Source organism: Streptomyces roseoverticillatus (genome assembly GCF_000719265.1).
Classification (GTDB): Bacteria; Actinomycetota; Actinomycetes; order Streptomycetales; family Streptomycetaceae; genus Streptomyces; species Streptomyces roseoverticillatus.
In genome coordinates this window covers 1-45,806 of record NZ_JOFL01000037.1, presented here as the reverse complement: position 1 = coordinate 45,806, position 45,806 = coordinate 1, and the positions used below count along the sequence as shown (strand labels likewise).

Sequence of the window (45,806 nt, the reverse complement as noted above, 5' to 3'; positions counted from 1 at the left end):
TGCCTGCGGATGGGTGGTGGGGTTTCTGAGGCGGGGCTGCTCGGTGGGGTGGCGGGGGTGAGTGGCTGTTTTCTTCGGCTCGCTTGTCCGCCGCGCGCGACCGCCGGGCCGGGTGACTTCCGGGCCGGCTGCCCCCGCCCACACCGCCCGCAGCCGGGTGGTGGGGCCCGTGAGGCGCGGGCCTCTTGGTGGGGCTACTGCGACACGCGGCCGACACCTTCAGCCCACTTCTACGCCACGCAGCCCCGCCCGGCCGGTTGATTCCCGGCCCGGGACCATCACCGCCCCCTGCCTGTAGCCGGGAGACGGGGCTCTTGAGGTGGGGGCTGGCCGGTGGGGCGGTTGGGGTAAGCGGCTGTCCCTCCCGGGTCGCTTGTCCGCCGTTCACGGCCTGGGGCGGTTGCTTTCCGGGCCGGGACCGCCACCGTCCACCTCCCGCAGCCGGACAGCGGTGCTCCTGAGACAGAGGCTGGCCGGCGGGGCGGTTGAGGTGAGCGGCTGCCCTTGTCGACTCACTTGTCCGCCGGGCATGCCTTCGGGGCGGGGGACTTCCGGCCCGAGGCCGCCACCACCGCCCCCTGCCTGCCCTCGGGTGGTGGGGCTGGTCAGGCAGCGGCTGCTCTGTGGGGTGTCTGGGGCGCATGGCCGTCCTCCGCGGGTCACTTGTACGCCGCGCCTCCGCCGGGCCGGGTGATTTCCGGGCCGGGTCCGCCACCGCCCACCACCCGCAGCCGGAGAACGGGCCTCTTGAGGTGGGGGCTGGCCGGTGGGGCGGTTGGGGTGAGCGGCTGTCCCTCCCGGGTCACTTATCTGCCGTTCACGGCCTGGGGCGGTTGCTTTCCGGGCCGGGACCACCACCACCCACCACCCGCAGCCGGAGGACAGGGCTCACCCCTCCCCCCCCCCGCTGCCAGCCTGTTCTGACCTGTGCCCACTGGCTGCCTCTATGACGACCAGCGGCCGGACTTGACCTCACGGATGAAGGACGACCACGCCGCGGTCGGTGTCACGAAGGCCGGTCCGTTCTCCTGCTTGGAGTCGCGCACGCCGATGCGGTCGGTCAGCACTGCGACCGATATGCAGCCGCCGCCGTTGTCCTGATCGCTGTGCGAGGACTTGAACCAGGCTGTTTCGTCGGCCACTTCGAGGGCCATGAGGTAGGCGTTAATGGTCATCGATCTCTCTTGCTAGACGGTGCAGAAACTCAGCCGTTTGGGCCGGGGCCAGCGCACCGTCGCGCATCGCGTCGAACCGCCGGCCGTACTTGCCAACCTCGCGCTTCCTGTCGGACACCGTCATGACTGCAGGTCCTTCCTCCATGACAACCGGATCAAGGTTGTAGTCGAACTCCAGCAGTACGAAGTTCGCTGCGGCTCGGAAGGTGCTGCGAGAGAGAGGAATGATCTGGACCGTCACATGGTCGAGTGCGGCCACACGCTCGATCTCCGCGTACTGCTCACGCATGACGGCCGGGTTGCCGACCATCCGACGCAGCGCTGCCTCATCCAGAATCACCCGCAGTTCCACCGGGTCTTCGCATGTGAGGATGGCTTTTCGCTCCATTCGTAGGGCTACGGATTCGTCAACGAACTCACTCGTCCTCTCCTCTACGTGCTTCGCTGTCATGAACAGGGCCCGGGCGTAGCTCTCGGTCTGCAGGAGACCGAAAACCACCCGGGAATGCCAGGCGCGCATCGTGCGGGCGTCGGACTCGAGCCCGACGTACATCGTCGTACCGGACGGCATGACGTTCTGGTAGGGCCTGTACCAGTCCTTGCTGAGCGAGTCACGGTGGAGCGTGAGCAGTACTTCGCGGTTGGCGCGGTCTGTGACGTTGTACAGGTCCAGCAGGTCCGTCAGATCTCGGACACGCGGGAGCTGGTTCTGCCCGGTTTCCACCCGGTTGAGCTTGGTCTCGGAGCTCTCGATGTGCGCAGCCGCGTCCTTCACGCTGATTCCGTGTTTCTCTCGGAGGCGCCGCAGTTCCTTGCCTAGCTCCCGCCTTCTGAACGTCGGACCGCGTCGCGCTGCCACCCTTGAGCCCTCCTGGTGCTGTTCCCCGTCGGCGTACCTCTGTACCCCGTCGGCGTGCCTCTGTTGGTCCTCGGCGAAGCCATGTTGGGCCTCAGATCGGACCTGTTGGCAGTCTTCCATTCCCTGTACCGCCATGAGCAAGCCTTGTTGGAGGTTTGTCATATGCCAATGTGAGCGGCCTTCTGCCGATGCGCTTGCGGGTGCCGTAGCTGCTGCGGAACGCTGGTTGCGTCGCCGGGAACCCCGGATGACACCCCCCACCGCGCTCGCGAAGGAGCCGTCATGCCTCCATTCCCCCGCACCGCCTACACCGGCGGTGGCCTCACCTACGCACTCCCGCCGGCCAAGGGAACCGGGCTCGACGCGGTGATCCGCGCCGCCATCGCCATGGACCGCTGGCTCCCCGCGCCCAGTCAGGTGGGGGCCATCACCCAGCGGCTCCGGGCCTACATCGGCGAGGCGACCGCCGCACTGGAAGGGGACACGCGCGAGGAGGCCCTCGCCGTCGTTCGCGAGGCGCGGCACCGGCTCGGGCTGGGGCCCGGGGACGGCTACACGTCGGCTGTCACGTACGCGCGGGGCCTCGGGCTGGTGGCCAAGGAGCTCCGTGACCTCCGGCGAGGGCTGAAGTGAGGGCCGCCCGGCCTTGGGGCCGTCTCCGCACGTGGTGGTTTCTGTACGGCCAGTTCTCCCGGCCCGTGCGTGCTCTCTGGCCGAGCCGGCGCCGGGCCCACGCCGTCGTCCGGGCGCGCTACGCGGACCCCGGCTTCCTTGGCGAGTCCCTTCACCGGCTCACCCTGCGCATGGAGGTGGTCCCGGTGCCGCACACCGGGGGGCCGCCCGCGCTCATGCCCCCGCCAGGCTGTACCTGTGGCGCCCCCGCCCGCTAGCGCGTCACAGGTGTAGTCGTCGCGCAGGCCGGGTCGGCGGTGCCCGCAGGGCAGTTGTTGCCGGGCGCGGCGGACGTGACCTTGTTGGTCAGGCGGGCGTCGCCCGACGGCGGGTCGTTCACCCGTACCGAGTAGCTGATCGTGGCCTTCGCGCCCGAGGGCAGGTCGCCCCGCCACGTGAGCTCGGGGGCGGCGAACGAGGCCTTGCCGGTGTCGGCCGAGACGGAGGCGGGGAGGATCGTCGCGTCGTCCACCACGCCCGACAGGTCGTCGGTGATCGCCGCACCCGTGATGCCGGTGGTGCCGGTGTTGGTCACCGTCACGGTGTAGCGGACCGTGTCCCCGGGGCGGGCCGCCGGCCGGTCGGTCGTCTCGGCGATTCTGGCCGACGCTGCCATCGTGTCGAACGGTGCCGCCGGCACCATGGCCGCACCGGTGATCACCCCCACGCCCACCAGGAAGGCGACGAGGGTCAGAACTCTGGGCAGACGATCAGGCAAGACGGTCCCCTCTCCCTGCACGCGTTGAGTGCGTGGAGAGATGGCTTGCACCGGACCATGACCGTTACCCGTAAACCGCCCCAAGGGGTGAAACGGCCCGCCCTTCTTACTTCTCGCCCAGGAACACCGGGTTCGTCATCGCCACCATCGGCCCCGGCACCCCCGGCGCCCCGCCGTCCGCCGCCGGGCGTCGCACCTCTGCCCGTACGTACGCCGCGTACGACGGCGTCGTCCGCCACTCGATCGCTCCGGCGCGGACGGGTGTGGTGAAGAGGGGGCCCTGGTCCGTCACGAAGGTCGCGGTGCAGCGTTCCGGCACGCCCGAGACCTCCAGCCGGGCCGTCACCGGGGTGTCCCGTCCCGCCTCCAGCCGTTCGCCGATGCCCGCGTGCCGGCCGCGTCCTCCCGTGACCTCGAAGGACAGCTTCACCCCCGACGACTCCGCGATCCAGCTCCGGCCCGCCCGGATGCCCGCCTGCAGGGCTTGCCGTGAGAGGTCGTCCGCCAGGACCACCGTCTGGGGGAGACCTACCACCTGCGGCTCACGGTGCGCATCGCTGTTCCCCATGGCGGGCAGCCAACGATGGTCGTCACGTACTGCTGCCACCAGCATCGCGTCCCACGCCGCTACCGCGACCTCGTCGTCCGGGGTGTAGGGGCCGTTCCACACCTCGACCGCGTCCGCGTCCTCGAAGCCGTACTTCCAGTTGCAGCCGACGCAGGTGCCGTACGGGTGGGCGGGGACGACCAGGCCGCCCGCCTGCCGGATCCGGCGCGCGAAGCGGCCGAACGCGCCGTCGCGGGCGCGGTAGCGCCAGTCGACGAAGGTGCCGGGGTCCGTGCCGAGGGCGACGACGTGGCCGTTGCGCGTGGTGACCTCCTCTCCCGTGAGGATGAGGAGGTCGTCGCCCCACAGGCCCTCCCAGGCCGCGTGCGCCGACGTCGTGTTGTGCTCGGTGGTCGTGATCCAGTCCAGCCCGGCGGCGCGGGCCGCGGCGGCGATCTCGGCGGGGGTGCGCTTGCCGTCGGAGTGGACGCTGTGCAGGTGGTTGTCGCCCCGGTACCAGGCGCGGCCGCGGCCCCGGGCGCGCTGCGGCGGGTACACCGGCCGCGGGGTCGCGCCGGACGGCGCCGTCCCGTACCGCAGCGTCACCGTCACCTCGTACGCCAGGCCCTGCGGCGCGACCGTGTACGGGCCCAGGACCACGTGCCAGGTGCCGGGGCGCACCGGCCCCGGCAGATAGCCGGGGGTGGCCTGCTCGGCGCTGATCGCGAACTCCGTCCGCGCGCCTCCCGACCAGCCGCGGAAGCCCGCACCGCCCAGCGCCGTGCCGCGCTCGTCGAAGATGCCGATGTCGCAGGCGTTGCCCTGCGTGCCGGCGGGCACGGCCGGCCGGTCGTACGTGTAGGCGACGGCGATCTCGCGCACGCCGGGCGGCACTTCCACGGGCAGGTACACGTAGTCGGGGGCTCCGGCCGGCAGCCGCCCGGAGACCGTGCGGGTCACCGCCGGCGCACCGGCGCCGCGCGCGAACGTCACAGTATCGAGCGTAGGCACGCCCGCCGCCCCCGCGACAGCCGTGGCCGTCGCCGTTCTGAGCAGGTCGCGCCGCCGCATGCGTCTCATGAGCGTCCTCCCTGTGCCTTCGCGGAAGGGTCCCCTCGGGGCGGTCCCCCGGGGGCACTGTTGTACGCCTTGGTGGCGCGCAGGGGTACGGGGCCGGTCCGGGATTGCGACATTCGCGTGTCCGTCCCGCCCCGCCGAGGACCCGCCGGGTCCGTTTGGGCTTACGGTGAGCCCCAGCTCAGGTAGCCAGCCAGGCAGGCCCAGGCAGGCGCAGTCCGGCCAGGTCACCCAGGACGCCAAGGAGGTGCCGCCGCGTGCGGATCGCAACCACGGTCTTCCTCACCGACGAGACGATCAGTCCGGTCCGGCTCGCGAGCGAGCTGGAGCAGCGGGGCTTCGACGGGCTGTACCTGCCGCAGCACACGCACATCCCGGTCAGCCGGGAGACGCCCGCGCCGACGGGCGACCCGCTGCCGCGCGAGTACGGCCGGGCCCTCGATCCGCTCGTGGCGCTGGGGCAGGCCGCGGCGGTCACCGAGCGGATCGGGCTCGGGACGGGCGTCCTGCTGGTCGCCCAGCACGACCCGATCGCGCTGGCCAAGCAGATCGCGACGCTCGACTTCGTCAGCGGCGGGCGCCTCACGCTGGGCATCGGCTACGGCTGGAACGTGGAGGAGGCCGCCGACCACGGCGTCGACTGGAAGACGCGGCGCGATCTCGTACGGGACCGGATGGCGCTGATGCGGGCGCTGTGGGCGGAGGAACCGACGGGATACCGCGGCGAGTTCGGTGCGGTCAGCGCGAGTTTCGCGCACCCGAAGCCGCTGCGGACGCCGCGCTCGCGCGGGGCGGACGTGCCGCACCTCCTGGGGCCGCGCACCCTGATCGGGGGAGCGGCCGGGCCGAAGCTGTTCGCGCACGTCGCGGAGTACGCGGACGGCTGGATGCCCGTCGGCGGCAGCGGCCTCAAGGAGGCGGTGCCGCAGCTGCGCCGGGCCTGGCAGGAGGTCGGGCGGCCGGGCGAGCCGCAGGTCGTGCCGTACGCGGTGCACCCGTCGGCGGGCAAGCTCGCGTACTTCGCCGAGCTGGGGCTCGCCGAGGTCGTGGTGGGGCTGCCGTCGGCGGGGGAGGCGGAGATCCTGCGGGCGCTCGACGCCCACGCGGAGTTCCTGTAAACCTCGGGTCAAGCGTCGGGCCGAACCTCGGGCCGAGCGCCGGGCCGACCCCCGGTCAAGCGCCGGGCCGACCCCCGGTCAAGCGCCGGGCCGAACCTCGGGCCGAGCGCCGGGCTGAACCCCCGGTCAAGCGCCGGGTCGAACCCCGGGTCAAACCCCGGGCCGAACCCCCGGTCAAACCTCGGGCCGAACCCCGGGCCCAACCCCCGGTCAAACGCCCGGCCGAACCCGGGCGCACCATGGCGGAATCCTTTCGGAGGCTACCTCCGGGTGGCGTGACCAGTCGCACACGAACCACTACCCGGCCTCTTCCGGACGGCCCGTCACCCGCTCGTATGCTCGGACAATGACTTCCACCCCGCAGCCCCCGCAGGGACCCGCACCGACCGCCAACGCCATGCGTCGCGCGCTCAAACGCGCCCGGGACGGCGTGGCCCTGGACGTCACCGAGTCCGCCGTGCTCCTCCAGGCCCGCGGCGCGGATCTGGAAGACCTGTGCGCGTCCGCCGCCCGGGTGCGCGACGCGGGACTGGAAGCCGCCGGGCGCCCCGGCGTCATCACGTACTCGAAGAGCGTCTTCATCCCCCTCACCCGCCTCTGCCGCGACAAGTGCCACTACTGCACCTTCGCCACCGTCCCCGGCAAGCTGCGCCGCGCCGGCCACGGCATGTTCATGTCCCCCGACGAGGTCCTGGCCATCGCCCGGCGCGGCGCCGAACTCGGCTGCAAGGAAGCCCTCATCACGCTCGGCGACCGTCCCGAGGACCGCTGGCCCGAGGCCCGCGCATGGCTGGAGGCGGCGGGCTACGACGACACCATCGCCTACGTGCGCGCCATCTCCATCCGCATCCTGGAGGAGACCGGCCTGCTCCCGCACCTCAACCCGGGCGCCATGAGCTGGACGGACTTCCAGCGCCTCAAGCCCGTCTCCGCGTCGATGGGCATGATGCTGGAGACCACCGCCGAGCGGCTGTGGAGCGAGCCCGGCGGCCCGCACTACGGCTCCCCGGACAAGGAGCCGGCCGTCCGGCTGCGCGTCCTGGAGGACGCCGGGCGCAGCTCCGTGCCGTTCACCAGCGGCCTGCTGATCGGCATCGGCGAGACGTACGAGGAGCGCGCCGAGTCGCTGTTCGCGCTGCGCCGCGTCTCCCGGGCCTACCACGGCATCCAGGAACTGATCATGCAGAACTTCCGCGCCAAGCCGGACACGGCGATGCGCGGCATGCCGGACGCCGAGCTGGACGACCTCGTCGCCACCGTCGCCGTCGCCCGGCACATCATGGGCCCCTCCGCGTGCCTCCAGGCCCCGCCGAACCTGGTGGCCGGGGAGTACGCGCGCCTCATCGGCGCCGGCATCGACGACTGGGGCGGCGTCTCGCCCGTCACCCCCGACCACGTCAACCCCGAGCGCCCCTGGCCGCAGATCGACGAGCTCGCCGAGCAGTCCGCCGCGGCCGGCTTCCGGCTGCGGGAACGACTCGCCGTCTACCCCGACTTCGTGCAGCGGGGCGAGCCCTGGCTGGACCCGCGCGTGCTGCCGCACGTGCGCGCCCTGGCCGACCCGGAGTCCGGGCTGGCGAACGAGCACGCCGAGGTCAAGGGCCTGCCCTGGCAGGAGCCGGAAGACGTCTTCGTCCCCTCCGGCCGCACCGAGCTGCACCGGGCCGTCGACACCGAGGGCCGCACCGGCGACCGGCGCGAGGACTTCGACGAGGTCTACGGGGACTGGGAGGCGCTGCGCGAGGCCGCCGCGCCCGGCATGGTGCCCGAACGCATCGACGCGGACGTGCGCGAAGCGCTGCGGCAGGCCGCCGACGACCCCACCCGGCTGACCGACCCCCAGGCCCTCGCCCTCCTCCACGCCGACGGGCCCGCGCTCGACGCGCTCTGCCGCATCGCCGACGACCTGCGCCGGGACGTGGTCGGCGACGACGTCACGTACATCGTCACGCGCAACATCAACTTCACCAACGTCTGCTACACCGGCTGCCGCTTCTGCGCCTTCGCCCAGCGGCGCACCGACGCCGACGCGTACACCCTGTCCCTGGAGCAGGTCGCCGACCGGGCCGCGCAGGCGTGGGACGTCGGCGCGGTCGAGGTCTGCATGCAGGGCGGCATCCACCCCGACCTGCCCGGCACGGCCTACTTCGACATCGCGCGGGCCGTGAAGGAGCGCGTGCCGGACATGCACGTGCACGCCTTCTCGCCGATGGAGATCGTCAACGGCGCGACCCGCACGGGCCTGTCCGTACGGGAGTGGCTGGCCGCGGCGAAGGAAGCCGGGCTCGACACCATCCCCGGCACGGCCGCGGAGATCCTCGACGACGAGGTCCGCTGGGTCCTCACCAAGGGCAAGCTGCCCGCCGCCACCTGGATCGAGGTCGTCAGGACCGCGCACGAGCTCGGGATCCGGTCCTCGTCCACGATGATGTACGGGCACGTGGACCAGCCGCGGCACTGGCTCGGGCACTTCCGGAGGCTCGTCGAGATCCAGAAGGAGACCGGCGGGTTCACGGAGTTCGTGACCCTCCCCTTCATCCACACGAACGCGCCCGTGTACCTGGCGGGCATTTCGCGCCCCGGCCCCACCACGCGCGACAACCGGGCGGTCACGGCCATGGCCCGGCTGCTGCTCCACCCGCACATCACGAACATCCAGACGAGCTGGGTCAAACTGGGCGCGGAGGGGGCGGCGGAGATGCTCCGCTCCGGCGCGAACGACCTCGGCGGGACGCTGATGGAGGAGACCATCTCCCGCATGGCGGGCTCCTCGTACGGGTCGTACCGGTCGGTCCGGGACCTCGTGGGCATCGCGGAAGCGGCGGGGCGGCCGGCGCGGGCGCGGACGACGTTGTACGGGGAGGTGCCGGCGGAACGGATCGCTGCCGCGGCGGCGTCGGACGGGCATCTGCCGGAGTTGCTGCCGGTGCTGGAGGACTAGCGTCCGTCGGGGGCGCTTCCGGCCGGGTCGTTGCGGATTCCGCCGGACGCACGCCGTCGTGGCGGGTCGCCGTTGCGGCGGGAGCAATGCCCCGGTCCCGCCCTTTCTCCGCCAGCTACCGCTGGGTGGTGCCCCCGACCCCGGGGCGTTGCCTCGGGGTCGGGGGAGCCGCGGCGTCGGCCCGGCTCCCCGGGGAGCCGGAGCTCGGTCACCGGTCCGTCCCGGATGTTGCCGTCTTGTCGAGATGCCTCGACAAGACGGCAACGTCACGCCGTCTAAGGTGGCCCGCATGTCTTGGCCTCAGAATCCCCAGCAGCCCCACCAGCCGCCGCAGTCGCCGCAGCCCCCGCAGGGCGGCGCACCGTGGGGCGGGCCGGAGGCCACCGCCGTCGACCAGCCCGCCGTGACTCCGCCCGCCCCGGCTCCGCCGAACGGCGGCGTTCACGCGGCGCCCACCGCCTTCGCTCAGCCCGCCGTGACCCCGCCCGCCCCGGCCGCGCCGAACGGCGGCGGCAACCCCCACGCCCAGGCGACCGTCTTCGCCCAGCCCGCCGTGCAGCCGCCCGGTCCCGGTGGCGCGGGTGCCGTGCCGCCTCCGCCCCCGCCGCCGGGCGGCTGGACCGCGCCCGCCCCGGCCCCGGCGCCCGCTCCCGTACCGCCGGGCGGTGGCGGTGGCGGCGGTGGCGGTGGCAAGAACAAGACGCTGCTCGCCGTCGTCGGCGGCGTCGTGGCTCTCGCCGTCATCGGCGGCGGCGCGTTCTTCTTCCTCAAGGGCGGTGACGACAAGAAGGACGACAAGCAGAACGTCACGGCCGGCGGCCAGGCCAAGCCCTCCGGCGACCCGGCGCAGGGACAGCAGGGACAGCCGGGACAACCGCAGCAGTCCGCCGCCCCGGACAACGCCGCCGGCGCCCCCGCCGCCCCGCCCGCCGGCTGGCAGACGCAGACCAGCAAGGAGCACAAGCTCCAGTACGACGTGCCCGGTACGGGGGAGAAGTGGAAGGTCTTCCCGCAGGACACGATGATCGCGTACGCCGACGCGTCCGGTAAGCCGCAGATCACGATGCGCGACACCGCCAACTTCACTGAGGGCGGCTGCTCTTCGTCGGCCAATCCCAACGCGATCGGCGAGGCCGGCAAGGGGCAGCTCGCCACCGTCGGTACGGCGGCCGGCGACCCCTCCCTGAGCATCCAGGACAACGCCCGCAACTGGGCGGGCAACTGGGGCGTCTACGCGTACGGCGGCCTCGGCAACAAGCCCAAGATCGAGGTCAGCCAGGCCCAGCCCTGGAAGCAGAACGGCATCGACGGCTGGACCGCGACCGCCAAGGTCACCGTCCTCAACCGCCCGAGCCCGTGCGTGCCGCCGACGGCCATCGTCAAGAGCATCGTGTGGAAGCTCCCCAGCGGCGATTTCAGCAGCTGGATCATGTACGCCGACCAGGGCGTCTCCGGCGCGCTGCCGGAGTCCCGGATCGACGAGATCATGAAGACGGTCCGCCCGCTCAAGGGCTGAGCCGGGCCGAGAAACAGGAAGGGGCCGGTCCACCCATGACCACCACCGCACTGTGGAGCCGGGCGCAGCAGCAGGACTTCCGCGCCCGCGTCCGCGGCTGCCTGCTCGGCGGGGCGATCGGTGACGCGCTCGGCGCGGGCATCGAGTTCCACTCGCTCGGCACGATCCGCGACAACCACGGGCCCGCCGGCGTCCGTGACTACGTACGGGCCTACGGGCGGCGCGGCGCGGTCACCGACGACACGCAGATGACGCTGTTCACCGTCGACGGCCTGATCCGCGCCGGGATCCGGCGCGACACCGGCGAGTGGGACGCGTCGGCGGAGGTACACCGCGCGTACCTGCGCTGGCGGGCCACCCAGCGCTACGAGGCCCCCGACCTGCGTGATCCCGCGCTCGGCCGGCTGGGCCGCCAGGGGTGGCTCTACTCGCAGCGGGCGCCGGGCAACGCCTGCCTGTCCGGGCTGGAGGACGACCGGATGGGCACCCTCGCCGCCCCCAAGAACCGGGAGTCCAAGGGCTGCGGCACCGTGATGCGCTCGGCGCCGTTCGGCCTGCTGGTCGACCGGGAGCCGGCGCAGGTCTTCCACCTCGCCGCCGAGTGCGCCGCCCAGACCCACGGCCACCCCTCGGGCGTCCTGGCGGCGGCCGCCTTCGCGGCCATCGTGCACGGCGTCGTCCGCGGCGGGACGCTGGAGAGCTCCGTGCACCAGGCGCTCGCCCTGCTGGCCGGGTGGTCGGGGCACGAGGAGACCACGGCGGCGCTGCGGCAGGCGCTCGACGCCGTACGCCAGGGTGCGCCGTCGGCCGAGCGGCTCGAAGCGCTCGGCCAGGGCTGGGTGGCCGAAGAAGCCCTTGCCATGGGCGTGTACTGCGCGCTGGTCGCCGAGGACATCCGTCACGGGCTGCTGCTCGCCGTCAACCACAGCGGTGACTCCGACTCCACCGGTTCGCTCTGCGGCAACCTGCTGGGCGCGCTGCACGGCGAGACCGCGCTGCCGGCGGACCTGCTGGCCGAGCTGGAGGGCCGGGCCGAGATCGCCGAACTCGCCGACGACTTCGCCATGGAGCTCACCCAGGGCGCGCACCTGCACGGCCCGGGCGTGGCCTCCACGGCGTGGACGGAGCGCTACCCGCCCGCATAGCGGAGCAACTGCATGGGGCGCAGCGCCAGTTGCGATCGCACAACCCGTACGGTTGCGTGCACCCGCGCACGCCCGTACGCGCCCGTACACGCCCGCACACGGCAGAACCCCCTCGGCCGGGACGACGGACCGGCCGAGGGGGTTCTGTGTGCACTGCTCAGGGGTGATGAGGGCGATGAAGACGCTGCATCGACTGGTCTCGTCAGAAGTCGTATGCGCGACGGGAAACGGTCGTCACAAACGCGGACCAGGTGGTCGGCGCGAAACCGAGAATCGGTCCCTGAGGGTCCTTGGAGTCACGGACCGCGATGGACTGGGGGAGGGGGGAGGCGACCTCCACGCAGTCGCCGTTGGCCAGCGAGTACGAGGACTTGCGCCACGTGGTGTTTCCCTGCTGGATGGCCATGATTGCTCCCATGCCTTGGTGAGTATGTGCCTTGATCAGAAACGCCGGTCACAACGCCGGTTTCCCGAGGTGCGACCGACGTTACGCGCCAACATCACCTGATGAACGGCCCATTCACTCGACCGGATGGCATATTCGGGAACGCCCTTCCCGGGCGACTGGCAGAGGGTGTACCGTGCGGCGCTTCCGTCAGGCCTCCGCCGCCCACTCCGCCGCGACCCGGTCGATGAACTGCCGGGAGTGCTCCGCGTTGAGGGCCTGCATTCGCAAATGTTCGTACATCACGCTGTAGGTCTGCACGTCGTTCGGCTTCTCCAGGTAGAGATCACTGGTGATCCCCTCCAGATAGACCGTGCTCGCGTCCTGCGGGTCATTGAACTCCAGGATGGAGAACTTCCCGTACATGCCCGGGTGCGCGCCGACGTCATAAGGCAGCACCTGCACCGTGATGTGCGGTTCCAGGCTGAACTGCACGAGCTGCCGCATCTGTTCCGCCATGATCTCGCGGTTGCCCACGATCCGGCGCAGCGCCGACTCGTCGATGACCGCCCAAAGGCGCAGTGGATTCTCCGGATCGGTGATCCGTTCCTGCCTGCGCATCCGCACCTGCACGCGGCGCTCGATGTCGGCCGTCGTCGCCTCGGGCCAGGAACCCTCCGTCACGGCGCTCGCGTAATTGGGCGTCTGGAGCAGACCAGGTACGAGAGATGCCTCGTACACGCGCAGTGAGGCCGCATCCGTTTCCAGGCCGATGTAGACGCTGTAGGGAATGTCGCCGAAGGCGTGCCACCAGCCCTGCTGGCGCGACTCCTTGGCCATCTGCATCAGTGAATCGACAATCCGGTGGTCCTCGACCCCGTACACCCCGCAGAGATCGCGCACATCGCGCTGGCTGATGCTGCGGCGGCCGTTCTCCAGCCGGCTGATCTTCGACTGCGAGACGAGCAACCGCTCGGCGACCTCCTCGGCGGTCATGCCCTTGAGCTCGCGGAGCTTGCGCAGCTCCTGCCCCAAGCGGCGCCGCCTAACGGTGGGATTGACACTGGACGCCACGGGACGCACCTCCGGCTCCGTCATGCTGCTGTCTCCTGACCTCGCAGCCTGCCACCACATGCCGGGGCGGCGCTGGAAAATGCGACACAGAGTCCGCCTGCGGTGAACGGTTTGCCGGGGTCGGCCGCATCGGACCGTGCATCGTCCCGTGCATGTGCGCGGGGTGGTGGACCGGACCGCCGTCCCGGGCGGCCGGACCACCACCCCGCGCGATATCGCGGCTCCCGAACCGGGCCGGGGGAACTGCTCTGCGGTCGGTCGAGCTCTGAGGGTGATGCGGATGTCGTGCGGTGCGCCGTCGTGCCGTGCGCTGCCGTGCGATGCGCTGCCGTGCGGTCGAACCGGAGTGTTACGCAAACGTGCTGTGGTGCGTCGCGCTGTTCCAGAAGGGCATGTGCGGGGCCTTCACGAGGCGCCGGCGCGGGCCATCACGGGCGCCCCCTGGGACGCCTGCTGACCGGCCGCCGCTCCGCCGCGGACGGACGTCCGCCGCCCGGATCCGCCGCCGTGGCCGCCCGAACCGGAACCGGCCGCCGCCGGGGCCCGCCGCGGCTGCGCCGCGACGCCGTTCTGCACGTCCATCACGGCGTGCGCCACGAGGCCGCCCATCGGGTCGTGCCGGATCAGATCCCGCAGCCGGGAGCGGGACGACCGCCCCTCGTTGCCCGGGTAGAGGTGCTTGCCGAGACCCACCGCGTGGGCCAGGGCGGCGAGCGCCGCGGTCCGCGGGTCCGGCGGGACGCCGGTGCGGATCGCGCTGTCCAGCCGGGCCCTGATCTCCCGGCTGATCGCGGTGTCCGTCGCCTGATAGCGCGTCGTCGGCAGCACCCCGCACATGTGGCCCGCCACGGCATGCACCATGCCGCACCGCTCCAGGTGCGTGAGATACGTCTGGCGCAGCCCCAGCCGGGGCCCGCCGATCCAGTGGACGGCGCGGACCGGACTGCCGCGGCGGCGCAGCAGTTCGAGCGCGGTGTCCAGCGTCGGCTCTCCTGTCGGCCGCGGCATCACCACGGCGATACGATCCCCGTCTGGGGCTATCCGTCCAGCCAGAGCCAGCTCCACTAGCTGTGCCCCGGCGAGACCCAGGTCGAGCGACTGCGGCTGCGCCGTGGTTCCCGTGGCCGGGTCCAAAGCGAGCAGCAGAAGCTCCTCCGGAATTGTTCTGCGGCTCCTGCCCATCCATGCCTCCCCGCGTGGATGACTGACAGGGTGACCCCTCTCACATTGGTCTGTCGAGAGTGCGTGGTGGCTTCGGGTGGGAACCGGTAGGTATGTCGTCTCGTCTAGCACGACGGTGGGCCCGGTCCATCCCTTCTGGCGGTGCGGTTGCGCGGTGACGGGGCTCCGGCACAGGACACTGGTAAGCGTTTGAGAAGGTTCGGCCTGCGGGGTGCGGTGCACCCCGCGGTGGCGTATCGCGTGGAATTCGAGGAGGCATCGGTGGCGGGCGAGTCCCCCGGCAAGTCGGAGCAGCGGAAGTCGTCGGGGGAGACGACGCGCGGCGAGCACGACCCGCGACTCGGGGTTTTCCGGGAATCCTCCGGAAAGCCGTCCGGGAAAGCGGATGCCGCCGATGCCGCGGATGCCGCCGAAGGCGGCCGTAAGGAAGTGTCCGCGGCGTCCGCTGAGGCCGATGCGATCGCAAAGGCCGACTCGGGCCGTCCGGTCGGCGGTGACGCACGGCTGAAGGCGGCGGTGGCGGCGTGGGTGGCCGGAACGGACGGGGACGAACCGGATGAGGCGGGCGAGTCCGCCGAGTCGTCCCGGGCGTCCGGCGCGTCCGGCGCGTCCGCGCGCTCGAAGGACGAGGACGAGGACGAGGCCGAGGTCGAAGCCGACGGCGACCGGCCCGTGAACGGCAGCCCTTCCGGCAAGGACGCGGGTGCCGCGCGGGCGAACGGCGCGCCTTCCGGCAAGGCCGCCTCCGGTGCTGCGCGCCCCGAGGGCGACGGCAAGGGCTCCGCCTCCGGCGAGGACAAGCCTGCGGCGTCGGGTGACCGGGCCACGGCTGTGTTCCGTACGGTCCGGCCGAAGGCGGACGGCGCCGCCGAGTCTGCTGCCGCGGACCGGCCCGCGAACGGTGCGCCCTCCGGTGAGGGCAAGGCCCCGGCTTCCGGTGACCGCGCCGCGGCTGTTTTCGGCGCGCTCCGGGCGAAGGACACTGCGCCGGCCGATGACGCCGAGTCCTCGAAGCCCGCAAAGCCCGCGAAGAACGAGCCCTCCGCTTCAGGCAAGGGCTCCGCTTCCGGTGAGGACAAGCCCGCGGCGTCGGGCGACCGGGCCACGTCCGTCTTCCGTACGGTCCGTCCGAAGGGCGGCGAGGCCGCCGGCGATGGCGAGGCCGCCAAGTCCGCCGCTGCGGACCGGCCCGCGAACGGCTCCCCTTCCGATAGCGGGAAGGGCTCCGCTTCCGGTAAGGACAAGCCCGCCGCGTCCGGCGACCGGGCCACGTCCGTCTTCCGTACGGTCCGCCCGAAGGGCGGCGAGGCCGCCGGCGATGGCGAGGCCGCCAAGCCCGCCGCTGCCGACCGGCCCGCGAACGGCTCCCCTTCCGGTAACGGCAAGGCCCCCGCCTCCGCTTCCGGTAAGGACAAGCCCGCCGCGTCCCCCGACCAGGCCACCGCCGTGTTCCGTACGGTCCGGCCGAAGGACGGGGAGTCCGCCGCGGCGCCGAAGGGCGCGTCTTCCGGTAACGGCAAGGCCCCGGCCCCCGCTTCCGGTAAGGACAAGCCCTCCGCGCCCGCCGACCAGGCCACCGCCGTCTTCGGTGCGGTCCGGCCCAAGGGTGACGCGGCTGCCAAGTCCTCCGACAAGGCGTCCGCCAAGCCCTCCGCTGAGCCTTCCTCCGACGATCAGCCGACCGCGCTGATGAAGGCCCCCAAGGTGCCCGAGCCCAAGGCCGGTGCGCCCAAGGCCGGCCCCGCCAAGGCCGCCCCGCGCGAGGACTCCGACTCCGAGCGGACCAGCCAGTTCGTACCGCTGAAGTCCGACGCCGCCAAGGACGCCGCCAAGAAGGCCGCCAAGAAGGCCGCCCCGGCCGAGCCCGCCGCCAAGGCGACCCCGCCCGCCGCTAAGGCGAGCGCCCCCGCCAAGCCGGCCATCCCGGTCAGCGTCGCCCCGCCGAAGGAGCCGTCCCCCAAGCCGGAAGGCGCATCCGCCCCCGGCACCCCCGCCGCGCCGCTGGACCTGCTGGCGCAGCTGACGAACACGCCTCCGCCGCCGGAGACGCCGGTCCGCACGGTCCTGCGCCGGGTCAAGATCTGGACCCCGCTCGTGATCCTGCTGGCGATCGTCTTCTGCGTGGTGCAGGCGTTCCGCCCGCTGCCGGAGCCGAAGCTGGTGCTCACGGCGAACAAGGCGTTCAAGTTCGACGGTGACAAGGCGCAGATGACGTGGCCGACGTCCGGCCAGGCGTACGTCGAGGTCGACGGCCTCGGCAGCCTGGGCGAGTACGGCGAGGAGAAGCCCGTCCCGATCGCGAGCGTCACCAAGGTGATGACCGCGTACATCACCCTTCGCGACCACCCGATGCAGAAGGGCGACAAGAAGGGCGCCCTGATGACGGTCGACGCCAAGGCGGTGAGCGACTACCAGAAGGGCAAGCCCGAGGGCGAGTCCCTGGTCCGGGTGACCGAGAACCAGAAGCTCTCGGAGTACGAGGCGCTGGAAGCGCTGATGCTGCCGTCGGCGAACAACATCGCCAAGCTGCTGGCCCGCTGGGACGCCGGTTCCGAGGATGCGTTCGTCAAGAAGATGAACGACACCGCCAAGGAGCTGGGCATGGTGAACACGAACTTCACCGACCCGAGCGGCTTCGACGCGACAACGAAGAGCACGGCGAAGGACCTGGTCAAGCTGGGCAGGAAGGCCATGGCGGACCCGGTCTTCCGGGAGATCTCGGGGCTGACGGAGTACATCGACAGCAACGGCGAGAAGCAGAAGAACTTCAACCCGATCGTTCCGCTGTACGGCACCGGCATCAAGACGGGCACGACCACGGCGGCCGGCGGCAACCTGCTCTTCGCCGCGGAGAAGAAGATCGGCGGCACGACGCAGCTGATCATCGGCGCGGTGCTGGCGCAGCACAAGACGCCGATCATCGACTCGGTGGTCGCGGCGACCAAGGACGCGATCGAGTCCGCGAAGAAGGCGCTGGAGGCGAAGACGGTCGTCAAGAAGGGCGACGTCGTGGGCGCCGTGGACGACGGCCTCGGCGGCCGTACCCCGGTCGTGGCGACCAAGGACGTCACCGCGGTCGGCTGGTCCGGCCTGACGGTCGGCCTGGCGCTGAACGACGGCGGCCACAAGCTGCCGCACACGGCGAAGTCCGGTGCCGAGGTCGGCATGCTGACCGTGGGCAGCGGCCCGGGCCAGGTGCGGGTGCCGGTGGCGCTGAAGTCGGCCCTGGCCGAGCCGGGCTTCGGGTCGAAGCTGACCCGTCTCGGCTGACGAGCGTCGCCTGACGCGGGCAGGGGCGGTGGTCACCGCCCCTGCCGGTCCCTCGCGGCGTGCTAGCGTCGCGAGGGTTTGAGTACGGCGCCGCGCCGTGCGCTACCCGAAAGTCCGTGACAGCGTGACGATGGGGGAAGACGTCGGGGGAAGACGGGGAGAGCCGCAGTGACCACCGTGGGCCCGGCACGGGCCGACAAGCCGGACGAGCCGGGTGACCAGCAGGACGGGCGCACCCCCGCCGGGATAGCACCGCCCTCCGCCTTCCGCGAGCGCCTGACCCGCGCCGGCCGCGCCCTGGCCGGCCGCCCCGTGCTGACCACGCTGGTCATCGCGGCCGTGGCGCACGTGATCTGGGTGTTCGTGTTCGCGAACAGCGGCGGCGACCTGGCCGCCCAGGACGCGTGGGCGGAGTTCGTGGGCCAGCACCCCGACTCGGCGTACAACCTCGCCTGGTACGGCGGCATGCACCCCGTCTCGTACAGCGTGATCTCGCCGTACCTGATGGCCAGCATCGGCGTCCGCACCACGATGATGATCGCGGGCACGCTCTCCGCCGGGCTGCTCGCCCTGCTGCTCGTGCGCAGCAGGGTGGTGCGCCGGCCGCTCGTGCCGGCCCTGTACGGCACCTTCGCGCTGACCTGCAACGCGATCTCCGGCCGGGTCACTTTCGGGCTCGGCACGATGTTCGGCCTGGCGGCCGTCGCCGTGATCTTCGCCTGGCCGATGCGCTGGCGCTCGGAGGGCAAGTACCGCTGGGTCCGTGCCGGCCTCGCCGCGCTGGCTGCCGCGCTGGCGACGGCGTCGAGCCCGGTCGCCGGCCTGTTCGTGGGCTTCGTCGCGGCCGCCCTGTGGCTGGGCAAGCGCCGCCCGGCGGCGTACGCGCTGGGTGTCTCCCCGGCCGTCGTGGTGGGTCTCTCGGCATGGCTGTTCCCGTTCTCGGGCCAGCAGCCGATGGCCTTCGTCTCGGCGATCCTGCCGCTGCTGAGCGGCGTCTTCGGGGTGCTGTTCGTCCCCAAGGAGTGGCGCACGGTCCGGACGGCCTCGGCGCTCTACGTCCTGGCCGTCCTGCTGGTGTGGCTCATCCCCTCCCAGATCGGCACCAACGTCTCCCGGCTCGGCATGATCTTCGGCGGTACGGTGCTGGTCGCGGCACTGCCGGAGCTGAAGGTGCCGCGCCCGGCCGAGCTGCTGAAGAGCGGCCTGCGCTGGACGGCACTGATCGCCGCCCTCGCCACGTGCACGATCTGGCAGCTCGCCGTCTCCATCGGCGACATCATGCACACCACGCCCGCCGCGTCCTGGGCGCGCGAGCTCGCGCCCCTGGTGCACCGGCTGCAGCAGGCCGACGCGGCGCGCGGCCGCGTCGAGGTCGTGCCGGCCCGCAGCCACCGCGAGTCCTCGGCCCTCACCCCGTACGTGAACCTCGCCCGCGGCTGGAACCGGCAGGCCGACCGCGAGCGCAACCCGCTCTTCTACGAGCCGGGCATGCTCACCTCCTCCAGCTACCGCGCCTGGCTCGACCGCTGGGCCGTGCGCTACGTGGTGCTGCCCGCCGGCGAGCCGGACCACGCGGCCGTCGACGAGGCCAAGCTCGTCACCAAGGGCCAGCCGTACCTGCGCGAGGTGTGGTCCGACGACAACTGGCGGCTGTTCGAGGTCGAGGCGCCGACGCCCCTCGCCGACCCCCCGGCGGTCGTGGAGCGCACGGACGCCGAGGGCCTCACGATCACCGTGAACAAGCCGGGCCCGGTCCTCATCCGCATCCCGTACTCCCCGTGGCTCGGCCTGGTCGACAAGGACGGCAAGGACGTCCAGCCGCCGAAGGCGGGGCCGCGCGGCGAGCCGCCGGTCAACGTCAACGGCTGCCTGTCCAAGGAGGTCCAGGAGGCCCGCGAGGACCGGCCGGAGGACGACTGGACGCTGCTGCACGCCCCGAAGGCGGGCACGTACCACGTCGTGGCGCGCTACAAGCTGCCGCGCGGGACGGGCTGCCCGGACGACCTGGCGAAGTAGCCCGCCCGGCCGGGGTCACTCGCACACGCGCGGCGAGGCGGCCCCCGGGGCGCCCTTCAGCTCCTTCCGCACGCCCTCCAGATAGTCCAGCACCTGCCGCTGCTTCTCCGGGCCGGGGTCGCTGAGGTAATCCAGCACCCCGTGCTGGAAGGCGAACCGCATCCGGAGCGGCATCATGTCCGAGGCGTCCAGGCACTTGGGCTGCGGGCCGCCGAGCGTCCTGCTGACGGCGGCGTTGACCCGCTCGGTGCCGGGGTCGGGCCGGGGCGCGCCTGCCGTGACGAAGAACGGCCGGCCCGGGTGGGTTGTGATCTTGTTCCGCTTCTCCTCCTTGGACAGTGCGGAGGCCCACACCTCCTGCGCCTGCCGGGTGGTGAGGAACCGCAGCAGGTCCTCGGCCGCGTCGCCCCTCTTGCTGCCCTTCTTCGCGAACAGCGTCGCGTAGTCCGCGGAGACTTCGGTGGCGGCGGGGTGGCGGGCGATGTCCGGCAGTACATCGCGCGTGGGTGCGAAGGCGGCACGCCCGGTGTAGTCGGCGTCGCGGGCGAAGGAGGCCTGGTGCTGGAGGGTGCAGTGCTTCGACGTGAGGATCTTCTGGCCCCAGTCGTTGTCCAGGGCGGCCGCAGCCGGGCCCTTGGTGAAGATCCCGCCGAACGCCTCCCACGCATCACGCACGGGCCCCTCCGTCCACGGCAGCTCGCCCCGGGCCCACTTCTCATACGCCTCCGTGCCGCTCTGCTGCAGCAGGATGTCCTCGATCCAGTCGGTGCCCGGCCAGCCGGATGTGCCGTCGCCGCCCATGCCGGCGCACCACTGGCCGCCGCCCCGGGCCGCGAGCGCGCGCGGGCTCTGCCCGCGGGCCGGGTCGTACCAGACGATGCTCTTGAGGTCGGCCTTGACCGCGACGGCGTAGACCTCGTTGCCGAACCGGGGGGCCCACAGCGGGCCGTACGCGTTCAGGGTCTCGTTGAGGACGGGGCGAAGGCTCCGCGGCCGGGGCTTCTCCTTCAGGTATGCCTGGACCTCGCCGAGGCTGGGCAGGATCGCGATGTCCGGGGGGTTGCCCGCGTTCAGCCGGGAGAGCAGCACTTCGCGCAGGGCCGTGGTGCCCTGGTAGTCGACGTTGACGTGGTACTTCGCGGCGTACGCGTCCAGCAGCGCCTGGAAGTGCTCCTGCTCGGCGTCGGTCCACGTGGCAAGGACGCTGATCCGTCCGTTGTGCACCGTGCGCACGTCGCCGGCGCCGATGGCGGAGAGCAGCACCAGCCACAGGGCGAGCAGCACCGTCGCGGCCTCGAAGGAACGGATCCGCCGGCCGGGCCGCTGCGGGACGCGGGCGAAGCGGTACTCCTCGATGCGCGGCTGGAGGCCGAGGACGACCAGCGCGGCGGCGACGACCGCCGCAAGGAGGATCCCGGCGGGAACGGCGGTCAGCCAGTGCATGGCCGCCATGTGCTCGCTCGCGGTCTCCCCGCCCCGGGGGATGCTGTGGGCCCGGGCCCAATCGAGGTCGTCCTGCAGCCGCAGGGCGGCGGGCAGAAGCACCGGCACGAGGGCCGCCACCAGCACCGTGGCCCCGACGAGGGGACCGTTGAAGCGGCGGTGGAAGCGGCGGCGCAGGAAGCGCTGGGTGTCGGCGAGCAGCCAGACCAGCACGGCCCACAGCGCGACGGCCACGCCCCAGGCCGACTTCAGCAGCCGGCCGGACGACGTCTGTGCCACGAGAACCCGGGTCTGCTCGTCCTGGACCGCCTTCAGCCGGGCGAGGATGCCGCTCTTCTCGCGGTTCAGCGTGCTGTCCGCGTAGCGCAGATAGGTGTCGCGGAGCCGCTCGTCGGCCCGGCCGGGGGCCGCTTGGCTGCGGGCGGCCTGCCCGATGAGGTAGTCGTACGAGGAGAGCTGGCCGGCCACGGTGTCCAGATCGTTCCTGCCGCCGCCCGCGACGGTGGCCGCGGCGGCCTTCTCCAGGCTCCGGAAAGCGGCGTTGAGCTTCGCCTTGTACTCCTCGCCCGGGCCCTCCGCCGGGGCGGCAGGGCTGTTCAGGGTCGTCTTCGCGGCCGCCAGCGATTGCCGCAGGGCCGTCTCCGCTCCGTCCACGTAGCCCATCGCCGGGATCGTCCGGCCGGGCACCTCGTCCGCGCCCCGGCTCACTCCGTAGAAGGCCGTGAAGAGGGCCCCGCAGGCGAGCACGGTCGCCGTCAGCAGCGCGGCCAGGCGGCGTATCAGCCAGGAGCGGGTGCCGGGCAACAACCCGGCGGCGGGCCCGGTCGGCCCCGCCGGGGCGGTCGTGGGGGCGGTCATGCGGTCGGCTCCGGGGGCTCCTGTTCCGGCCGGGCGCGCCGCTCCGGCGCGGGGCCGTCGCCCGCCGGGAGCGCGGTGCCGCAGCGGGCGCAGACCCTCGCCGTGCCGGGCGAGACGCGGCCGCACGCGGGGCACTCCACGTCGGGCACGGCGGCGTTCTTCCTCCGCCCACTCCGCGGGCGCTGCCCCGGCACGGCGGCGGCCGGCGGCGGGCCGGGCTCGTGCGGCGGGCGGGCGCCCCGCGGCGGCGCCCCGGGCCTGCGGGTCTGCGTGCTGTGGTTGGAGACGACCCACGCCGAGTTGAGGTCGCCCGCCGTGATCTCGTCGCGCAGCCGGACCCGCCCCTCGCCGGCGTCCTCCACGTGCACCAGCCGCCGCAGCCGGCGCAGCATCTTCTCGTCGCCGAGGTCGTGCGCGAGCCGCACCGCCTCGCCCCATTCCTCTTCCGCCGTCCCCAGGCGCCCGGCCTCGAAGGCCTCGCAGCCGGCGTTGACGGCCCGGCCGAGGTCGGCGTAGCCGCTGTAGCGGGCGACGCGCGGATCGACGCGCGTGGACAGGACGGGGTCGTCGGTCCAGTGGACGAGCAGGGGGACGGGTCTGGGCACGGAGACGACCGTCTCGGCGGGGTGGTCGCCCGCGCCCTCGGCCACGAGCGCCACCGAGGCCAGCTGCATGTCTTCTCCCATCGGGTCGCCGGTGGGGTCGGCGGTGACGCACAGGTGGTAGTCGCGGGACTCGTCGCCCCACGCGCCGGTCGGGAACTCCCAGGTGCGCTCCCCGGTCCGCACGCCCTCCTGGGTCAGGTCGAGCTCGGTGGGGAACACCTGCTTGAAGAAGCCGAGCTCGTTGCCGACGCGCAGCCGGACCCGGATCCGGATGCCGGTCAGCGCCTTGTCCATGGCCTTGCGCATCATCCGCCGGAACTCCGCCTCCAGGTCGGAGTCGTGCTCGACGGCGTCCGCGATGCCGTGCAGCCGGCCGGCGATCTCCCGCAGCTCGGTGGCGGCCCACTGGTCGCCGATGCCGCGCGCGTCGCAGGTGAACTTCCCGGCGCAGTCCGCGAGGACGCGCTCCAGCTCGTCGGGCCGGTCGTGCTCGTTCCTGCCGTCGGTCAGCAGGAGGGCGTGCCGGATGGGGTGGTCCTGGCCGTCGGCGGTGAGGAGGTCGCGGGCGCAGGCGAGCCAGGAGGTGATGGCGGTGCCGCCCGCGGCGACGAGCGTGTGCGCGGTGCGGGCGGCGTCGGCCCGGGTGTCGGGGCCCGCAACGGCCATCCGGCCGGTCGCCGGATAGACGACGCGGGCCTTGTCGGTGCCCTCGACGAGGGCGAAGCGGGTGCCGTCGCGCAGGACGCCGATGGCGGCGGCCGCGGCCTTCCGGGCCGCCGCGATCTTCGTGCTGGGCCAGCTCATGGAGCCGGAGCAGTCGATGACGACGACCTCGGCGGAGGAGGCGTGGGTGGTGAGCCCGGCCAGGCCGTGGCCCTCGACGGTGAGGACGGCGTGGGCCGGTACGGTGCCGGACCCCGCCGCCAGGTATTTGTTCTGGCCCAGCTGGGCGGTCAGGGCGGGCAGTGCCGCCGTCGGCGCGCGGTCTTCCGGGGCCTCCCCGTCGTCGCGGTTCACGGCCTCGGTTCCTTGCTGCGGTCCATTCGTTCCCCCGGGGTCAGAAGCGGGTCTTGGGGCGGACGCTGTTGGCCAGGTCGACCAGGGCTGCCAGGCCGTCCGGGGTGGGGGCCTGGCGGGCGAGCCGGCGCAGCTTCGCCTCCAGCCGGGTGCGCAGGGTGAACTCCTCTTCGCCGGTGCCGCCGGTGCCGCCGGTGCTGTCGTCAGGACGGAGGAACGGGCGGGAGCGGGTGCGGGCCGCCCCCGTCCGCGTCGCCACGCGCTCCAGGGCCACTTCGAGGGTCTCGGCCTCCAGCCGGTCGCGGGCGGGCCCGGCGTGGTGCCCCTCGTCCAGATAGAGCCGGGGGAGGCGGCCGAAGGCGGCGGCGAGGTCGGAGCGGTCCGGGAGGAGGGGCCCGTCGTCGGCCTCCAGCCGCCCGGCGAGGATGCGGACGCAGGCGATCCGGGCCGCGTCGTAGTGCCGGGACACCTCGGGCAGGCTGCCGAGGAGGGCGACCGCGCCGGTGCGGTCGCCGGCGGCCAGCCGCAGCCGGGCGAGCCCGAAGACGGCGCTGCCCTGCGTCGACCGGCTGCGCTGCCACACGGCGTCGTAGTAGCGCTCGGCGTCGGCCGGGGCCCCGGCCTTCTCGGCGCAGTAGCCGAGGGCCAGCTTCGGTGCGTACTCCCCGGGCAGGGCGTGGTAGACGCGCTCGAACTCGCCCTGCGCCGCCGCCGTGTCGCGCCGGGCGAGGAACAGCAGGCCCTGGTGCCAGCAGAGCCGCCAGTCGTACGGGGCGAGGTCGCCGAGGAGGGCGCGGGCGGTGGTCAGCCGCTCGCGCGCGGCGTCGAGCTCGCCCAGTTCGAGGTGGGCGCGCAGCTGCCGGAAGCAGATCTCCGCGGTCTCCCGGCCCGAGGCGTACAGCTGCTGGATGAGCCGGCGGGGGCCGCTGGTGGTGGGCTGGGCCAGCAGGGCGGCGGCCGGGTCGGCCGGGTCGGGGTACGGCACGGGCAGGTGGTGCGGCACGCGGCCGGGCTCGGGCAGGCCGGGGCCGAGGAGCGGGCGCTGCTCGCCGGCCAGCCAGCGCTCCAGGGGCGGCACGCGCCCGAGCGAGGCGTCGAGGAGGGTGGCCGTGGCGGCGAAGAGGGTGGACGGCTCGGGGGTCTCGGTGCGGGTGCGCAGCGAGCGGATCTCGCGCAGGACGCCGCGCAGTTGCTCGGCCATCTCGCGGGCGGAGCCGAAGCGTTCTTGCGGATCGGCGGCGGTGGCGCGGGCGAGGACCCGCGCGTAGGACTCGGCGCCCAGGCCGGGGGGCTGCTTGCGGCAGCCCTCGGAGAGGGTGCGCAGCGTGACGCCGAGGGTGAAGAGGTCCGAGCGGACGGACAGCCCCTCGACGCCCGTGCGGACGACCTCGGGGGCGGTGAAGCCGCGGGCGCCGAGGACGTGTCCGGTGCGGTCGCCGAGGTCGCGGACGGCGCCGAGGTCGATGAGCTTGATGCGGTCCGCGTAGTGCATGACGTTGTTGGGCTTGAGGTCGCAGTAGACGAGGTTCTTGCGGTGCAGGCTCTCCAGGGCGTCGAGGATGCGGCAGCCGTAGGAGAGGACGTACTCGAAGACGCGGTCCTCGCCGAAGGGTCCCTCTTCGCGGGTGATGCGGTCGCGCACCTGGGAGAGGTGCATGCCGCGGACGAACTCCATGACGATGTAACGGGTGTGGCTGCCGTCCCCGCCCGGGCCGTTCCCCTCCCGGCCCGTGGTGTCCTTGTGGGAGACGAAGTTGATGACGCGGACGATGTCCGGGTGGTCGGAGCTGATGAGGACGCGCAGCTCCTCCTTCTCGCGCTGCAGGGATACGGGGTCGCGGTCGTTGATCAGGCCCTTGAGGGCCACGGGGTTGCCGTCGAGCCGCATGTCGTGGGCGAGGTAGACCCAGCCGAGGCCGCCGTTGGCCACGCAGCCCACCACGCGGTACTGCCCGCCGACCAGGTCGCCGGGGGCCAGGCGGGGCGTGAAGTCGTACGGGTGGCCGCACCGGTCGCAGAAGCCGACGGGCAGGGCGGCCTGCCCGGCGTACGACCTGCCGACGACGGCGGTGCACCCCTCGTGGCCGCAGGCCTTGCCGCCCACCGGGGCCCTCGGGTCCGTGACGACGAGGGCCTCGGGGGAGGGGGTGGAGATGACGGGCAGGTCGAGCAGGCCGTCGCCCGCGGGACCCACGGTGAACAACTGGGCGGTCTCGGCGCGCCTGCGGGCGCCGGCGGTGGGCGGGCTCTCGGGCACGGGCGGGACGCCGCCGCGGCCGCCGGGCGCCGCGGGCCGGACGCTGTGGCCGCGTGTGGAGCAGAAACCAGTGGCCTCGACGCGGCCGTCGCAGCCGGGCCGGGGGCAGGGCGCACCGACGGGGGGCGGGGCGGGGGCGGCGGCCCGGGGTCCTGGCGGGCGTTCGCCGGGAGGGTTGGCCGGGGAGTTCACGAGGCGTCGCCCCCTCGCGGTCGGTGGGTGTGGTGGCGTACGGCTTCGGCGAAGCGCTCCACGGCGCGCTCGGCCTCGGCGAGCTCGCAGGGCGCCCGGTGCAGGAGGTTGTGCGCGGAGCGGTAGAGCGGCGCGGCGGCCCGCTCCTCCTCCAGGCTGCGGGCGGCGAGCAGCGCGAAGAATGCCTCCAGCCGGCCGCGCAGTTCGTTGCGCCGGGCGATCTGCGTCTCGGCCAGGCCGATCACCTCCTCGACGCGCAGCAGCTCGGACTCCACGGTGCTCTCGAAGGCGCCGAGGTCGGCGAGGAAGCGCGCGCCGCCCGGCTCCGGGTGGCGGCGCAGCGCGGTGAGGTCCAGGCGCAGGGCGGCGGCCCGCTGCGGCACGGGCCGCACCGGGGCGATCAGGGCGGTGCGGTCGTGGGCGGTGCGCTCGCGGCGCGCGATGTGGTCGATGCGGTCGCGCACCCGGTCGAGCCGGGCCGCTGTCTCGTCCTTGCCGGGGTCAGCCATCCTCAGCGCCAGCTCCAGGCTCTGCGATTCGGGGTTGCGGAAGACGAGGAGCAGGCGGGCGCCCCGGGCGGCGAGCAGGTCGGTGAACTCGACCAGCGCGAGGGGGTCCGCCGCGTAGTCGACGCCCTCCGCGACGATCGTCAGCGGCACGGCGGCGGCGCCGAGCAGGCCGACCGCCGAGCCGTCGTCCCCGGCGGGGCTCAGCCCGAGCCGGTCGGCGACGCGCCCGGCGACGTCGGCGACGGTCTCCCCGGAGACGTCGAGGGCGAGGTCGACGCTGCCGACGGGCGGCAGGAGATCGTCATCCGGCTCCTCGGTGGGCAGGGGATCGTCATCCGGGTCCTCGGGGGGCCCGTAGGGGGACGGAGGGCGGCGCGCGGTGCCGTTGCGGGGCGCGGCGGCCGGGGGCGGGGTGCCGGGCGGCGGTGCGTGGGCGGGGGAGGGCGGGTGCGTGCCGACGGGGAGGGGCGCTCTGCGCGGGGCCGGCAGCGGTGCGTCCGCGGGCAGCTCGCGGTCCGCGAGGGCGACCGCCCGGCTGAGCGTCGCCGCGCGCATCGCCTCGCCCTTCTTGATGACGATCGCCTCCACCTGCCGGGTGCCTTCCGCGGCGGCGAACCAGCGGGCCAGCCAGCGGGCGAACTCGCGGTCGCGGGCCGCGCCCCGGGGCACCGACGGCAGGCCGTTGCCGCGGCCTCCGCTCACGTAGCGGTCGATGGCCGGCAGGTGCCGGACGACGGTCTCGATGGGGATCATGTACGACAGGTGGAGCCGGCTGCTCGCGGGGGCGGCCGAGGAGCGGTCGTCGTAGCGGCTGACGACCATGCCGAGGACGCGGTGCGTCTCCGCGTCGGTCACGGCGGCGCCGCTGAAGCCGGGCCGCACCGTCTCCTCCGGGGTCAGGGGGAACATCTGCACCCACTCGCCGCGCGGCCCGGACGGCCCGGCGAGGGTGGCCCGGAACCAGACCCCGTCCTGGAGCTCCCGCGTGCTGGGGAAGCCGCACATCCAGACGGACCGGCCGCGCGTGGGCGCGACCCGGTGCAGCGGGGCGGCGTGGCGGGCGTCCTGCGGCTCGGCCAGGATCAGCAGGGCGACGTCGCCCCGGGAGTCCGCCAGCTCGGGCACCCAGCAGCCGTCGGCCACCCGGGCCGGCACGGGGCGGGCGCCGGGCACGCCGACCAGCTCGACCAGCACTTCCCCGCCGGGGACGGCGTGGCCGGTGAGGTCGCCGGGGCCGGCGGGGATGACGTGGGCGCAGGTCAGCACGGCATCCGCGGCCAGCAGGATGCCGGCCCCCAGGACATCGCCGCCGGACGTGGAAATGCGGGCCCGCCAAGTCTCGCCGCGCACCTCGGTGTTGACGGGGACCTCGGTCTCCTCCCCCATGGGCGCAGAGCATACGCGCGCCCCCGGCGGAAGTGACCCCTCCGACTGTGGGGTCACCGTTCCGTGTGATTCGCGCGGGGGTTGCGCGCCCCCGGCGCGGATCCCGGTCGTGCGTGCGGATCGCGGGGGCGCCCGGCGCGGGCCGGGTCCGCCGAACGGGTGACCCGGGGGCGGGGCGTCCGGCGCGGTGGTCCGGGGTCACCCGTTCGCCGCGTTCGGGGGCGTCCGTCCCGGTGACGGCGGGGCCACCCCCGGTGACCTGCCGTTACGCCCGCCGGCCCCGGCCCGCGGCGCGGCCCGGACCGGGGATTCTGATGCGCTGTCAGAGTGCGGGGCGCCCCGGATCCCGGTTCCCTCGGCTCTGAGGAGCGCGGAATTCCCCACTCCCCTTCGTGGGCACATCACGTGCCCCGGCCGCGTTCACGGAGGAACAAGCATGCGTAACTCACGAGTGCTCACCGGGACCGCCCTTTCCATAGCCGCCCTCGGGCTGGCGAGCGCCCCCGCGCTCGCCGGGGACTTCGGCAAGCTGGAAGTCTCCCCGAACCCGGTCAAGCCCGGGGCCGAGGTCACGGTGAACACCACCGCCTGCGGCGCCAACGGCTCGGGCGCGGGCGACGCCAGCGCCGTCGGCGGCCCGGCCTCGTTCGAGCTCAAGCCGGGCACGCACAAGGAGAGCGTCATCGGCACCTTCAAGGTCCCCAACAGCGCGAAGGCCGGCACGTACGGCATCGGCGTGAAGTGCCACAACGGCAAGGAGGCCACGGGCGACGTCGTCGTCTCCGCCGGCTCGGGCGGGTCCGCCTCGACCGGGTCCGGCACGGGTGGCACCTCCATGGGCGGCACCTCCACGGGCGGCGCGAGCCACAGCCCCTCGATGGGCATGGGCGGCGGCTCCTCCACCCCGGCCAAGCCCCCCAAGGGCGGCATGAAGACCGGCGTCGGCGGGGCCAGCGACGACTCCGGGATGACCGAGCTCATGGCCGGCGCGGCCGTGCTGGCCACCGCGGCGGTCGGCGGCACCTGGTACCTGCGGCGCCGCGGCAGCAACGGCAACCGGATCTGACGCGCCCCCGGCCCGCTCCGCCCCCCGGTCCCCGAACGCCCCCGCGTCCGGGGACCACGGGCGCGGCGGACGCGGTGGAGGAGATCCATGTCCCAGTCGCAGAACGCCGGCGACGGCCGGCGGGCACGCGGCTCCCGCAAGGCGCGGAACTCGCGGCAGATGCGGCGGAACCCGCGCCTGCGGGCGCCGGCGGGCTCCCCGGCCTGCCCGTCCTCGCTGTCCTCCCTGTCCTCGCCGTCCTCGCTGTCCTTCGGGCCCCGCCCGGCTGCTCCCGCGTGCTTCGGCGGTCCCGGCCCCGGCGGCGGCTCCGGCGGCGGTCGTGGCCCCGGCCCCGGTGGCGCCGCCCGGCCCGGCCGCCGCCCGCCGTCCCCCCAGGCGCGCGACTCCCGGCGCAAGGCCGTCGTCGCCGTGCTGCTCGCCGCGGCCCTGTGCGCGGGCAGCTGGCTGATCCAGCGCGGGGCCGACATCCAGGACCCGCCCCCGCAGCCCTCCGCGGCCGAGGCCTTCCCTGCCACCGGGCCCCGTACGGAACCGGCCCGCGGCGAGCGCGCGGTCCCGCCGCTGCCGATCGCCGTGCCCACGCGGGTGCGGATCCCGGCGATCGACGTCGACGCGCCGCTGGAGCCCCTGCGCCTGCTCGCGGACGGCAGCCTCTCCAGCCCGCGGGACGACGAGAGCAACGTCGCCGGCTGGTACGCGGACGGCGCCGCGCCCGGCGCGACCGGCACCGCCGTCGTCGCCGGCCACGTCGACACCACCACCGGGCCCGCCGTCTTCTACAACCTCGGCGCCCTGAAGAAGGGGTACCGCGTGGAGGTCGCGCGCGCGGACGGCCGGACGGCGCTCTTCGCCATCGACGCGATCGAGGTGTACAGCCGCGCGGACTTCCCCTCGCAGAAGGTCTACGGGCCCGCGAAGCGCGCCGAGTTGCGGCTGATCACCTGCGGGGGCGGGTTCTCCGAGGAGAGCCACGCGTACTTGGGGAACGTGGTGGTGTACGCCCACCTCACCGGCGTGCGGTGAGTCAGGAGCCGCTCCTGTCCACTGGCGCCCCACCCCCGGCCTGCTGCGTTTCGCGGGCCCACGCGGTCAGGCCCGCGACGAACCCTGCCCGGTCGCGGGGCGAGAGGCTGTCGAGCGCGCGCAGCAGCGGCTGCGAGCGGGTGGCGATGAACGCCTCGACCGCCGGCCGGTGACCGTCCACGACGGCCACGAGCGTGCGGCGCCGGTTCGCGGGATCCTCGCGGCGCTCCACCAGGCCGGCCCGGTTCAGGGCGCCGACCAGCTCGCTCGTGGTCGACAAGGACAGCCGCATCCTGCGCGCCAGTTCGCCCACGGCCAGAGGCGCTTCGGCGATCAGCTGCGGCAGGACCGCGCCGTGCCGCGCCGTGAGGCTGTGCGCCTCGAAGAGCGCGCGCAGCTCGTCCGGCATTTCGGTGCGGGCCTGGCGGATGTACGGGGAGAGCAGCGGGACGAGACCGATCGCTTCGGTCTCCTCGGGGGTGGGAAGCCGGGGGCGGTCCTTCCCGGGTGCGGGGTCGTGCGGCATACTGCGAGTGTAGACGCTTCGGAAATCCGAACTATTGGGTAAGCCGAAGCGATCCGTTGCAGGGGGAGGAGTTCTGTCATGCCGGCGATCCGATACCACGACGCACTCAACGAGGCGCTGGAGCGCATGGACGACCTGGGGTACGAGCGCGGGGGCAGCGCCGACCTCGCCAACCACGGGCCCATGGGCGCCGAGGCGCTCGCCGCCCTCGGCCACGGCGGTGAAGTGGCCGCCTGGGTCGAGGGCTACCGCACCGCCATGCCCCACCACGACCTGCCCGCACGCAGCTTCGCCCTCGACCCCGCCGACGAGACGTCCTGGCGCCCCGCGCTCGGCGACTTCTCCCGCGCCGGCGACTGGGAGGAGCTCTTCCGCCGCGAACTCGCCGCCGCACCCTGGCGCGACGTGCTCGCCCGCTGGTGGCCCCGGCTCCTGCCCGGCCTCCTCGCGGGCCTGACACACGGTCTGATCCGTACGGCCCACGCCGTGCGCTCCCTCGCGGCCGCCGAGCAGCCGACGCCCCATCAGCTCACCGAGCTGGCCCGGGGCATGGCCTACTGGGCCGCGCGGTTCGCCCACCTGCCCGGCGAGGTCCGCATGAGCGGGCACCACGACCTGGCGGGCGCCATCGCCGCACTGCCCCGCACCCCCTACGCCGGGCCCGGCAAGCGGGGGCGCGCCGTCGCCGCGGAACGGCTCGCCCGGCCCGGCGAGCTGGCCGGCTACCACGAGGCGCTGGGCGCCCTCGCCCCCGCCGGGACGCAGTGGCTGCTCAGCGAAATGACCACCGCGTTCGCCGGGGTCTACCTCGGGCACCCCGAGCTCTTCCCCGTACCGCTCGTGCACGCGGTCACCGCGCCCGCCGCCGTACGGCTCGTGCTGCCGCACCTGCCCGACGAGCTCCACGCGCCGTCCGCGGCCGCGCTCTGGCACGTCCACACGACGCTGCTCGTGGCCTTCACCGACGACCGGGGCGGGGAGGAGACGGCGGCCCGGGAAGCGGCGGAGACGGACGTGCCGCCGTTCGACGAGCTCATCGCCCGGGCCGTCGAGCACGGCGACGAGCACGTCCTCAAATTCACCGAGGCCTGCCACCGCGAACACGCCCTGCGGCCGGACCCCCGCTACGGCGCGGCGGTCCTGGCGGCGCAGCAGCGGATCAAGCCGCGGCGGGGCTGAGGCTCCGGGCCGTGGTCGTGGGCCGGGTGCCGGGGGCTCCGGGGCAGGGTCCCTGGACCGTATATTTACGGCGCCCTTCCCCTCTACGTGTTCTTGCCCGGCACTTGGCGCCACAAATACACGTCAGCATCCAGGCCCCTGCCCCTGCGCCCCCGGCCCCCTCCCGCCGTCGTCCGCCGACCGCCCTCGTCAGCCGTCTGTTTCCAGCTCCGTCGCCGTGCGCAGCTCCGTCAGCAGGTCGAGGATCTTCTCGCCGTGCTTCGCCAGCTTGCTCTCGCCTACGCCGCTCACCCCGGCCAGTTCGGTGAGGGACGTGGGTGAGGCCGTGGCGATTTCCCGGAGCGTCGCGTCGTGGAAGATCACGTACGCCGGGACGCCTTGTTCCTTTGCCGTGGCCGCGCGCCATGCTCGGAGCGCCTCGAAGACCGGCAGTGCCTCGGTGGGGAGGTCGGCCGGTGCGGGCCGCTTGCCGGAGCCGGACCCGGCGGACTTGGCCGCCGTCCGCGCCGGCCGCTCCGGCTCGCTGCGGAGCCGCACCTCGCGCCGGCCGCCCAGCACCTCGCCGCTGGCGTCCGTGAGGACGAGCGTGCCGTACTCGCCCTCGACGGCGAGCAGGCCCTGCGCGAGCAGCTGCCGGACCACGCCCCGCCACTGCGCCGTGCTGAGCTCGGCGCCGATGCCGAAGACGGTGAGGCCGTCGTGGTCGTGCTGGATGACCTTCGCGGTCTTCTTGCCGAGCAGAATGTCGATGATCTGGCCCGCGCCGAACTTCTGGCGCCGCTCGCGCGCGAGCCGGTAGACCGCGGAGAGGAACTTCTGGGCGGCGATCGTGCCGTCCCACGTCTCGGCGGGGGTGAGGCAGGTGTCGCAGTTGCCGCAGGGGCCGCTCTCCTGCCCGAAGTACGCGAGGAGCTGTACGCGGCGGCACTCGACGGTCTCGCACAGGGCCAGCATCGCGTCGAGGTGGGAGGCCAGGCGGCGGCGGTGGGACTCGTCGCCCTCGGAGCCGTCGATCATCTTGCGCTGCTGGACGACATCCTGCAGGCCGTACGCCAGCCAGGCCGTGGACGGCAGGCCGTCGCGCCCGGCGCGGCCCGTCTCCTGGTAGTAGCCCTCGACGGACTTCGGCAGGTCGACGTGGGCGACGAACCGTACGTCCGGCTTGTCGATGCCCATGCCGAAGGCGATCGTCGCGACCATCACGATGCCGTCCTCGCGCAGGAAGCGCGCCTGGTTCGCGGCGCGCGTGCCCGCGTCGAGGCCCGCGTGGTACGGCAGCGCCTCGATGCCCTGCTGGGCGAGGAAGGCGGCGGTGTCCTCCACGCTCTTGCGGGAGAGGCAGTAGACGACGCCCGCGTCGCCCGCGTGCTCGGTGCGCAGCAGCTCCAGGAGCTGCTTCTTCGGGTCGTTCTTCGGCGCGATGCGGTACTGGATGTTGGGCCGGTCGAAGCTCGCGACGAAGTGCCGGGCGCCCTGCAGCTGCAGCCGGGCGGCGATCTCGGCGTGCGTGGCCTCCGTGGCCGTCGCGGTCAGGGCGATGCGCGGCACGTCGGGCCAGCGCTCGTGCAGCGCGGACAGGGCCAGGTAGTCCGGCCGGAAGTCGTGGCCCCACTGGGCCACGCAGTGCGCTTCGTCGATGGCGAAGAGGGAGATCTTGCCGCGGTCCAGCAGCCGGAGCGTGCCCTCCACGCGCAGCCGCTCAGGCGCCAGGTACAGCAGGTCGAGCTCGCCGGCGAGGAACTCCGCCTCGACCAGCCGGCGCTCGTCCATGTCCTGCGTGGAATTGAGGAAGCCCGCCCGGACGCCCAGGGCCCGCAGCGCGTCCACCTGGTCCTGCATGAGGGCGATCAAGGGGGACACGACCACGCCGACGCCCGGCCTGACCAGGGCCGGGATCTGGTAGCACAGCGACTTTCCGCCACCGGTCGGCATCAGGACGAGCGCGTCGCCGCCGGCGACGACGTGCTCGATGATCGCCTCCTGGTCGCCGCGGAACGCGTCGTAACCGAAGACGCGCCGCAGGCAGCCCAGGGCCTCACTGCCCGCGGCGGCGGGCGTGGGGGAGGGAGAAGGGGAAGGGATGGGGGCGGCGGGGCGGGCGGTCTCGGTGAGGTCGGCCATGCGGAAAGTCTAGGGGGGTCCGCCGACACGCACGGGGGCTGTGGATAACTCCCGGCGGCCGATCTTGTGCGGCTTCTCACCCGCTCGGTCTTGCGCGGCTGCCCACCGGCTCGGTCTTGCGCGGCTGCCCACCGGCTCGTTCTTGCGCGGCTTCTCACCGGCCTCGGTTTCCTACGCGACCTCGATCCCGTAGTCCCCCAGCAGCTCCTCCAGGCCGCCCGGGTAGCCCTGGCCGCCGATCACGAAGTCCCAGTCGCCGCCGGCCCGCTTCCGGAAGGAGCCGAGCACGAGCGCCGTCTCGCCCGCCCGGCCGTCGGAGACCTCCAGCTGTCCCAGCTCGGCCCCGGCCGCGTCCGCCAGCCGGATCCGGGCGTCCGTGAAGCCCGCGAGGTCGGCCTCCGGGTTCACCTCGGGGTCGACGGCCGCGACGAGCACGAGCCGGTCGGCGTCGGCGGGCAGCGCGTCGAAGGCGACGCGGACGGCGGCCTTGTCCCCGCGGGGCGGCGGCACGGTGCGCACGGCCCCGTCGGGGGTGGCGGTGTTGTTGAAGAACACGAAGTGATCGTCGCTGAGGACGCGGGTGCCGTGGCAGACGAGGGCGCACACGTCGAGGGCGACGGCGCCGGACCAGGCCATGCCCAGGATGTTGTGCTCGCCGGGCACGTCGGGCTCGCCGGCCGCGCTGTCGTCCGGCGCGGTCGCCGGGGGAGCGGCCCGCCCCGCGCGGTCTCCCGCTCCGCCGCCGAGCCGGCCCCGTAGCCCGTGCCGGCCCAGCAGCCCCACCAGCTCCTCGCCCGAGACGAGAGTGAGCGGTTTGCCGTTGGCGAAGGCGTACGAGCCGGGGCCGAAGCCGGAGGTCGTGACCAGCACGCCCTTGTTGGCGCCCGCGCCCTGCACCGTGCCGTACAGGTCCCGGACCGCGGTCGGCGGGACCGTCTTGCGGTACCGCTTCACCTGCACGATGATCCGGCCGCCGCTGATCGGGTCGGGGTCCAGCGCCTCGACGTCCACGCCGCCGTCGTTGGACCGGGTCGTCATCACGGCCTGCATGCCCCGCGCGCGGAACAGCTGGGCGACCAGCGCCTCGAACTCGACCGGGTCCATCTCGTACAGGTCGGGGTCGTCGCCGCCCCCGTGCGAGACGACGCTGCGCCCGACGTCGGCGGGCATCCGGCCCGGCCGCACGGCGGCGAGCTGGTCGGGCCGGGCGGACAGCAGACCGCCGAGCCCGTCGGTGAGGCAGTCCACCGCGCTGACCTGCTCCAGGTGCAGCCCGGCGAAGACCGGGCGGGAGACGGAGGCCGAGGCGAGGACGATCTGGGCGCGGCGGCCCGTGGCCGGGTCGTGGTCGTCGACGAAGCCGTTGACGACGACGGACTCCAGCACCCCGGAGCCGTCCGCGGCGAAGAGGTCGCGCAGCACCAGCAGCACGCACTGCGCCAGCACGTCCCGGTACACGGCCCGGCGCTGCGCCGCGGGCCGCGCCGTCTCCTTCTCCTCGTCGGCGGTCGGCATGTACCGCACCGCCTTGGCCTCCGGCACGATGTCGTACCCCGGCAGCTCCCACAGCAGCACCAGCTGCCGGGCCCCCGGGTCGTACGCGGCCGACACCTGGTGCGGGAACTCGGCGGGCCAGGCGGAGGAGGCGTACAGCGCGGCCGAGAAGTAGTCGACGACGGCGTCGGGGTCGCCTGCGCGCAGCGCCGTGAGCATCTCCTCCACGCCCGCGTTGTGCTCCCGGACCTCGGTCAGGTGCGCGGCCGCCCACTGCTCGTACTGCCGCCGGTAGGCCTCCAGTTGCCGCAGCCGCGCCGCCTCGGCGGCCTGCGCGGCCCGCAGGTCCTGCTCGTACTGCTCCCGGCTGCGGCTCGCGCCGAAGCCCCAGCCGCCCTGCGCCTGGTACAAGACCGGGTTCGGCATCGGCACCGGCTGCCCCAGGTGCCCCGGGTGGAACGGCTCCACCGTCTCGGGCCGTCGCAGCGCCGCCGTCGAGAACGCCGGCACCCGGCATCCCGCCACCAGCAGCCCCGTCACCTCCGCGACCCGGGCGTCCAGCTCCTCCGTGCGCCGCCGCGCCTCGGTCTCGCGCCGCTGCCGGTAGGCGGCCCGCTGCTCCCGGTCGGCCCGCGCGGCCTCGCGCGCCGCCGCCCGCTCCCGCCGCTCCTGCTCCCGCTGGAACTGGATCTGTTCCCGGTGCTCGGCCTCCTGGCGGCGCTGCTGCTGACGCTGCGCCTCGGCCCAGGTGCCTATCAGTCCACTGGAGCGACGACTCATGTGAACACTTTAGTCATTTAGTAAGTGTTATCCCTGCTCGGGCCCTGGGTGTAGGTGATGTGACGGAGTGTCGGTGGGGCGCGCGGCGGGCGTCGTAAGCCGTACGGGTGATTTTCCCGGCGTGTCCCGTTGCTCGTGCGGCTTTCCGGGGAGCTTGCCCTGAGGGGGGACGTTCGCAGGCACAGACATACAGACATACAGACCCACAGACATACCCAGGTAACAGCACGGAACAGGCGGGTGGGACAGCTGATGGCGACCACGACAGCATCCGACTCCGAGCAGCACCCGGTGCGCTTCTGGGCCGTGGAGGACCTCCGCGGGCTCGACTTCGACCCCTTCATGGCCGAGCGGCTGCGGGAGGAGCCGGTCTCGCGGGTCAAGCTCCCGCACGGCGAGGGCCACGCCTGGCTCGTGACGCGCTACGAGGACGTCAAGTTCGTCACCTCCGACCCGCGGTTCAGCCGCCAGGCCGTGCTCGGCCGCCCGATCACCCGGCTGGCCCCCCACTTCATCCCGCTCGACGAAGCCGTGGGCTTCGCCGACCCGCCCGAGCACACCCGGCTGCGCAAGGCCGTGGCCCGCTCCTTCACGCCCGCGAGCCTCGAACGGCTCCGGCCCCGCGCCGAGCGCGTGGCCGGTGAACTCCTCGACGCCATGGAGCACGAGGGCCCCCCGGCGGACCTGATGAAGCACCTGAACGGGCCCCTGCCGCTCGCCGTCATCAGCGACCTGATGGGCGTACCGGACGAGCACCTGCCGCGGATGGCGCACTGGACGGAGGTCCTGCTGTCGGCGGGCCACGGGCGGGAGGCCAGCGACCGGGCCAAGGCGGAGATGGCCGCCTACTTCGTGGAGATGCTGGAGCGCAAGCAGAAGGAGCCGGGCCCCGACCTCGCGAGCGAGCTGGCCGCCTCCGTCGCCAAGGGCGACCTCAGCACGGAGGAGGCCGTCGCCATCGCCCTGCTGATCCAGGCCAGCGCCGCCCACGCCGTGCGCAACAACAGCAGCAACATGGTCTACGCCCTGCTCACCCACCCCCAGCACCTGGAGCGGCTGCGCCGCGAGCCCGGGCTGCTGCCACAGGCCATCGAGGAGCTCCTGCGCTACATCCCCCACCGCAACGCCGTCGGCCTCGGCCGCATCGCCATGGAGGACGTCGAAGTGGGGGGCGTGCTGATCCGCGCCGGTGAAGTGGTGCACTCCTCGTACCTCACGGCCAACCGCGACCCCTCCGTGTTCGACCACCCCGACGAGATCGACTTCGACCGGGAGCACAATCCGCACCTGTCCTTCGGACACGGACCGCACTTCTGCCTGGGCTCGATGCTCGCCCGCCTGGAATCCGAGGTCATCCTCACCTCGCTGATGACGCGCTTCCCGGACCTGCGCCTCGCGGAGCCCGTGGAGAAGATCCGGTGGCAGCGGAGCGCGCTCATCAGGGGACCGGAACACCTTCCGGTCGTGTGGTGAGCGGGATGACGACGCACTCTTCACAGTCTTCGCCTCCGGACGGCCCGGCGGATCCGGTGGACCCGGGAGGCCTTGCCGGGGAATCCTGTCCGATGGCCGCCGCCCGGCCGCCCGGGGAGACGGTCCACGACTGGCCGGTCGACCACCTGCCCGGCCTCGCCTTCGACCCGCTCATGCACCGCCTGCTGCGCGAGGAGCCGATCGCCCGGATCCGGCTGCGCTTCGGCGAGGGCGACGCCTGGCTGGCCACGCGCTACGAGGACGTGAAGACGGTCGCGGCCGACCCGCGGATGAGCCGCGCGCTCACCGTCGACCGGCCGGTCACCAGCATGACGCCGCACGTCGTGGCCCCCGCCGGCGGCGTCGGCCGCACCGACCCGCCCGACCACACCCGCATCCGCCGCCACGTGGCCCTCACCTTCGGCCGCAAGCGCGTCGCCGCCCTGCGCCCCCGGGCCGAGGAGCTCGCCGACCAGATGCTCTCCCGCATGGCGGAGCAGGGCGCCCCGGCCGATCTGACGGAGTGGCTCACCGGCCCCCTGCCCGCCCAGCTCATCGGCGAGCTCCTCGGCGTCCCGCCCCACGACCTCGGCCGGCTGCAGAACTGGCGCAGCGTCATCCTCTCCAGCAACCACTCCGAGCAGGAGAGCAACACCGTCAAGGGCGAGATCGCTGGCTACTTCAAGGCCATGGCCGCGCACCGCCGCGAGCACCCCGGCGACGACCTGTTCAGCGCCCTGGTCGAGGCCCAGAAGGAGGGCGGCCTCCACATGCCGGAGCTGATCTCGCTCGCGGTGATGCTCGTCCTCAACGGCATGGACGCCGTCCGCAACCAGGTGTCCAACATGGTGTACGCCCTGCTCACCCACCCCGGGCAACTGGCCGCCCTGCGCGCCCGCCCGGCCCTGCTGCCCCAGGCGGTGGAGGAGCTGCTGCGCTACATCCCGCACCGCAACGGCGTCGGCCTGCCCCGCATCGCCACCGAGGACCTGCAGGTCGGCGACGCGACGATCCGCAGCGGCGAGGTCGTCTACGTCTCCTACCTGGCCGCCAACCGCGACCCTTCGGTCTTCACTGACCCCGACCACCTCGACCTCACCCGCGACGAGGCCCCCAACCTCTCCTTCGGCCACGGCCCCCACTACTGCGTAGGCGCACTGATCACCAGGATGGAGGCCGAAGTCATGCTCACCGCCCTCCTGAACCGCTTCCCCCACCTGCGCCTCGCCGTCCCGGAATCCGAAATGCGCTGGCGCCGGGGCTCCATCAACCGCGGGCCGGAGGCCCTGCCGGTCGCCTGGTAGACCCGCTTCGTACGCTGCCCGGCGCGACGCGCCGTGCGATGAACTGCTGTATACGTGCGGCGTGTTGCGTTGAACCACGGACATCTTTTCGATAGACATGAGTGTCAATCGGGAAGTGGTGCGACGACACGCGACTCATCGGGGGCGGGTGCATGAAGTTCGACATGGGGTCCACGACCCTGTCCGACCTGGGTAAGGGCACGGAGGGCGCGAGCACCGACCTCGGAACTCTCATCCGGCAGCTCATCGCGGCAGCGGATCCGCTGGAGGGCAAGTTCAACGGGGCGGGAAAGGCCGCGTTCGACACTTTCAAGCTGCATGCGGACGAGATCACTGCCGCATTGAACGGCTCGCTGCAGTCGATTCTGGGCGGCCAGTCGGGCATGGACACGGCGTTCGGCTCGGGTGACCAGGAGCAGGAGTCCAACGCTCACCAGAACATGTCGGGAGCCAACTTCGATGCGGCCCGGTTCTCCGGGCGATAAGGACAAGAGGGGCGGGGGATCCGTCATGGGTCAGACCCAGGACCGGCGCAGCTACGACACGGGTGCGTCGAGCGAGGTGCAGGGCGGGCTGCAGGGCATCATCGGCCAGCTGGAGCGCGTGCTCAACGACCGTGACCGTGCGGTGAAGGCCGCGATGGCCGAGTTCCAGGCCGATGGCGTCTCGGACGAGTACCACGGCAAGGAAGTCCGCTGGAACCGTGCGGCCAACGAGGTGCGCGACATCATCCGCCTCGTCCGCTCCACGCTGGTGGAGAACGATGGTACGGCGCAGTCGACGCTGGCCAAGGCGAGGGCCGCGGTCGACGGGATCGGCTGACCGGCCCGCCGGTTCGCAGGGGCGCGGGGCCGCGGGGTGCAGGACACGAGATCGTGGGGGGCTTTTCATGACGGCTTGGGACATCTCTCCGTCGGGCGTGCGGGGCGTGCTGGAGAAGACGACGACGGCGGCCGAAGACATGGGCAAGGCCGGCAAGGACATCCAGGAGACCCTGCCGAAGGCTGCCGTCTCCGCCGGCACGATCTCGGGCCCCTACTGCGGCACCGCCCCCGTCGGCCCGGTCGCCTCGGCGCTCGCCGAGTACTTCAAGGGATGGGAGCGCGATCTGCTGTACGTGGCGAAGCGCACCGGCAACTCGGTGAACGGCGCCATCGAGGCCACCAACGAGTACGTCAAAGGCGACTTGAAGATGGCCGAGAACAAACAGCGTGAGGCGATCAAGGAGCCGGTGATCGAGATGCCCGGCCAGGGGCAGGAGCAGGGCCGGGCAGGGGAGGGGCGCAAGTGAGCGACAAGCTCATAGTCCCCATAGGCATACCCCAGTTCACCGGGAACTTAGCCGAACTGGAGAAGAACGCAGCGTCCTTGGCGAAGGACGCCAAGGCATTCCGTGACGCCGGCGCGGCCGTACACTCCACCTTCCAGGGCCTCTCGGCGCACTACAAGGCCCCTGAGGCGGAGCAGTTGTTCGCCACCACGGCCCCGGTGGCCACGAAGTCCGACGGATTCGCCGACGACCTGGAGAAGGTCGTCTCCGCACTGAACGCCTACCGGGCCGAAGTCCAGCCGCTGAAGACCAAACTGGAGAACCTCAAGGCCGAGGCCCTACGGTTCGTCGAGAGCATCGAAGGCGACGACGACTGGCGCAAGGACCAGAAGAAGGTCGACCACAACAACGACCTGTGGCGCGACGTCAACGCCACCGCGGACGCCTTCAACGCGGCCGAGCGGTCCTGCCACGACAAGATCGTGGCACTGGTCGGCGGCAAGTCGCTCATCCCCGACGACGGCACCCACAAGCCGAACATGTACGGCTACAAGGCGAGCGACCTCGACCATGCCGAGGAGACGCCCTGGGGATCGCTGGCCGAGCGGAAGTACACCGGCCTGGCCTGGCTCGGCCACCAGATCAAGAGCTTCGTCTGGGACGGCTTCATCGTCGACGGCGTCTGGGGCACGATCAAGGGGCTCGGCACCCTCGTCGGCACGGACGGCTGGAAGGCCGCGGGCCAGGCGTGGACGGGCCTCGCCAAACTGGCCACCGGCATCGTCATCACCGCCGTCCCCGTGGCCGGTAGCGTCCTCTGGTCGACCCCTGAGGACAAACTGCCCAGCTGGCTGCGCGACTCCCGCAGGGCCGTGAAGGAAACCGGCAAGGCGCTCATCGCCTACGACCAATGGGGCAAGAACCCGGCCCGTGCGGCCGGCGCGGTCTCCTTCAACGTCCTCACCACCGTCTTCACAGGCGGCTCAGGCGCCGCCGCGAAGGGCGGCGCGGCGGCGAAGGCGATCAGCGTGGCCGCCAAGGTGCGCTACCTGGACGCGACGACGTACGTCGGCATGGCCGGGAAGTTCGGCCTCACCAAGGTCGGCGACATGATGTCGACCCTCAAGAACCTCCGGGGGAGCGGCGCGACGCTCCGCATCGCCGACGACACGTTCAAACTCGCAGACCAGGCACCGCCGGTGCGGCCCGCGGGCCTGCCCGACAGTGCGTCCCCGGTCATGGGGGACAAGGGCAAGGTCGTCTGGGTGGACGAGAAGACCGGCGCCCTCTTCAACGAACACGGCAAAACCCTGCAGCCGGCCCACGAGGTCCCGAAGGAACCCTCGGCGGCGGAGCGGGCGGCTGCGGCGCCGAAGAGAGCCCCGGAGAAGGCGGAGGTCATGGCGGGCGTCAGCGTCCGCACGGGCTCTGAGGCGAAGGTTGCGCTGGGGCACTTGGACGACGGCATACCAAGGGGCGGGGCTGGTGCGGGCGGCACGGCTGCCCACGTTCCGGAGGGCGCTGCCCGCGAGGTACCCGGCGGCCCCCGCAACCACGCGCCGGGCGGCTCGGGCAGCCATCCCTCCGGCGGTCCGGCGGGCCACCGCCCCGGCGGCCCGGCCGACGACCTCGGCCGGGGCCCATCCGCGAACCACGAACCATCTACAGGGTCGGGCCCCCATTCTGCGCCGTCTCGCACCGGAGGCGGAGTCGGTAGTGGCCTTCCGGAGCGCGGCGGGCTCTCCCGAAGCGCTGACGACGGTATGGGCGCGGGCCGGCATGCAACTGCGGGACCGGGCAACATCCATGGTGCTGGTCACGCAGCAGACTCTGGGGCACACGGCAACGGGCATGCCACCGAAGGAGCCGGTGGGCTCAGTGAAGGTGGCGCTCGTACCGGTCAAAGCGGTGCCGCTGGCGGCGAACGTGGCCACGGAAGTGCGAGTGATCGCTACCGCGGCATGAGCGATCAAGAGATCATGAGGCATCAGGTTGACCGGGCCAACAATGAGCCGGGGTACTTCGAGGATTACTACAAGTCCAATGGCAACCGGCTCAGCACGAAGATCGCCGACGATAGCGGAAACGTTCCGCCTCAGCTAGTGAAGGACCGTGCAACAGGCAAGTGGGTCGCTGTGGACGATGCCCCGCCGCCCGTTCCCGAGAAGTATTACGGTGGCCCTGAGAAGCGCGGCCGTGATACGCCGCTGCTGACAGATGAGGCTCTGAAGAAGCTCGACGAGTCGGCGAAGGCGCGCCACTCTGCGGTAGCTGCTGACCAGGTAGCTGAAAAGGTCCTTGAGGATGCTCAGGAGGCCTTCAAGGGCGACAGGACTTCAGTGAATGAGGCTGCCGTCGTCGAGGCGAAGGCGCTGCACAAGCCTCTGCATGGCGATATGACGAAAGCCACTGAAGCGTACGGCGAAGCCGTGGCGGAGCATCATGTGATACCGGAGCATTATCCGAAGTCCACGAGAGAGGTGCTTGACGGCCCTGCGAACGGCAATGATCAGTTCGATCAGGTTTGGCGTCGCAAGGACGGTGGCTTCGTGGTGGTTGAGGCCAAGAGCAGCACTAAAACGCAGCTAGGCCCTCGTAAGCTTCCGAATGGCACGAGAGTCATGCAAGGGACTCGGCAGTATTTCTTCGACATCCTACGAGAGATGCGGGTTCGCGGGCGCGAAAACCCTAACGAACTCAAGTTGGCCGAGGAGCTTGAAGCTGCCCTTGATGAAGGCAAGTTGGACTATATACTTGTTAAGGGAAACCCCAACGGGGTCGAGCATGCCGGCTATGCCATGCGGAAGTTTGACATTGGGTGACGGGAGGATGTTTCGTGACGGTGGATGTGGCTCGGCATGGCCGGCCAGGGCCTGATGATGAGGGCTACGCCCGAGTGATCGGCGAGGGGCTGGCCGGCGCTGTCGCGAGGCTGGAGCGATCGCCGAATGCTTTTGATCCCGCATTGAGTAAAGCCCTCCTGCATGTACAGGCGCGCCTGGCCGTCAACCCGGACGCCTCCGGGATCGACACCTGGGAAGCCGTGGTTACGGCTATGCAGGTGGGTTCCGCACTGTTCGCCTCGGCGAGCGCGACCGAGGGTACCGTGGAGTGTCGCATCAACCATGAGATGCGGGCCATCTCGGCGACTGGGCCGCAGCCTTATGCAAACGCAGGCAACTGGCTCACGGCGTTCTGGTTCGCCGTCATCTGCCGTGACCAGAAGCGCATGACCCAGCTCTGCGGGGTTTCCCTCGAATTGCTGCGCGCCTCTGGTGTGGAGTGCGACGAGTATCTGTACCACTGGGTGGATGCGTTGCAGACGTACTGGCTGGAGAAGCCGGGGCTGGCCGACAAGCTCGTCGCAGCGATCGAAGGCTCCCATCCGGACGTCGCGCGTATCGCTGACCGTGAGTTGCTGGAGAAGGTTCTCTACCAGCCGATCAATCTGTTCCACCGTTTTCTGCGCAGGGATTCTGAGGGATTCAATCGGGCTCTTGTGGAGGCCCTGGAGCTCCACAAGGCATATTGGACGGCGAGCGAAGATCGGGAGCGGAGTGTAGAGGGGTATCTCGCCCTCGGGCCGCTCGCCATCACGTGTTTGGCCTACGATGCGGGTCGTCTGATCGAGGTTCAGTCCGACTATCTACCCAGTGAACTCCTCAACCGCGCTTGGCTTGGAGAATTCCCCACGTGATGAGTAAAGCGTAAGAATGCCCGCCCAGGATTACGACAGTCAGCTGCTGGAGTCGGTGTCCGTCCGGCGCCGGCGGTTGCGTGATGCGCTCTTGTTCGGGGCTCAGCGCGGGCGGCGGACCGTGGATGAGCGGGTCGGCAAGGTCGTTGCCGGGGTGGTGATTGCCGCGGTGGTGTGCGCAGGGTGCGTGGGATGGTCGTTCATCTCGCACCGGCTGATCGGGAAGAGCCCGTACGGGCCGGGGCCTGTGCGGCCCTCATCGAGCGTTGCGACGGCGCCCACGCGTTGATTCCCGTTCCCTTTCTCGACCGATGGTGATCAAGACCTCGATGGTAGGTTCGAACGCGTGATAGCTGCGGGAACCACGAACCGGACGGGCACGGGGCTGAGCCGGGTCACCCTGGTCGGGGAGCGGCGGCGGGTTGATCTCGTGTTGCCTGCGCAGGAGCCCGTGGGGCTGCTGATTCCCGAGGTGTTGCGGCTGCTTGACGATCAGGTGGCCGAGCGGCCGTCGTCGCGGCATTTGGTGACCGCCGACGGGTCGGCGCTGGCGCACGAGGCCACGCTTGAGTCGGCCGGAGTCGCCGATGGTGCGGTGTTGCGGCTTGTGCGGGTGGAGGATGCGCCGTCCGCGCCTGTTGTTCATGACGTTACTGATGAGGCTGCTGAGCATCTCGACGTGCGGGCATGGCGGTGGCGGCCTGCTGCGCGGCGGGTTGTCGCCGGGGCCGCGACCGTCGGATGGGCGCTCGCTGCCGGCGCCCTCGCCCGGGGCGAGTTCGCGCCGGGCGCGGTCGGCAACGTGCTGCTCGGCGTTGCCGCGATCGCCGCGGTCGCCGGTGTGCTGCTCGGCCGGGCGGGGCGGCGCGGGCTGGCCGCCACGCTGACCGTCACCGCCGGCGCGCTGGGCGCGCAGGGCTCATGGACGCTGGCCGGCGCGCACAGCTGGTCCGGGGTACTGCTCCTCGCCGCGCTCGCCGGAGCCGTCGCCCTGACACTCCTTCTCCTCGGCCTGGTGTCACCGCTCGGCCGCGCCGGGCTGATCGGAGCCGCCGCCGTGGCCGGCTGCACCGTCTGCTGGGAAGCCGCGGCCGCGCTGAGCGAGGCCCGTACCGGCGCGGTCCTCGCGGTCGTGTCCGTCATCGTGCTCGGCCTCCTGCCCCGTCTCGCGCTGATGGCCTCCGGGCTCTCGGGGCTCGACGACCGCCGTTCCGCCGGTGCCTCCGTGAGCCGACACCAGGTGTCGACCGCGCTCGCCGCCACCCACCGCGGCCTCGCGCTCGCCACCGTCGTCATGGCGCTCTCCGCCGCCGCGGCCGGCGCACTCGTGCTCCGTACGCCGACCGTGTGGACCATCCCCCTCGCAGCCGTCGCCACCGTGGTGCTCGCGCTGCGCGCCCGCGCCTTCCCGCTGGTCGCCGAAGTCGTTGCGCTGCTGGCCGCTGCCGCGGTCGTCATCGCCCGGCTGGCCTGGGTGTGGCTGGACCGTTCCGCCGCCTGGGGCCCGCTCGCTCTCCTCGTCGTGCTCGCCCTCGTCCCCCTCGCCGTGCTGGCGGTTCAGCCGCCCGAGCACGTACGCGTGCGGCTGCGCCGGGCCGGCGACGCCTTGGAATCGGTGGGTGTCATCGCGCTCTTCCCCCTGCTCCTCGGTGTGTTCGGCGTGTACGGGCGTCTGCTCGGCACCTTCGCGTAGGTCCGGAGGGGCGGGACGTATGACTTCTGACGGCGGGGACTGGCAGCGCGACGTGCTGCGCGAGTTGCGGCAGAGCATTCAGCAACCGCAACCGGAAGCGCAACCGCAACCGACGGATGCCGCCCCCGCCGCGCATGAGCCGCCACCGCAGCCCGTACCCCCGCCCGAGCCCGTACCCGTACCCGCGCCCGAGCCGGTACCCGAGCCCTGCCCCCACC

At 72.5% G+C, this 45,806-nt stretch carries 33 protein-coding genes and 1 pseudogene; 20 read left to right on the top strand and 14 right to left on the bottom strand.

From position 1 onward, the window contains the following. Positions 1 to 944 precede the first annotated feature (944 nt). Together IF61_RS0130170 and IF61_RS0130165 are read right to left on the bottom strand one after the other, a co-directional pair. Positions 945 to 1,175 (bottom strand): DUF397 domain-containing protein, encoded by a 231-nt coding sequence (locus tag IF61_RS0130170; protein WP_245684674.1) that lies wholly within the window; start codon positions 1,173 to 1,175, stop codon positions 945 to 947. Next, a complete protein-coding gene (locus IF61_RS0130165; protein WP_342668033.1) occupies positions 1,165 to 2,196 on the bottom strand; it encodes a helix-turn-helix domain-containing protein in 1,032 nt (343 codons plus the stop codon). The genes IF61_RS0130170 and IF61_RS0130165 overlap by 11 nt, the downstream gene beginning before the upstream one ends. Before the next feature lie 120 nt (positions 2,197 to 2,316). Between IF61_RS0130165 and IF61_RS0130160 the strand changes: the two genes are divergently transcribed. After that, positions 2,317 to 2,667 (top strand): DUF6415 family natural product biosynthesis protein, encoded by a 351-nt coding sequence (locus IF61_RS0130160; RefSeq protein WP_030369726.1) that lies wholly within the window; start codon positions 2,317 to 2,319, stop codon positions 2,665 to 2,667. Positions 2,668 to 2,920: 253 nt separating this feature from the next. On the opposite strand, the gene IF61_RS0130150 is transcribed toward IF61_RS0130160, so the two are convergent. After that, positions 2,921 to 3,424: a DUF7927 domain-containing protein gene (locus IF61_RS0130150; RefSeq protein ID WP_157848724.1), complete on the bottom strand. Its 504-nt coding sequence runs from the start codon at positions 3,422 to 3,424 to the stop codon at positions 2,921 to 2,923. Between the two features lie 106 nt (positions 3,425 to 3,530). Continuing rightward, positions 3,531 to 5,042 (bottom strand): CehA/McbA family metallohydrolase, encoded by a 1,512-nt coding sequence (locus tag IF61_RS0130145; protein ID WP_030369723.1) that lies wholly within the window; start codon positions 5,040 to 5,042, stop codon positions 3,531 to 3,533. A gap of 263 nt (positions 5,043 to 5,305) precedes the next feature. On the opposite strand from IF61_RS0130145, the gene IF61_RS0130140 reads away from it, so the two are divergent. The 4 genes from IF61_RS0130140 to IF61_RS0130125 all read left to right on the top strand — a co-directional run bounded on the left by IF61_RS0130140 (position 5,306) and on the right by IF61_RS0130125 (position 11,768). Continuing rightward, complete coding sequence (locus IF61_RS0130140; protein ID WP_030369722.1) at positions 5,306 to 6,166, top strand: TIGR03619 family F420-dependent LLM class oxidoreductase; 861 nt, start codon at positions 5,306 to 5,308, stop codon at positions 6,164 to 6,166. 346 nt (positions 6,167 to 6,512) lie between these two features. Beyond that, on the top strand, positions 6,513 to 9,107 hold the full coding sequence (locus tag IF61_RS0130135) for a bifunctional FO biosynthesis protein CofGH (RefSeq protein WP_052393264.1): 2,595 nt from the start codon (positions 6,513 to 6,515) through the stop codon (positions 9,105 to 9,107). A gap of 289 nt (positions 9,108 to 9,396) precedes the next feature. After that, the gene (locus IF61_RS0130130; RefSeq protein WP_052393262.1) at positions 9,397 to 10,623 is read left to right on the top strand and encodes a DUF8017 domain-containing protein; all 1,227 of its coding nucleotides are present in this window, start codon (positions 9,397 to 9,399) and stop codon (positions 10,621 to 10,623) included. 35 nt (positions 10,624 to 10,658) lie between these two features. After that, complete coding sequence (locus IF61_RS0130125) at positions 10,659 to 11,768, top strand: ADP-ribosylglycohydrolase family protein (RefSeq protein WP_030369719.1); 1,110 nt, start codon at positions 10,659 to 10,661, stop codon at positions 11,766 to 11,768. Positions 11,769 to 11,970: 202 nt separating this feature from the next. Here IF61_RS0130125 and IF61_RS34825 read toward each other — a convergent pair whose 3' ends face one another. The 3 genes from IF61_RS34825 to IF61_RS0130110 form a co-directional block, all read right to left on the bottom strand. Further along, a complete protein-coding gene (locus tag IF61_RS34825) occupies positions 11,971 to 12,174 on the bottom strand; it encodes a DUF397 domain-containing protein (protein ID WP_078660623.1) in 204 nt (67 codons plus the stop codon). 189 nt (positions 12,175 to 12,363) lie between these two features. Next, entirely contained in the window at positions 12,364 to 13,227 is an 864-nt protein-coding gene (locus IF61_RS0130115) for a helix-turn-helix domain-containing protein (protein WP_030369718.1), read from the bottom strand. A 405-nt stretch (positions 13,228 to 13,632) separates the two neighbouring features. Then, on the bottom strand, positions 13,633 to 14,409 hold the full coding sequence (locus IF61_RS0130110) for a GOLPH3/VPS74 family protein (RefSeq protein WP_078660619.1): 777 nt from the start codon (positions 14,407 to 14,409) through the stop codon (positions 13,633 to 13,635). Between the two features lie 261 nt (positions 14,410 to 14,670). On the opposite strand from IF61_RS0130110, the gene IF61_RS37535 reads away from it, so the two are divergent. Together IF61_RS37535 and IF61_RS0130100 are read left to right on the top strand one after the other, a co-directional pair. Beyond that, positions 14,671 to 17,679: a hypothetical protein gene (locus tag IF61_RS37535; RefSeq protein WP_030369716.1), complete on the top strand. Its 3,009-nt coding sequence runs from the start codon at positions 14,671 to 14,673 to the stop codon at positions 17,677 to 17,679. A 168-nt stretch (positions 17,680 to 17,847) separates the two neighbouring features. After that, the gene (locus IF61_RS0130100; protein ID WP_030369715.1) at positions 17,848 to 19,695 is read left to right on the top strand and encodes a hypothetical protein; all 1,848 of its coding nucleotides are present in this window, start codon (positions 17,848 to 17,850) and stop codon (positions 19,693 to 19,695) included. Positions 19,696 to 19,710: 15 nt separating this feature from the next. Here the strand turns inward: IF61_RS0130100 and IF61_RS34820 are convergent, their stop codons facing one another. From IF61_RS34820 to IF61_RS32920, 4 genes are all read right to left on the bottom strand, one after another. Beyond that, on the bottom strand, positions 19,711 to 21,996 hold the full coding sequence (locus tag IF61_RS34820; RefSeq protein ID WP_157848723.1) for an extracellular solute-binding protein: 2,286 nt from the start codon (positions 21,994 to 21,996) through the stop codon (positions 19,711 to 19,713). Continuing rightward, complete coding sequence (locus tag IF61_RS0130090; RefSeq protein ID WP_107043166.1) at positions 21,993 to 23,618, bottom strand: VWA domain-containing protein; 1,626 nt, start codon at positions 23,616 to 23,618, stop codon at positions 21,993 to 21,995. Before IF61_RS0130090 ends, IF61_RS34820 begins: the two co-directional genes overlap by 4 nt. Before the next feature lie 40 nt (positions 23,619 to 23,658). Next, positions 23,659 to 25,875 carry a serine/threonine-protein kinase gene (locus IF61_RS0130085; protein WP_052393258.1) on the bottom strand — a complete coding sequence of 739 codons (2,217 nt, stop codon included), beginning with the start codon at positions 25,873 to 25,875 and terminating at the stop codon, positions 23,659 to 23,661. Between the two features lie 188 nt (positions 25,876 to 26,063). Further along, on the bottom strand, positions 26,064 to 27,962 hold the full coding sequence (locus tag IF61_RS32920; RefSeq protein WP_052393256.1) for a S1 family peptidase: 1,899 nt from the start codon (positions 27,960 to 27,962) through the stop codon (positions 26,064 to 26,066). Positions 27,963 to 28,398: 436 nt separating this feature from the next. Between IF61_RS32920 and IF61_RS0130070 the strand changes: the two genes are divergently transcribed. Further along, positions 28,399 to 29,028, top strand: coding sequence for a hypothetical protein (locus tag IF61_RS0130070; RefSeq protein ID WP_030369711.1), 630 nt, complete (start codon positions 28,399 to 28,401; stop codon positions 29,026 to 29,028). Positions 29,029 to 29,436: 408 nt separating this feature from the next. Continuing rightward, positions 29,437 to 30,051: a class F sortase gene (locus IF61_RS0130065; protein WP_030369710.1), complete on the top strand. Its 615-nt coding sequence runs from the start codon at positions 29,437 to 29,439 to the stop codon at positions 30,049 to 30,051. 1 nt (position 30,052) lies between these two features. Here IF61_RS0130065 and IF61_RS0130060 read toward each other — a convergent pair whose 3' ends face one another. Further along, positions 30,053 to 30,577, bottom strand: a complete 525-nt coding sequence (locus IF61_RS0130060; protein WP_052393252.1) for a MarR family winged helix-turn-helix transcriptional regulator — start codon at positions 30,575 to 30,577, stop codon at positions 30,053 to 30,055. Between the two features lie 78 nt (positions 30,578 to 30,655). Between IF61_RS0130060 and IF61_RS0130055 the strand changes: the two genes are divergently transcribed. After that, positions 30,656 to 31,756: a questin oxidase family protein gene (locus IF61_RS0130055; protein WP_030369708.1), complete on the top strand. Its 1,101-nt coding sequence runs from the start codon at positions 30,656 to 30,658 to the stop codon at positions 31,754 to 31,756. Positions 31,757 to 31,945: 189 nt separating this feature from the next. On the opposite strand, the gene recQ is transcribed toward IF61_RS0130055, so the two are convergent. Both recQ and IF61_RS0130045 read right to left on the bottom strand, forming a co-directional pair. After that, entirely contained in the window at positions 31,946 to 33,877 is a 1,932-nt protein-coding gene (recQ, locus tag IF61_RS0130050) for a DNA helicase RecQ (RefSeq protein ID WP_078660616.1), read from the bottom strand. A gap of 171 nt (positions 33,878 to 34,048) precedes the next feature. Further along, the gene (locus IF61_RS0130045) at positions 34,049 to 36,151 is read right to left on the bottom strand and encodes a restriction endonuclease (RefSeq protein WP_030369706.1); all 2,103 of its coding nucleotides are present in this window, start codon (positions 36,149 to 36,151) and stop codon (positions 34,049 to 34,051) included. 252 nt (positions 36,152 to 36,403) lie between these two features. Between IF61_RS0130045 and IF61_RS0130040 the strand changes: the two genes are divergently transcribed. From IF61_RS0130040 to IF61_RS36705, 10 genes and pseudogenes are all read left to right on the top strand, one after another. After that, a complete protein-coding gene (locus tag IF61_RS0130040) occupies positions 36,404 to 37,624 on the top strand; it encodes a cytochrome P450 (RefSeq protein WP_030369705.1) in 1,221 nt (406 codons plus the stop codon). Positions 37,625 to 37,716: 92 nt separating this feature from the next. Next, complete coding sequence (locus IF61_RS37530) at positions 37,717 to 38,928, top strand: cytochrome P450 (RefSeq protein ID WP_030369704.1); 1,212 nt, start codon at positions 37,717 to 37,719, stop codon at positions 38,926 to 38,928. Between the two features lie 152 nt (positions 38,929 to 39,080). Next, complete coding sequence (locus tag IF61_RS0130030) at positions 39,081 to 39,413, top strand: hypothetical protein (protein WP_030369703.1); 333 nt, start codon at positions 39,081 to 39,083, stop codon at positions 39,411 to 39,413. Positions 39,414 to 39,438: 25 nt separating this feature from the next. Next, positions 39,439 to 39,750 (top strand): pore-forming ESAT-6 family protein, encoded by a 312-nt coding sequence (locus IF61_RS0130025; RefSeq protein WP_030369702.1) that lies wholly within the window; start codon positions 39,439 to 39,441, stop codon positions 39,748 to 39,750. 67 nt (positions 39,751 to 39,817) lie between these two features. Continuing rightward, complete coding sequence (locus IF61_RS0130020) at positions 39,818 to 40,219, top strand: DUF6507 family protein (protein WP_052393249.1); 402 nt, start codon at positions 39,818 to 39,820, stop codon at positions 40,217 to 40,219. Continuing rightward, the gene (locus IF61_RS0130015; RefSeq protein WP_030369700.1) at positions 40,216 to 43,020 is read left to right on the top strand and encodes a hypothetical protein; all 2,805 of its coding nucleotides are present in this window, start codon (positions 40,216 to 40,218) and stop codon (positions 43,018 to 43,020) included. Before IF61_RS0130020 ends, IF61_RS0130015 begins: the two co-directional genes overlap by 4 nt. Before the next feature lie 14 nt (positions 43,021 to 43,034). Further along, positions 43,035 to 43,895, top strand: coding sequence for an immunity 49 family protein (locus IF61_RS0130010; protein ID WP_030369699.1), 861 nt, complete (start codon positions 43,035 to 43,037; stop codon positions 43,893 to 43,895). Between the two features lie 16 nt (positions 43,896 to 43,911). Next, positions 43,912 to 44,184: a hypothetical protein gene (locus IF61_RS37325; RefSeq protein ID WP_030369698.1), complete on the top strand. Its 273-nt coding sequence runs from the start codon at positions 43,912 to 43,914 to the stop codon at positions 44,182 to 44,184. A 57-nt stretch (positions 44,185 to 44,241) separates the two neighbouring features. Further along, a complete protein-coding gene (gene eccD, locus IF61_RS0130000; protein ID WP_030369697.1) occupies positions 44,242 to 45,588 on the top strand; it encodes a type VII secretion integral membrane protein EccD in 1,347 nt (448 codons plus the stop codon). Between the two features lie 19 nt (positions 45,589 to 45,607). Next, positions 45,608 to 45,806, top strand: a pseudogene (locus IF61_RS36705) (hypothetical protein); the annotation flags it as partial.

Coding starts and splice junctions, on each gene's coding strand:
- IF61_RS0130030 (WP_030369703.1), top strand. CDS start 39,081: ATGAAGTTCGACATGGGGTCCACGACCCTGTCCGACCTGGGTAAGGGC.
- IF61_RS0130040 (WP_030369705.1), top strand. CDS start 36,404: ATGGCGACCACGACAGCATCCGACTCCGAGCAGCACCCGGTGCGCTTC.
- IF61_RS0130125 (WP_030369719.1), top strand. CDS start 10,659: ATGACCACCACCGCACTGTGGAGCCGGGCGCAGCAGCAGGACTTCCGC.
- IF61_RS32920 (WP_052393256.1), bottom strand. CDS start 27,962: ATGGGGGAGGAGACCGAGGTCCCCGTCAACACCGAGGTGCGCGGCGAG.
- IF61_RS34820 (WP_157848723.1), bottom strand. CDS start 21,996: ATGACCGCCCCCACGACCGCCCCGGCGGGGCCGACCGGGCCCGCCGCC.
- IF61_RS0130130 (WP_052393262.1), top strand. CDS start 9,397: ATGTCTTGGCCTCAGAATCCCCAGCAGCCCCACCAGCCGCCGCAGTCG.
- IF61_RS34825 (WP_078660623.1), bottom strand. CDS start 12,174: ATGGCCATCCAGCAGGGAAACACCACGTGGCGCAAGTCCTCGTACTCG.
- IF61_RS0130160 (WP_030369726.1), top strand. CDS start 2,317: ATGCCTCCATTCCCCCGCACCGCCTACACCGGCGGTGGCCTCACCTAC.
- IF61_RS0130055 (WP_030369708.1), top strand. CDS start 30,656: ATGCCGGCGATCCGATACCACGACGCACTCAACGAGGCGCTGGAGCGC.
- IF61_RS0130145 (WP_030369723.1), bottom strand. CDS start 5,042: ATGCGGCGGCGCGACCTGCTCAGAACGGCGACGGCCACGGCTGTCGCG.
- IF61_RS0130060 (WP_052393252.1), bottom strand. CDS start 30,577: ATGCCGCACGACCCCGCACCCGGGAAGGACCGCCCCCGGCTTCCCACC.
- IF61_RS0130020 (WP_052393249.1), top strand. CDS start 39,818: ATGACGGCTTGGGACATCTCTCCGTCGGGCGTGCGGGGCGTGCTGGAG.
- IF61_RS37325 (WP_030369698.1), top strand. CDS start 43,912: ATGCCCGCCCAGGATTACGACAGTCAGCTGCTGGAGTCGGTGTCCGTC.
- IF61_RS37530 (WP_030369704.1), top strand. CDS start 37,717: ATGGCCGCCGCCCGGCCGCCCGGGGAGACGGTCCACGACTGGCCGGTC.
- IF61_RS0130045 (WP_030369706.1), bottom strand. CDS start 36,151: ATGAGTCGTCGCTCCAGTGGACTGATAGGCACCTGGGCCGAGGCGCAG.
- IF61_RS0130025 (WP_030369702.1), top strand. CDS start 39,439: ATGGGTCAGACCCAGGACCGGCGCAGCTACGACACGGGTGCGTCGAGC.
- IF61_RS0130110 (WP_078660619.1), bottom strand. CDS start 14,409: ATGGGCAGGAGCCGCAGAACAATTCCGGAGGAGCTTCTGCTGCTCGCT.
- recQ (WP_078660616.1), bottom strand. CDS start 33,877: ATGGCCGACCTCACCGAGACCGCCCGCCCCGCCGCCCCCATCCCTTCC.
- IF61_RS0130070 (WP_030369711.1), top strand. CDS start 28,399: ATGCGTAACTCACGAGTGCTCACCGGGACCGCCCTTTCCATAGCCGCC.
- IF61_RS0130135 (WP_052393264.1), top strand. CDS start 6,513: ATGACTTCCACCCCGCAGCCCCCGCAGGGACCCGCACCGACCGCCAAC.
- IF61_RS0130165 (WP_342668033.1), bottom strand. CDS start 2,196: ATGACAAACCTCCAACAAGGCTTGCTCATGGCGGTACAGGGAATGGAA.
- IF61_RS0130170 (WP_245684674.1), bottom strand. CDS start 1,175: ATGACCATTAACGCCTACCTCATGGCCCTCGAAGTGGCCGACGAAACA.